Origin of the sequence: Microbacterium sp. MYb45, from assembly GCF_002979655.1 — a bacterium.
Taxonomy (GTDB): domain Bacteria; phylum Actinomycetota; class Actinomycetes; order Actinomycetales; family Microbacteriaceae; genus Microbacterium.
Window position 1 is genome coordinate 166,054 of record NZ_PCPG01000002.1, and the last position, 54,607, is coordinate 220,660.

Sequence of the window (54,607 nt, forward strand, 5' to 3'; positions counted from 1 at the left end):
ACTCCCCCTCGCCCGGCGCCAGGTGCGAGTGGAGCGTGCCGCCGCGGACGACGTTGAGGAGCTGTGCGCCGCGGCAGACTCCGAGCAGCGGGATGCCGCCGCTGATGGCGGCCTCGATCAGCCCGGCCTCGAACGCGTCGCGCTGCGGGTCGATCAGAGGGGTGAACGGTCCCGGGGTCTGCCCGTAGAGGCGGGGATCGACGTCGTCACCGCCCACGATCACGACGCCGTCGAGGCGCTCGACGAGCTCGGCCGGCACGGCATCCATCGGCAGGTGCACCGGCAGCCCGCCGGCGTGCAGCACCGAGGTCGAGTACTCGCTGAGGTAGGCCTCGAGCGGAGCGTCGGCGAAACCGTGCGGTGCGCCGATCGCCGCGCCACGCAAGCGTCGTCCGGAGATGCCGATCAGGGGTCGGGGCAGGGCGTGGGTGCTGATGATGTCCATCCTTCGGGTGCGGGGCGAGCGTGTCGAGGGTCAGGCGTTCTCGTCGAATCGACGCACGATCTGGGCGTACGCCTCCGGTGCCTTCGCGCGCATGATCGCGGCCTGCACGAGTCCGATCACGGGGGCGATGACCACGACCCCGACCAGGGTGATGCTGATCGGGCCCCAGGCGGGGTTCCCGTCGGCGTCGACATCGCTCACGAGCAGCGGGAAGTTGGCGGCGATGAGGACGGCTGAGACGGCGAGACCGACGAAGCCGAGAATCGGGGCGATCACGGTGTGCCAGGGGCTTCGCAGCACCCGGGTGCGGGCGAAGTAGACCACGACCGAGAGGCACGTGACCGCCATCAGGATCACGATCGCGAGCGTCCCGATGCCGGCGAACCAGGAGAAGATGTTCTCCGGTGCGAAGCCGATCAGGGCGAGCACGATGATCGCGATGCCGGAGGTCGCCACCTGCACGATCGAGGCGACGTGCGGGGAACCATGCTGCGCGTGCACCGTGCCGACCCTGTCGGGCAGCACGCGGGCGTTGGCCATGGCGTGGTGGTAGCGGGTCAGCACGTTGTGCAGCGACAGCACCGCGGCGAACATGCTCCCGAGGAACAGCACGGCGACGGCGATCGAGCCGACCGGGCCGAGGTACTGCTCGGTGACACGGGTGATCAGCGTGGTCGGGTCGGCGGCCGCCTCCTCGATGATCGCTCCCTCGCCGACACCCACCACAACGGCCCAGGCGGCGAAGGCGTAGAAGACGCCGATCACGATCGCGGACGCGTAGGTCGCACGGGGGATCGTACGCTCCGGCGTGCGCACCTCATCGCGGTAGACGACGGTCGACTCGAAGCCGATGAAGCTCGCGATCGCGAACATCAGGCCGAGTGCGGGCGCACCGGAGAGGACGTTCTGCAGCAGGAACGACCCGAAGGTCACACCCTCCGCACCGCCGGTGACGAGGATGACGATCCCCAGCAGCACGACGATGCCGATCTCGGCGAGCAGCACGACCACGAGGACGCGGGAGCTGAGCTCGATCTGCCGATAGCCGAGCGCGCCGACGAGCGCCACGGAGGCGAGGGTGAGCAGCCACCACGGGATCTCGGGGCCGCCGAGGAGGACGATGCTCGAGCTGATCGTCGCGCCCAGGTAGGAGAACACCGCGATCTGCACGGTCGTGTAGCAGACGAGCGCGAGGTAGGCGGTGGCGAGCCCGGGCGTGCGACCGAGCCCGTGGGTCGCGAACACGAAGAACGATCCTGCCTTGGGCAGGAAGCGGCTCATCGCCGTGAGGCCCACCGAGAAGAGCAGCAGGATCACGGTGGCAACGAGGAACATGACCGGGAAGCCGATGCCGTTGCCCACGAGGAAGCCGATGGGCACGAGTCCGCCGACGACCGTGAGGGGGGCTGCGGCCGCGATCACCATGAAGGTGACGGACACCGCCCCGAGGTTCCCGCGGAGATTGCGCTCCCGGGGTGCTGCCGTGCTGCGCGACGTCGTTGTCGAAGCATCCATGTCGAAGCATCCTTTTGCCGATTGGACTAATGGTCTACTTTCTAGCCCATTAGATTCGTCGACGCAAGAGTCACCCTCGGGAAGGCCCAGGGCGACCGGAGGGAGTGCAGGGTGCGGAGCCAGCTAGCGGAGCAGGCCGAGGTAGGCGAGTGCCTGACGGATGAGGGTGCCTCGACCGTTCTCCATCTCGGCGGCGACCGCATCCGACCCCGCGGCCTCCGGCGAGAACCAGGTGACCTCGAGGGCATCCTGACGCGGCTCGCACGTGCCGGTGACCGGCACGACGAACGCCAGCGACACGGCGTGCTGCCGGTCGTCGTGGAACGCGCTCACACCGGGCATCGGGAAGTATTCGGCCACCGTGAACGGCAGCGGCTGCGGCGGCATGATCGGGAACGCCATCGGCCCGAGATCGTTCTCGACGTGCCGGAACAGGGCGTCGCGGATGGTCTCGCCGAAGCGCACCCGACCCGACACGATGGTGCGGGTCATCTCCCCCATCGGCGTGGACCGCAGGAGGATGCCGATCTCGATGACCTGCCCGGAGCCGTCGGTGCGCACCGGGATCGCTTCGACGTAGAGCATCGGCAGTCGGCGCCGCGCCTCTTCGAGTTCGAACTCACTCAACCAGCCGGGGTTGCCGTCGGGCGCCGGCGGGTTCGCGTCCGGGAACGCGCCGAGACCATCGTCTTCGGGCTCCGGATCGGGATCAGGTGTGCGGACCGCCATGTGTCCTTTCTACCAGCCGCCTCCCCCGACCGACACCGCGTGCACGTCGGTCGTCCCTGGCAGGATGACGGTGTGAGCGAGAACCTGACGATCGACGACACCGCGACCCGCTGGTCGACCTCCGACCGCGCACGGATGCCGCTGCTGGTACTGCTGCACGGCTACGGGGCGGATGAGCACGACCTGTTCGGACTCGTCCCGTACCTCCCCGAGGGCATCGCCGTCGCCTCCGTGGCCGCTCCCCTCGCGCCGCCGTGGCCGATGCCGGGGCGGTCCTGGTACGCGATCGAGGGACTCGACGGACGCAGCCCCGAGGCGGTCACGGTCGCCGCCGAGGCGTTCCTGCGCTGGCTCGACGCCGCGGTAGAAGATGCCCCCTCGGTCGCACTGCTCGGCTTCTCGCAGGGCGCGGCGGTGTCGCTGCAGGCTCTCCGACTCGCCCCGGAGCGCTTCGGGGCGGTCGCGGCGCTCAGCGGCTACGTGGCATCCGGCGAACTGCCGCACGATGAGGCACTGGCCGAGCTGCGCCCGCCGGTCTTCTGGGGGCGCGGCACGCACGACGACGTCATCCCGCCCGAGCTGGTCGATCACACCGCGCAGTGGCTGCCCGGCCACTCCGATCTGTCCGGCCGGGTGTACACCGGGCTCACGCACAGCATCTCCCAAGAAGAGCTGACCGACGTGCACCGCTTCCTCACGAAGTGGATCGACGGGATCGCGAAGAGCTGAGCTACGCGACCACTCCGCGACACGCCCGGGGTTGCGAAACTCCGACACGCCCGGGTATCGTCGGGGAGTCCTGTCCGCCGTGTCTGGAAGTCCTTTGATCTGATCCGTCGCCTCCGCGCTCCTCTTTCCGCGCGCTGACCCGACGATCGCCGACTCCACGGCAGACCCACCCCTCCGCATCCGTGACGTGTTCACGCCCGGCCGGGGCTCGGTGTCAGTGCACCCTCGCACTCGACAGGAGACACTCATGTCAACCCCCACCACTCTTCACGCGTCGGTCGTCCTCGACCGACTCACCTTCACCTGGCCCGACGGGTCGGTCGCGCTCGACGGCGTGTCCGGGGCCTTCGGCTCCGGACGCACCGGCCTCGTCGGCCGCAACGGCGCCGGCAAATCGACGCTGCTGCGGCTGATGGCCGGCGAGCTCGAACCGACCTCGGGCATCGTCACGGCATCCGGTGAGGTCGCGTACCTCCCCCAGCAGCTGACCCTCGACGTCGACCGCCGCGTCGCCGAACTGCTCGGCGTCTCGGGGGCGCTCGACGCCGTGCGGGCGATCAGCTCCGGCGATGTCGACCCGGCCCACTTCGACGCGGTCGGCGACGACTGGGACATCGAGGCACGGGCCGAGGCATCGCTCGCCGAAGCCGGCCTCGCGCCGGAGTTCCTCGACCGCAGGGTCGGAGAACTGTCCGGCGGCGAGGCCGTGCTCGTCGCGATCGCCGGCATCCGCCTGCGTCGCGCGCCGATCACACTCCTCGACGAGCCGACCAACAACCTCGACCGTGACGCCAGGGCGAAGCTCGCGGCGATGGTGCGCGCCTGGAAGGGCACGCTCATCGTCGTCAGCCACGACCTGTCGCTGCTGGAGCTGATGGACGACACCGCCGAGCTCTACGCCCAGACGCTGAGCGTGTTCGGCGGACCGTACTCCGAATGGCGTGCCTGGCTGGATGCCGAGCAGAATGCCGCAAAGCAGGCCGAGGTCACCGCCGCGCAGGTGCTCCGCAAGGAGAAGCGCCAGCGGATCGAGGCCGAGCTCAAGCTCGCCACCCGCTCCCGCGTGGCGAAGAAGGCCGAGATCGAGAAGCGGGTCCCGAAGATCATCGCGCACGGCCGCAAGATGGCAGCCGAGGTGTCGGCGGGCCGGCTCCGCACCGAGGTCGGCGCCAAGGAGGAGGCCGCACACAACGCTCGCGAGGAGGCCGGGCGCCGCGTGCGCTCGGACTCGTCGATGAAGATCGAGCTGCCCGATCCGCAGGTGTCCCGGAACCGCCGGATCGCGACGATCGGAGACGAGGAGCGAGCCTGGGTGATCCAGGGTCCGGAGCGTGTGGCCCTGATCGGCCGGAACGGCGCCGGCAAGACGACCCTGCTGGAGCGGTTGGTCGCGGGTGGTGTTCACAACTCCTCAGAAACGACGGCCGACGGCCCGGAACAGGGCTCTTCGGCCGATTCAGCCGAAGAATTGGGGAGTAACGAGCGGCCGACCCTGCACATCGAGGCCCACACCGACGTGATCGGCTACCTGCCGCAGCGGGTCGACGGCCTCGACGAGGAGCGATCGGTGTTCGAGAACATCGCGGCCGCGGCGCCCCAGGTTCCCGAGAAGGAGCTGCGCAACCGGCTCGCCCGGTTCCTGATCCGCGGCGCGACGGCGGAGCGCCCGGTGTCCGCCCTCTCCGGCGGCGAGCGCTTCCGGGTGGCGCTGGCGAAGCTGCTGCTCGCCGATCCCGCACCGCACCTCGTGGTGCTCGACGAGCCGACCAACAACCTCGACGTCGACACGGTCGATCAACTGGTCGAGGCGCTGCGCTCCTATCGGGGAGCGGTGCTCGTCGTCAGCCATGACGACGCGTTCCTGCGCCGACTCGACCTCGATCTGACGCTCGAGATCGACGGCGAGGGGGCTCTGCAGGAGGTCTCGCTGGGGTCGTGACGCGCGGCGCACCTGCACGACGCGATCACGCCTGCACGATCGGATCCCCCCGTCCGCTCGTGCCGGCGTGGCGTCGTCGTGCGGGTGTGGCGACCCCGATGTCCCCGGCCTCGACGAAGATGGAGGGATGAGCGACGTGCTCGAACGCTTCACCCCCGCCACCCAGGACTGGTTCCGGGGGGCTTTCCCCGCGCCCACTCCCGCGCAGGCGGGTGCGTGGGACGCGATCTCCGCGGGCAAGCACGCGCTCGTGGTGGCTCCGACCGGTTCCGGCAAGACACTGTCGGCGTTCCTCTGGGCGATCGACAGCGTGTTCCGCGAGCGCATGACCGAGACTGCCCCACCGGCCAAGGGCGAGCCGCGCACCCGCATCCTCTACATCTCCCCGCTGAAGGCCCTCGGCGTCGACGTCGAGCGCAACCTGCGGTCCCCGCTCATCGGCATCGGACAGTCGGCCCGGCGGCTCGGAGTGCCCGCCCCCGCGGTGACGGTCGGTGTGCGCTCCGGTGATACGACGTCGAGCGACCGCCGCAAACTGGTCTCCGATCCGCCCGATATCCTCATCACCACTCCCGAGTCGCTGTACCTCATGCTCACGAGCCGCGCGGGCGAGACCCTGCGCGGAGTGCACACCGTGATCATCGACGAGGTGCACGCGGTCGCCGCCACCAAGCGCGGAGCGCATCTCGCCGTGAGCCTGGAGCGCCTCGACGCGCTGCGCCGACTCAACGGCATCGAGACCCCCGCACAGCGGATCGGCCTGTCGGCCACGGTCCGCCCGATCGACGAGGTGGCGCGATTCCTCGGCGGTTCGGCACCGGTCGAGATCGTCGCACCTCCGGCATCGAAGACCTTCGAGCTCGGGGTGGTCGTCCCGATGGACGACATGACCAACCCGCCCCCGCCGCCAGGGGTGCCGGGGGACGCAGCGGATGCCGAGTACAGCGAGGTCACCGGGTCGGTCTGGCCGCACGTCGAAGAGGCGATCGTCGACCGCATCCTGCAGAACAACTCCACGATCGTGTTCGCCAACTCCCGTCGGCTCGCCGAGCGCCTCACCGGCCGTCTGAACGAGATCTACTCCGAGCGGATCGGGGTCGAGCTTCCGGCCGCGACGGTGCCCGCCGCGATGATGGCGCAGGCCGGGGCGACCGCGGGCGCCGATCCCGTGCTCGCCAAGGCGCACCACGGCTCGGTGTCGAAGGAGCAGCGCGCCCAGGTCGAAGAAGAACTCAAGTCCGGCGTGCTGCGCTGTGTCGTCGCGACGAGCAGTCTCGAACTCGGCATCGACATGGGCGCGGTCGACCTGGTGATCCAGGTCGAGGCCCCGCCGTCTGCAGCCTCCGGGCTGCAGCGCGTCGGCCGCGCCGGGCACCAGGTGGGCGAGATCAGCCGTGCCGCCCTCTTCCCGAAGCACCGCGGTGACGTGCTGCACACCGCGATCGTCACCGAGCGGATGCTGGCGGGCAAGATCGAGGCGATCCAGGTGCCGCGCAATCCGCTCGACATCCTCGCGCAGCAGACGGTCGCCGCGAGCGCGCTCGGAGCCATCAGCGTCGAGGAGTGGTTCGAGACGGTCCGCCGTTCCGCGCCGTTCCAGTCGCTGCCCCGCTCAGCGTACGAAGCGACGCTCGACCTGCTGGCCGGGCGCTTCCCCTCCGACGAGTTCGCCGAACTGCGGCCGCGGCTCGTGTGGGACCGCGACGCGGGAACCCTCACCGGGCGTCCGGGCGCACAGCGCATCGCCGTGACCAGCGGCGGGACCATCCCCGACCGCGGCCTGTTCGGGGTGTTCGTCGCGGGCGAGAGCACCGGTGCCCGCGTGGGCGAGCTCGACGAGGAGATGGTCTACGAGTCGCGCGTGGGCGACGTGTTCACGCTCGGCACCACCAGCTGGCGCATCGCCGAGATCACCCACGACCGTGTGAACGTGATCCCCGCGTACGGGCAGCCCGGCAAGGTGCCGTTCTGGCACGGCGACGGCATCGGTCGCCCCTTCGAGCTCGGTGAGGCGCTGGGCGCGTTCTCCCGCGAGGTGTCGGCGGCGACCCCCGAGAAGGCGGCGCAGCGACTGATCGACGCGGGGCTCGACGAGCAGGCGCGGGCGAACCTGATGGCGCACCTGACCGAGCAGCGCGAGGCGACGGGCACGCTCCCCACCGACCGCACGCTCACCGTGGAGCGCGGCCGCGATGAGGTGGGCGACTGGCGGGTCATCCTGCATTCCCCGTACGGCATGAAGGTGCACGCGCCGTGGGCGCTGGCCATCAACGCCCGGGTGCGCGAGCGCCTCGGTGTCGAAGGATCGGCGGTCGCGAGCGACGACGGCATCATCGTGCGCATCCCCGATGCCGAAGCCGAGCCGCCCGGAGCCGAGCTGTTCGTGTTCGAGCCCGACGAGCTGGAGCACCTGGTCACCGAGGAGGTGGGCGGCTCCGCGCTGTTCGCCTCGCGGTTCCGCGAGTGCGCGGCCAGGGCGCTGCTCATGCCCCGCATGAATCCGAACAAGCGCACGCCGCTCTGGCAGCAGCGGCAGCGGTCGGCGCAGCTGCTCGAAGTGGCGCGGCGGCATCCGACCTTCCCGGTGATCCTCGAGACGCTGCGCGAGGTGCTGCAAGACGTCTACGATCTGCCCTCCCTGCGCAAGCTCGCGACCTCGATCGCCGATCGCCGGATCCGCCTGGTCGAGACCGAGCCCGGTCAGCCCTCGCCGTATGCCCGCGACCTGCTGTTCGGATACGTGGGCGCCTTCATGTACGAGGGCGACTCGCCGCTCGCCGAGCGCCGCGCCGCCGCGCTCTCGGTCGACCCCGCGCTTCTCGGTGAGTTGCTGGGAACCGTCGAGCTCCGCGAGCTGCTCGACCCCGAGGTGATCGCACAGTTCGAGCGGGAGGCGCAGCGACTCGATCCGGACCGCCGTGCCCGCGGTCTCGAGGGCGTCGCTGACCTGCTGCGGATGCTCGGACCGCTCGATGCGGAAGAGGTCGCGGCTCGTCTCGACCCCGCGAGTGTGCTCGAGGCGGAGGCCGAGTCCGTCGACAGCGCGACCGCCGCCGCACTGCTCAACGACCTGATCACCGCCCGGCGCGCGATTCCGGTGACGATCGGCGGCGCGAGCCGGGTGGCCGCGATCGAAGACGCGGGCCGACTGCGCGATGCGCTCGGGGTCGCGCTCCCCACGGGCATCCCGGTGGCGTTCCTCGAACCGCTGGCCGACCCGCTGGGAGACCTCGTCGCCCGGCACGCCCGCACGCACGGCCCCTTCACGACGGATGCCGTCGCCACCCGGTTCGGACTCGGAGCCGCGGTGGCCCGCCACACCCTGCAGCGGCTGGAGAACGCCGGCCGACTCACGAGCGGCTACTTCCTGCCCGAGGCCGCCGGCAGCGGCGACGCGATCGAGTGGTGCGACAGCGAGGTGCTGCGACGCCTGCGGATGCGTTCGCTCGCGGCCATCCGCGGGTCGGTGGAGCCGGTCTCCCCCGAGGCGTATGCCCGCTTCCTGCCCGACTGGCAGCACGTGGGCCGACCGCTGGAGGGCGTCGACGGTGTGCTGAGCGTGATCGAGCAGTTCGCCGGCGTGCCGATCCCCGCGAGCGCGTGGGAATCGCTGGTCCTCCCCTCTCGTGTGCGCGACTACTCCCCTGCGATGCTCGACGAGCTCACGGCGGCGGGCGAGGTCATCTGGTCCGGTCACGGCACCCTCCCGGGGCGCGACGGCTGGGTGTCGCTGCATCCGGTCGACCTTGCGCCGTTCACGCTGCCGGAGCGCGACGCCGAGATCGCTTCCGACTCGTTGGAGTCTCGGATCCTCATCGCGCTCGACGTCGGCGGCGCGTACTTCGCGGCGCAGCTGAAAGACATGGCGGCGGCCGAGAACGAGCAGTCCGTGCTCGAGGCGCTGTGGTCGCTGACGTGGTCGGGCTACGTCACGAACGACACGTTCGGCCCCATCCGCTCACTCCTCGCCGGCGGTTCGCAGGCGCACAAGGTCAAGCGCCGGGCTCCCCGCGCTCGCACCTACCGTGGGGTGTCCTTCACGGGTTCCCCTGCGCCTCGGCCGACGTCGATCGGCGGGCGCTGGTCCCTGCTGCCAGCGCTCGAGACGGATGCCGCCCGCCGCGCCACCGTCACCGCGGGCCTCCTGCTCGACCGCTACGGCGTGGTCACGCGCGGAGCCGTGCAGGCCGAGGGCGTTCCCGGTGGCTTCGCCCAGGCCTATCGCGTGCTCGCCGGTTTCGAAGAGGCGGGCCACTGCCGTCGCGGTTATGTGATCGAGAAGCTCGGCGCCGCACAGTTCGCCGCCTCGGGCACGGTCGATCGCCTGCGCACCTACGCGGGGCTGGCCGACCCGCCGCCGCGCAAGGCCGTGACCCTCGCGGCCACCGATCCCGCGAACCCCTATGGCGCGGCCCTCGGCTGGCCCAAGCTCGACGGGGTCTCGCATCGCCCGGGGCGCAAGGCGGGCGGCCTGGTCGTGCTGGTCGACGGCGTCCTCGTGCTCTCCCTCGAACGCGGCGGCCGCACCGTGCTGTCGTTCAGTGATGACGGCGAAGTGCTCCGCGCCGCCGCATCCGATCTCGCGGCCACCGCACGCGCCCGCCGACTCGACACCCTGACCGTCGAGAAGATCAACGGCGAAGGCGTCTACGGCACCGACCTCGCACTCGCCCTGCAGGAGGCGGGCTTCGTGGCCACCCCGCGGGGCTACACCCTCCGCAAGGTCGTCTGAACCATCCAGAGTGGTACCATAAGTGGTACCAGAAGGGATGCACATGGCCATCACCACGAGCGAAGCGCGCCGCGACCTCTTCGGCCTGATCGAGCGCGTCAACCTCGATCATTCCGAGATCGAGATCGTCTCCCGCCGAGGCGCCGCCGTCCTCATGTCGAAGTCCGAATACGACTCCCTGATCGAGACCAGCCACCTTCTGCGCTCCCCCGCGAATGCGAACCGGCTGCTCGTCGCTCTCGCCGCCGCACAGGCGGGCGATGTCGCAGAACATCCACTCGACGAGGCATGACCTCGCGAGTACTGGTCTGGACGTCGCAGGGGTGGGAGGACTATCTCCATTGGCAGACCGAGGATCGTCGGACTCTGAAGCGGATCAACCTCCTCCTGACCGACGTCCTGCGCGACGACCCCTTCGAGGGGATCGGCAAGCTGGAACCGCTGAAGTACGCTCTGGCCGGAGCCTGGTCTCGGCGCATCGATGAGACGAACCGACTGGTCTACACCACCAACGACCATCAGGTCATCATCCTGCAGGCCCGCTACCACTACTGACCCACCTACGCTGGAAGCCATGATCCGAGAGTTTGCCGCCGGCATCCGCACTCTGCTGCGCGGATTCGGGCTCTGGCGCACGCGACCGGGCCTCATGGTGCTGGGCCTGATCCCGGCGATCATCGCCGTCATCGTGCTCGCCGCCCTGTTCGTGCCGCTGGTGATCGGCATGCCGTCGCTGTCCACGTGGCTCACCCCGTTCGCCGACGGATGGATCGAGCCGTGGCGCGGTCTGCTGCGCGCCGCCGTGAGCCTTGTCGTCGTCGCCGCCGCCCTGGCTCTCGCGAGCGTGGTCTTCAGCGCGCTGACCCTGACCATCGGCGACCCCTTCTATCAGCGCATCTGGCACGCGGTCGAGGTCGACCTCGGCTCGCCCCCGCCCGCCGACGGCGGCAGCTTCTGGACCACGCTCGGCGAGGGACTGCGACTGGTCCTCCTCGGCATCCTCATCGCCCTCTCCGTGCTTCTCATCGGCCTCATCCCGGGCGTCGGCGGCTTCCTGGGCGCTGTCGCCGGCGTCGTCCTGACCGGCCGACTGCTGGCGCGCGAGCTCACCGGCCGCGCCTTCGATGCGCGCGACCTGAGCCCCCTCGATCGCGCCGCGCTGTTCTCGGGCAGCCGCGCACGGGTGCTCGGCTTCGGCGTCGCCACACAACTCTGCTTCCTGATCCCCGGCGGCGCGGTCGCGATCATGCCGGTCGCCGTCGCCGGCAGCACGATGCTCGCCCGCGACATGCTCGCCCGCACGAGCACCACGGCGGCGTCGGCCTCCGGAACGACGATGACACCTCCGCCGCCCGCACCGAACGCCGTATCGTCACCGCTTCCGCCGCCCCCGCATCTCGGGACCAGGCCGGGAGCTTCCTGATGCCCGAGGGCGACACCGTCTTCCGCACCGCGCGGCGCCTCGACGAGGCCATCGCCGGCGCGGAGGTCACCCGCTTCGACCTCCGCGTCCCCCGATTCGCGACGCTCGACCTGACCGGGCAGCCCGTGCACGGCGTCGTTCCCCGCGGCAAGCATCTGCTGATGCGCATCGGCGACAGCACGCTGCATTCGCATCTGCGCATGGACGGCGCGTGGTTCGTGTACCGCCAGGGCGAGAGATGGCGGCATCCGGCCTTCAAGGTACGTGCGATCGTCGGCACCTCCGAGCGTGATGCCGTCGGGGTCGACATCGCCGAGGTCGAGGTCGTGCCCACTCGTGACGAGGACCAGCTCGTCGGCTACCTGGGCCCCGATCCGCTCGCGCACGACTGGGATGCGGCTGAAGCCCTCCGACGACTCGGAGCCGACACCCGCAGCATCCACGTCGCCCTCCTCGATCAGCGCAACGTCGCAGGGTTCGGCAACGAATACGCCGCAGAACTCCTGTTCCTGCGCGGAATCCTGCCGACACGGCCGACTCCCGAGGTGGATGTGGCCGCCCTCCTCGACCTCGGTGTGCGCACCATCCGGGTCAACCGCGACCGCCGCAACCGCACCTTCACGGGCATCGACCGTCCGGGCCAGGGCACCTGGGTCTACGGCCGCGCCGGGCGCCCGTGCCGCCGCTGCGGAACCCTCATCCGGCGTGGCGAGCAGGGCGCCGACCCGACCCGCGAGCGCGTCACGTTCTGGTGTCCGGTCTGCCAGCACTGAGCATCGGGCAGGAACGGCGCGAGTCGTTCAACCGCCGACATGCACCGGCCGAGCGTTCACCGGCGGGGCCCCGACCTCCTGCACGGTATGACCGCTGCAGGCGGTGTTCGTCATGCGAGCCTGCTCGATTCGCGACACGACGAACCAGCGCATCGCGTCGCGCAGCAGACACCATCCGACCAGGTACCACCGGCCGTTCGTGGAGGCGAACATCACGGGCTCGATCTCACGCGCGGTCGTGGCACCGGCGAGGGAGGTGTAGCGGATCCGGATCGTCCGCTGCTCGGCCATCGCCTCCTCGAGGACCGACCGGACGGCGCGGGAGGACGGGGGCGATCCGTCGACCCACACTCGACGCCCCAGGTCGGCGGCCCTCTCCCGTGTGCGGGGATCGAGCACGTCCATGATCTTCTGCACCCCGGCCGATGCCAGGTCGGCGTAGGGGGCATCGCGCGCCGCCGAGACAGCTGCGAGGAGCGCCACGGCCTGGGCCGGCGACAGGCTGATGGGCGGCAGGGAGGCGCTCGACGCCAACCCGTAGCCACCACCGGGTCCCGGGCGCGACCACACCGCCGCACCGCTGCTCGCCAGCGCGGCGAGGTCGCGCTTCACGGTGCGGACGGACACCTCGAACTCGGCGGCGAGCCGATCCGCCGTACATCCGCGGGTGCCGTTGCGGCGCAGCATCTCCGTCAGAGCATGGAGTCGCTCTGCCCGCTTCACTGTCCCCACCGCGATGAATTCATGACAGAAATAGTGCCATACACCTGTCCGGAGGCGGTGCCAGCATCAGGTTATGACGACAGAAACACAGAATCCGACCATCATCCTGATCGCGGGTCACTGGCTCGGCGCATGGGCCTGGGACGAGGTGCAGGAAGGGCTGACGACCGACGGGCAGAACGCCATCGCGATGACGCTCCCCGGCCTCGACCCTCACGATCCCGAGCGATCGTCCCGGACCCTCGACGATCAGGCCGCGGCGATCGAAGAGGCCATGGCCCGCGCCGACGCCTCGGCGGAGCGGCCCGTGGTGCTCGTGGGCCACAGCGGGGCCAACGCTCCGCTCAGCATCGTCCTCGACCGGCATCCCGAGCGCGTCCGCCGGATCATCTGGGTCGACTCCGGCCCCGTCGCAGCGGGAAGCGTCTTCGCGCCCGACCTCCCCGACACGGTGGCAGAGCTGCCCTTGCCGCCCTTCGAGATCCTCGGAGAACAGGCCAGCCTCGAAGGTCTGAGCCCCGACGTACTCGAGCGTTTCCGCGCCCGAGCCGCCCCCGAGCCCGGGCCGGTGCTCCGGCAGCCCGTGGAACTCACGAACGAGGCGCGCCGCCGAGTGCCCACCACCCTGGTCTGCTGCTCCATCCCCAGCGCTCAGCTTCTGGAACTCGCTCGCGCCGGGCATCCCATGTTCGCCGAGGTCGATGCCCTCGACGATCTCGAGGTCATCGATCTCCCGACCGGGCATTGGCCGATGTGGAGCCGCGCTGCGGATCTCGCGAAGACGATCGGTTCCGCGGCGACCCGCGTCGACTAGCGAACCGAAACGCACCGCGCTCCCTACATCCATCCGCGGGAATGAATCCGCCCGTGCCGTGGTTGTTGATATATCCGGAGAACTCCGGAGCACGGGAGGAATCGTGGGTAAGAACTACGTCGACATCGAGAACGACCAGGGCGCGACGCTGCGGTACCGCAAGCACGCGAACGGTCGAGGTCTCGTCGCGCATGGCGCGAAGGTGCATCCGAAGGCGCACATCGAGGCGGGTGCCTATATCGAACCGGGCGCGCGCGTCGGCGCCGGGGCGACCATCGCCCGCGGTGCCTGGATCGACGAAGACGCCGTGGTCGGCGAGGGAGCTTTCGTCGACGCGCACGCGCACATCGGCCAGGGAGCCGCGATCGGCGACCACGCGTACGTGGGTGTCCGCACCGACGTTGGCGCCGGAGCGCGCATCGTCCGCGGCGCCAGGATCGGCGACGACGAGACGGTCGCCGCCGGACTCACCATCGCGACGGATCAGAAGGGCCTCTGGCTCGCGGCCTGACGCCGCGCTCGACCTGAGCGGGTCGGGTGGAGCGACTACAGCAGTCGCCGCTCCGACGCCCACACGGTGAGTTCATGCCGCGACGAGAGCTGCAGCTTGCGCAGCACGGACGACACGTGCGTCTCGACCGTCTTGATCGAGATGAACAGCTCCGACGCGACCTCCTTGTAGGCGTAGCCGCGCGCGATCAGGCGCATGACCTCCTGCTCGCGCGCCGAGAGCCGGTCGAGCTCATCGGTCGCGGTCGCAGTCTCTCCCGCGACGGCCCCGAACGCGTCGAGCACGAAGCCGGCGAGCCGCGGTGAGAACACCGCATCGCCGTCGGCCACGGCGTGCACGGCCTTGCTGACCTCGGTGCCGGACGACCCCTTGGTGATGTAGCCGCGCGCGCCGGCACGGATCACCCGCACGACATCGGCCGCCGCATCCGACACGCTCAGCGCGAGGAATCGGGCCGTCGTCGGCGCCGAGCCGCGGATCACGGACTCTCCCCCGGCCGCGTCGTCGCCGGGGCCGCCCGGCAGGTGCACGTCGAGCAGCACGACATCGGGTTGCGTCGCTCCGATCACCGCGATGGCGGACGGCACGTCGGCCGCTTCCCCGACCACATCGACACTGGCATCGAGGTCGGCCCGCAGACCGGAGCGGAAGATCGAGTGGTCGTCGACGATCACGACGCGGATGCTGTCAGCCACGGTTCTCCTCCCGGGACGTGATGCTCAGATGCACCTCGGTGCCGTTCTCGTCGCTGCGGACCCCGCCAGAGCCGCCGGCGCGACGCATCCGGCCGATGATCGACTCCCGCACCCCGAGGCGGTCGCTGGGCACGTCGTCGAGGGAGAACCCGGCACCGCGGTCGCGGATGAACACGTCGACGCCCGTCGCGCTGCCCTCGATGTACACCGAGATCTCGCCACCGGCGTGACGGGCCGCGTTCAGGATCGCCTCTCTGGCCGCCGCCGCGAGCTCGCCACTCGCACGCTCGGCGGAGAGGCCGGCCGAGACCACGTCGATGCGCACCGGGTAGTCGAGTTCGAGCGCTCCGGCGTAGTCACGCAGATCCGTCGGCAGGTCGCTGTCGGCCGGGGCGTCACCGTCGTACAGCCACGCCCGCAGCTCGCGCTCCTGCGCTCTGGCGAGACGCGCGGCCTCACTGGAGGCACCGGCCCTGTTCTGGATCAGCGCGAGCGTCTGCAGCACCGAATCGTGCAGGTGCGCGGCCATCTGGCTGCGCTGCTCCTCGCGGATGCGGCGGACCCGCTCACCGGAGAGTTCGCGCCAGCGTGGGATCAGGGCCGACGCGACCACGGCGGCGAGCCCGGCGAGCGGGAGGAGCACCAGCGCCACCCCCGACCGGGCGACGGGCCAGGAGAGCAGCACCGTGAACAGCAGCGCCAGCAGCAGGATCGCGACGACCCGCACGGTCATCGTGTGCCGCGGCCCACGAGCCGTGTCGGTACGGTCGACGAGGGTGGCCCACAGCCCGGCACCGGTCGCGAACGCCGTCGCGCCGCCCACCACGACCGCGGCGAGATCCGGGGGGATCGACCCGCTCAGCCAGTCGCTGCCCCCGCGCCAGACCAGGACGACGAGCATCCCGACCGCGGCAGGAGCGAGCAGCAGCCAGGCCACCGGCATCCGCCTCGTCGGTGCACTGTCGCCCTCGGCCCACGGCATGAAGACCCAGCACCAGGCATAGAGCAGGATGCCGGCGCCACCGCACAGTGTCAGCGCGATGAACAGCGCCCGCACCAGCCCCACGCGCACGCCGAGGTGACTGGCGAGACCGGCGCTCACGCCGGCCACCAGGCAGTCGCGGTCGCGGCTCAGCGGCGGGCGCGGCGGAGCAGCCGCGCGCGGAGGTCGCGCAGGAGCGTGCGCCGAAGAGGACATGTGGCAATCCAATCATCCGCGTGCCCGCTCCGGGTCCTCCCCGGCGCAGAATCAGGGGTCGCTCAGGGGTTCCCCCCATGGCAGGCAGTACGCGGCTGCCGCCAGGATCGAAGCATGACGATTCCGACTGCGCCACCGCCCCCCGCCGACCACGCCGCTCCGGCCACCGGCACACCGGGCACCGGCAGCCCTCGCGGAGCCGAGCGATTCCTCCTCTGGGTCGCCGGTCTCGGCGTCGCCCGGTCCGAGGGATGGCTGGGCGGTGTCTCGGCGGGCATCGCCGCCCGCCTGCGCATCGATCCCCTGATCGTCCGCGGCGTCCTCGTGGTCGCGGCCCTCTTCGGCCTGCCGGTCATCTTCCTGTACGCCGCAGCCTGGGCGCTGCTGCCGGATGTCGACGGACGCGTGCACGTCCGCGATCTGCTCCGCCGCGACTACCAGCCGGTGCAGTGGGGCATCCTCGCGATGGCCGTCATCGGCCTGTTCCCGACCGCTCCGCTCGCCGGCCGCCTCTTCGGACTCGGCTACGACGGCTGGTCGGCCCTGTCTCTCATGAGCTGGATCATCGGCCTCGTCCTCGTCGCCGTCCTGCTCATCCTCATCGTGCGTGCTGCGAGCCGCACCCCGGGTGCTTCCGCGCCGGATCTGCCGATGGCTTCCGCAGATCCGGCGGCCCCGGCCGCGTCCGTCGCCCTCGGTGGTTCGGGTACCGCCGAGGCGACGGACGCCACACTCCCGTACGGCGCGTACGCTCCGGCGGATGCGGACACCGTGGTTGCGGACTCCGCCATCTCGGCCGAGGTCGGGGCATCCGACCTCCCGCCGCTCGACCCGGCAGCGACCGCGGCGATCCCACCGGCGCCTCCCGCCCCCCTGCCTCCCGGCTCGCAGGACCCCGCCGCCCTCGAGGCCTGGCGCGGCCAGCACGCCGCCTGGAAGGAACAGGACCAGGCATGGCGACGCCAGCAGCAGGACATCGAGCGCGCCGCCCGCGATCAGCTGCGCCGCGAGCGCCAGGCCGAGGCCGCCGTCTTCGCCTCCGAGGCAGCCGAGCGTCGGCGCATCCGCCGCGCATCGAACCCGCGCGCGGGCTTCGCATTCGCCGCGACCATCCTCGGTCTCGCGATCATCACGGGGGCGGCAGTCGGCCTCGTCGCGGGTGGCGACGTGGTCGGCACCGCGCTCGGACTGCTCGCCGCCGCCCTCATCCTGGCGCTCGGGATGATCGTCGCCGGGGCTTTCCGTCGACGCAGCGGCTTCCTGGCCTTCATCACCGTGCTCACGCTGGTGAGCGGGCTCGTCGTCGGGGGGTTCTCCACCCTGCAGGGCTTCAGCCTCGGCTGGGCGTCGGTCACGAACTACCGTGCGGAGCACATCCGGCAGCCGTTCGGCGAGCTCAACGTGACTCTGAATCAGCATGACGACGCGCCCCGGCCGATCGTGATCGAGAAGGGCTCCGGCGCGACCAACATCTACGTCGATCAGGGTGTCCAGCTGCAGCTGCGTGCGACCGTCGACACGGCGGACATCACCTGGACCCGCGTCGACGCGGAGTACTACAACGTCATCGATTCCGGCACCTGGGCGGGCACGCGGCGCGACGGGGAGTCGGTCGTCGCCGAGAACATCTCTGCGGAGAACGTGTCGACGACCACCATCCAGCCCGTCACCATCGATCAGAACAGCGGCGAGATCTCCATCACCGTCGTCGAGCCGAAGAAAGAAGACCAGTGATGAGCACTCCCACGACCACCGAACCGACCACCGCGCCGCGCACCCGCTGGGCCGCCATCATCTGGGGACTGCTGTTCGCGACCATCGCGGCCCTCGCGCTCGGCCAGCTCGCCGACCCTTCCCGACGGGAGACGATCGCGGACGCACTGATGACCATGACGCCCACGACGATCACCGCGATCGTCCTGCTCACCGCCGGTGTGCTGCTGCTCGTCGGCGGGGCCGCCGGCCTCATCCGCCGTGCACAGCGCAAGCTGGCGGCCGCATCCCACCCGCAGCAGGAAGTGGCCGCGCCCTTCGCCGAGTAGCCTTGTCCGCATGGCGAATCAGGGAAGACGGCCCGCGAAGGGCGCAGGCCGCGGCACGCCCGTACGGCGCAACAAGGCCGCCCCCGCCGAGCGGTTCCCCCCGCAGAAGCCCAAGAAGAAGACGGCCAAGGTCGTCTTCGACGCCCCGCAGTCCGAGCCCGAGGCACCGCGCACCTTCCGATTGGGCGCGGTGCCCGGTGCGACTCCGGGCAAGTGGATCGATGCGTGGAAGCAGCGGATGCCGCGCGTGCCGCTCGAGCTCGTCCCGATCGAGGCGGCCACGCAGCGCGCCGCCCTCGACCAGCTGGATGCGGCGCTGGTGCGACTGCCGCTCACGGACGACTCGCTGCACATCATCCCCCTGTACGACGAGGTCCCGGTGGTCGTGGCCGCCGCCGACTCGCACCTGATGGCGGTCGAGGAGCTCACGTCCGCCGACCTGGAGGGCGAGGTCGTGATCGGCCTGACCGACGACGTGCTCGGACCGCTCGACCTCCCCGGCACCACGCCGGCGGGCTTCGCCGCCCTGCCGACCCACGAGGCGATCGCGACCGCGGCATCGGGAGTCGGCATCGTGGTCGTCCCGATGTCACTCGCTCGCATGCATCACCGCAAGGATGCCGACCACCGCATCCTGGCTGAAGGACCGACCTCGACCGTCGCCCTCGTCTGGCCGCGCGAGCGCACCACGCCCGACGTCGAGACGTTCGTCGGCATCGTCCGCGGCCGCACGGCGAACTCCTCCCGGTGACCGGCGACGGTCGTCGCGCTCGTTAGAATCTCCTGATGGCCTCGCTCCTCTACGTCTGCGTGCGTCCCGAGCTCGGGGCGGCGGATGCTGAGCACGCCTCGTTCCGGCGGGCGCTCGGCGCCGACGTGGTCGACCGGCTCGACCTGCTGCAGACGCCGCTCGACCTCGAGCGCGCGCGGGCCTATCGGGGCATCGTCGTCGGCGGTTCGCCGTACAACGTCTCCGACACCGTGAAGTCCCCGGAGCAGCTGCGCGTCGAGGCCGACCTGCGCACCCTGGCCGATGCGGCCGTCGCGTCCGAAGTCGCCGTGTTCTTCACGTGCTTCAGCATCGGCGTCGTGACCCGCATGCTCGGCGGAGAGGTCGTCACCGACACCCCGGAGCCCGCGAGCGCCACGGTCATCGACGTCACGCCCGAGGGTGCAGCCGACCCGGTGTTCGGCCCCAGCGGGCCCGCTCTCACGGTCTTCACGGCACACAAGGAGAGCGCGGCGCACTCCCCGCCCGGCGCCGTGCTGCTCGCGACCAACGACGCATGCCCGGTGCAGGCCTACCGCGTGGGCACGCATCTGTACGCGGCACAGTTCCACCCCGAGCCCACTCCCCGCGACTTCGCCGACCGGATGACGTTCTACCGCACCACCGGCTACTTCGACCCCGACGAGTTCGACGCGGTGCAGCAGCAGGTGCTCGCGGCATCCGTCACCGAGGGCGCGGCGCTCCTCCGCCGGTTCGCCGAAACGTTCGCCTGAGTCAGCCCGCCTGAGTCAGCGCGCCTGAGTCAGCCGGCTGCCCCGTCGCGTAGCAGAGCCACTCGCTCCCGCAGGTATGCCTCCAGCGGCATGAAGCCTCCGGCCGCGCTCCAGCGCACCGACGGCACCCCGTCGACCAGGGCCAGCGGACCGGACGAGCCCCCGGCGTCCACGGCGTCCACGTCGATCACGCTCCACCCCACGTGCACGACGTCACCCTCGTCGAACCCGCCACGCAGCGCCTCGGCCCGACGCTCGGCCCGCTCGCGAGCCGACTCGGCCGTGTAGCCGCGGCGGCCGGGATCGGCAGCCCGCAGCACTTCGGCGGTGGCCAGCGCGTGCGTGTCGGTCAGCAGCAGCGCCCCGAGATGCCAGGCTTCGCCGACGCGCACGATGCGGCGCCCGCGCCACCGCGAATCGCGCTGCTCGCCCAGCCCCTCTTTCGGGGCGCCGGCGAGATCGGCCACAGCCGCGGTCAGCAGCGCCGATGCGGTGGTCACAGTTCCCCCTGCACAGCCTCGCCCGCGCGTGCCGGTCCGACGACCTCCGCGCGATCGCCGCGCAGCGTCATCCCGATCAGCGGATACAGCAGCACCGAGAGCATGCCGGCCCCGACCAGCGCGGCGGCTGTGCCCGTGTCGAGCATGTCCTGATCCACACCGATCGCGGTGACCGCGACGATGATCGGCAGACCGGTGGCGGCCAGCAGCCCGAGCGCTGCCCGGTCGCGGACGCTCATCCCCGCGGGAGCCGAGAGCTGCGCCGCCGCACCGCGGATCACGAGCAGGGCGATCAGGAAGATCGGCACCAGCGCCAGCGCGGTGGGTGAGGTGAGCAGCGCTTGCAGGTCGAACGTGACACCGGTGTAGAGGAAGAAGATCGGCACCAGGAAGCCGAAGGCGATGGCCTCGATCTTGCTCTCGATCTGCTCGGCGGACTCCTTCGGCGCGCGCGTCATGATGATGCGCCAGACCGCACCGGCCACGAACGCACCGAGCAGCATGTCGAGGTCGAGCATCACGCTCAGCCCCACGAGCGCCGCGATGAGGAGGATCACGAACCGCACCCCGAACTGGTCGGACGTGTGCAGTGTGGCGAGGACGATGCGGTGGAGTCGGCCGTGGGGCACGCGATGCGCCAGCAGCACCGCGAGGCCTGCCAGCACCACGAAGGTCAGCAGCACGGCTGTGGCGATCGGCGTGGTCCGCGTGCTCAGGAAGATCGAGATCGCGATCAGGGGCAGGAACTCCCCGACGGCCCCGATCGTGCTGATCGCTCGCCCGAAAGGCGTGTCCAGCTCGCGGGCATCGCGCAGGATCGGCATCAGCGTGCCCAGCGCCGTGGAGCTGAGCGCGATGCCCACGACCACCATCCCCTCGCCCGGAGCGAAGAAGAAGCCGAGGCCGATGCCCAGCAGCACGCTGAGGAGCCAGCCGGCCGATGCCCGTGCGAGCGGCTTTCCGGCCACCATCTTGAAGTCGATCTCGGTGCCGGCGACGAAGAACAGCAGCGCCAGGCCGAAGTCGCTGAGCTTCTCCAGCAGCGGGCCGGGCTCGACCCAGCCGAGCACCGCCGGTCCGACGAGGATGCCGAGCACGAGCTCGAACACGACGATCGGCACCCGCACCACGGGGCGCACGCCCCGGGCGAGCAGGGGCGCCGCAACGGCCAGCAGGGGGATCAGCACCAGGCCGAGGTCACTCGCTTCCACGAGACTCAGAGTAGCGAGTCGCCTCCCGCGATTCGCCCCCGCTCAGCATCCACGGCAGAATCGATGCACACCCTCGAGGAGCCCCCATGTCTCAGCCCGATACCGCCCGCCTGCTGATCGCCTGCGACGACCAGCCCGGCATCGTCGCCGCTGTCGCCGGTGTGCTCGCCCAGCACGGCGCGAACATCATCTCGCTCGATCAGCACTCCACCGATTCCGAGGGCGGACGCTTCTTCCAGCGCACCGTGATCCACCTCGACGGTCTCTCCGCCGCGCGCCCGGCCCTCGAAGCCGACATCGCCGTCGTCGCCGAGCGCTTCGGCATGGAATGGTCACTGCACGATGTGGCCCGCCGCAAGCGCGTCGCGATCTTCGTCTCCAAGTACGACCACTGCCTGATGGAACTGCTGTGGCGCACGCAGCGCGGCCAGCTCGATATCGACATCACGATGGTCGTCTCCAACCACCCCGATCTGGCCCAGTCGGTGCGCTCGTTCGGCGTGCCGTTCGTGCACATCCCCTCCGGCGACAAGGCCGCCATGGAGGAGCGTCAGCTCGAGCTGCTGCACGGAAACGTCGACCTGGTCGTGCTCGCCCGCTACATGCAGATCCTCACCGACGACTTCATCACGCGTCTCGAGGTGCCGGTGATCAACATCCACCACTCGTTCCTGCCCGCGTTCATCGGCGCGAACCCGTATGCGCGTGCCAAGGATCGCGGCGTCAAGCTCATCGGCGCTACAGCGCACTACGCGACGGCCGACCTCGACGAGGGCCCGATCATCGAGCAGGACGTCACGCGAGTGACCCACTCCGAGTCGGCGGCTCAGCTGCAGAGCCGTGGTGCCGATGTGGAGCGCCTGGTGCTCGCCCGCGCCGTGCAGTGGCATGCGGAGGACCGCGTGATCGTGCACGGCAAGTCCACGGTCATCCTCTAGCGGTCGGCGTCAGATCGGCCCAACGGGGCCGTCGCCACGGCTCCCGAGCACATCGACCGCAAGCCCGTGGGAAGCCGCTGCGAGGCGTCGGTCATTCGTCCAAAACTCGGTACAACCGGCGATCTGAGCTGCGGCGAGGTGCACGGCGTCGGGGGTCTTCAATCCGAAGTCGGCCCGGAGCTCCGCCGAGCGGACGAAGACGGCCGCATCCAGAGCGGCCACTTCGAGGCGTTCGAACATCGCGAGATAGCGGTCACGGAGCTCTGCGTTGCGTCCCCGTAGCGGACCGACGAGGCACTCCTGCAGCGCCAGAGGGCTCGACGCCACCGCCACATCCACCTCTCGGAGAGCGTTCCGGACGGCCACTCCTCTGGGCCCCTCGTCTTCGATTGCGTAGATCAGGATGCAGGAATCGAGATAGATCATTCCCAGGAGTCCCGGCTCTCCGCGATCTGGGCGTCGAGGTCAGCGGCGGAGCGAGAAAGGCGATGCGGCAGCGGGTCCTGTTCGATCCACTCCACGAGGAACCGTCCGCTACGCACCAGGTCGACCGGCCCGATCGGCACGAGCTTCGCCACCGGCTTCCCACGCTTCGTGATGACGACGTCTTCGCCCGCCTGAGAGTCGGCGATGAGCCGGGAAAGGCTGTTGCGCGCTTCCAGCACGTTGTGGTTCGTCATCTGGCCAGCTTAGCCAGCTACCTGGCTAAGTTCAATACGCGGAACCCCCGCCGCCAGCTCGGCGAACACCTCGGCGGCGGTGTCGTACTCGACCAGCGGGGCGGCCTGCCCCATCCACAGCGACTGCAGCGCACCCAGGTTCTGCTGTCCGGCCGCCGTGCGGAACCGCCCGGTGAGCCAGTTCTGCATCGGGAACGGAGCGATCGTGCCGCTCGCCTCGATCGCCCGCACGACGCGGTTGCGCGCCCCGCGAGCCAGCCGTCCGCTCATCGCCCGGGTGAGCACGGTCTCGTCGGCCGCGGTGGAGCGGATCGCGTCGCGGTGGGCGTCGTTCGCTGCAGACTCGGCGGTGGCGAGGAAGGCCGTCCCCACCTGCACGCCGGAGGCGCCCAGCGCGAACGCCGCAGCCACCCCACGCCGGTCGGCGATCCCACCCGCCGCGATCACGGGCACTCCGACCGCGTCGACGACCTGCGGGACCAGCACGAACGTCCCGACCAGCGACTCCTCCGCCGGGCGCAGGAACGACACCCGGTGACCCCCGGCCTCCGCTCCGGTGGCGACGACGGCATCCACGCCCGCCTCGGCGAGGGCGACCGCCTCGGCCACGGTGGTCGCGGTCCCCACGAGCCGGATGCCGCGGCGGTGAGCCTCCTCGACCACAGACGCGGAAGGCACGCCGAACACCACGCTGAGCACCGCGGGCGCGATCTCCCAGACCGCCTCGAGCTGCTCCTCCAGAGGCGGGTTGTACCGCTCCGGTCGGGCGGGCACCTCGATACCGACCGCCTCGTAGAACGGCTGTAGCGCCTGCGCGAAGATCGTGTGCTGCGGGTTCGGCTCGACCTCATCGCCCGTGGGGATCCAGATGTTCACCGCGAACGGCCGGTCGGTCGCCGCCCGCAGCTCGACCCCGGTCGCGCGGATGCGGTCACCGTCGTAGCCGTACAGGCCGAACGAACCGAGCCCGCCGGCGTCGCTCACCGCGGCGGTGAGGGCGGTCGAGGAGAGCCCGCCGAACGGGCCGAGGATGATCGGATGCTCGATCCCGAGCAGGGCGCGAAGGTCACTCATGCTTCGACGTTACGCCCGCAGCGGAGGGAGACGGTCGACCGTGACGGCCGGTCCCGCGGTCCCCGGTGCTACCCTCGGCTGCAGAGGGGAGTGCGCATGAGCAAGTGGTTCGGGCAGATGCTGAGCTTCGTCGCGACCGCGCTCGGACTCGTCTCGATGCCGGATGCCGCGGCCCTCGGTCTCGCCATCGCACTGCTCGCCGTGACGGCGCTGACGCTCGCGATCGTGCTGAGCGTGCGCCCCGAGGCCACCTCCGACGCCCCGCATCCGCTGCGGGCCATCGATGTCGGAACCCTGCTCACGCAGAGCGATCCTGACGCCGCCGGGCATCCACGCCCGCGGGCGCCGGGAGTCGCGACCGCCGCGTAGTCCGTCCACACGACGGGATCGCGCGGCTTTCGCCGACCCTTCCCGACGCCACGAACGGACACTTCCATGGACCCCTTTGCCTTCCCCCCTCTCGCCGCCCTCCTCGACGCCGCCTACGGCGCGCTGACAGGGCTCTCCGACCTCCTGACCCCGATCGCCGGAGCATCGGCCGCCGCCCTCGCGGTCGTGCTCGTCACCCTGCTGGTGCGGGCGCTGCTCGTCCCCGTCGGCATCTCGCAGGCCAAGGCCGAGCAGACCAGGGCGCGCCTCGCCCCGAAGCTGCGCGAGCTGCAGCGCCGCCACAAGAAGAACCCCGAGCGCCTGCAGAAGGAGATGATGGCGCTGTACAAGGCCGAGAACACCTCGCCGTTCGCGGGGATGCTCCCGGTGCTGGCGCAGGCCCCCGTCGTCGGCATCCTCTACACGCTGTTCCTCCGGCCGGAGATCGCCGGACACCCGAACGAGCTGCTCTCTCACGACCTGTTCGGTGCTCCGCTGGGCACGAGCCTGGTCTCGGCCCTGTTCGGCGGCAAGGCCACGCCGGCGACGTTCCTCGTCTTCGGGGTGCTGCTCGCCATCATGATCGCCGTGGCCGAGGTCACCCGCCGGGTGTTCCGCCCGACGCCGGTCGAGGGCGACGATTCGCCACTGAACTCCCCGACGATGCTGCGCGTGATGTCGTCGCTGCACTACCTGACGGCGGTGTTCGCGGCCTTCGTGCCGCTCGCCGCCGCGCTGTACCTCACGGTCACAGTCGTGTGGACGCTCGTGCAGCGCGTCATCCTGCGCCGACGCTTCCCGCTGCCGACGCCGGCGGTCAGTCGGGCAGCGGTATCGGGGCGGTGAAGGGGCCGGAAGGACCGCCGTCGCGGCGGTCCTTCCGCACGCCGAGGGTCGCGCCGACGCTGGCGGCGATCACGAGGGCGACCGCCAGCAGCCGCAGCGGGGTCGCGTCCTGTCCGAGGATCAGCCAGCCGGCCAGTGTCGCGAACGCCGGCTCGAGGCTCAGCAGCACGCCGAACACGCGCTGGGGCAGCCGGCGCAGTGCGGCCAGCTCGAAGCTATACGGGATGACCGACGACAGCACCGCGGTGATGGCGGCGAGCAGCAGCAGCTGCGGATCCATCGCGACCGTCGATGCGGCCGGGATGCCGACCGGGATCAGCAGCACGGCCGCCACCACGAGCCCCATCGCCAGGCCACTGCTGCCGGGGATGAGGGCGCCGACACGGGCGCTCATGCGGATGTACATCACCCAGAACCCGGCCGCGATGAGGATGAAGACGAGCCCCAACGGGTCGAGCGGCTCGGCCCCGATGAGGCCGTCGATGCCCAGGGCGACCATGCCGAGGAGGGCGACACCGACCCAGGCGGCATCCGCCAGACGACGAGTCAGCACCGCGGCGAGCACGAGCGGCCCGAGGAACTCGATCGCGACAGCGGGGCCGAGCGGGATGCGGTCGATCGCCGCGTAGAAGAAGCCGTTCATCGCGGCCAGCGAGACGCCGAAGAGCACCGCGGCGAGCCACTGCGGGCGCGTCCACTTCCCGGGCCGCGGCCGCACGATGACGACGAGCAGGATCGCGGCGATCGCGACCCGCAGCGAGGTCACGCCCCACGGCCCGAGCACCGGGAACAGCTGCGCCGCAACGGCCGCGCCGAAGGGCAGCGAGAGGCAGGAGCCGATGACGAGTGCGACGCCCACGAGGGGGCCGGATGCGGCGGGCTTCTGCACCAGACAAGCTTAGGTGGCCGCCCGCCGCCGGCCGCCCTCAGATCAGAGCGGCTTGCCGCCCGTCACCGCGATCACCGAGCCGGAAGTGTACGAGGACTCGTTCGAGGCGAGGTACACGTAGGCGCTGGCGAGCTCCGCCGGCTGACCCGCGCGTCCGAGGGGCGTGTCCTGCCCGAAGGTCGCCAGCCTCTCCGCGTCCCAGCCGGTCGCGGGGATCAACGGCGTCCAGATCGGACCGGGAGCGACCGCGTTCACCCGGATGCCTCGGGGGCCTGCCTCCTCGGCGAGCGCCTTCACGAACGCCACCTGCGCGGCCTTGGTCATCGCGTAGTCGATGAGACCCGGAGACGGGTTGAACGCCTGGACGGATGCCGTCACGATGATGCTCGCGCCGGGCTCGAGGTCGGGGTACGCCGCGCGGGCGGAGAACAGCAGACCGACGAGGTTCGTGTCGAACACGCGCCGCATCCGGTCGGTCGCCAGGTTCTCGAAGCCGTCGATGTCGTGCTGGTACGCGGCGTTGAGCACGAGCGTGTCGAGTCCGCCGAGCTCGCTCCGTGTGCGGGCGACGATATCGGTGGCGAAGGCCTCGTCGCGCAGATCTCCGGCGAAGCTCACCCCCGTGCGTCCGGCCTCACGGACCAGGGCCAGAGTGTCCTCCGCGTCGTCCTGCTCCTCCGGCATGTGCGCGATCGCGACATCGGCGCCCTCGCGCGCGAAGGCGATCGCGACGGCTCGCCCGATGCCGGAGTCCCCGCCGGTGATGAGCGCTCGGCGCCCCGCCAGCCGGCCGTGGCCGACATAGCTCTCCTCGCCGTGATCGGGGTCGGGACGTGTCAGCTCCGTGAGCCCGGGCTGGTCCTGCTGCTGCGCGGGGAAGCCTTCTTCGCGATGCGCGTGCCGGGGGTCGGAAGTGTCGTCGGTCATGGCCGATCCTCCTCGTCTCGATGTGTCCGATCGACTCTTCCGGATCGGCAGCCACGAGTGCAGGGGGTTGACAGCCGTGCAGGGAGGCGGGAGGAGCGCCGCCGCGAGAGGAGCTGTGCGGCGGGTCAGAGCTGAGGCGTGACGGGGACCTCTTCGGTGCCGGGTTCCACGCCCGCCTCGGCGGGTTCGGGAACCAGGTACAGCCCGCTCGGCGCGTTGGCGGTGAAGGCGAGCGCCTCGATCCACGCCCGGTTGATGGAGGGCTGACGGCTGCCGAAGTACTTGAACACCAGCGAGCTGCCCGGCTGGATCCAGACCGTCGTGCGGCCGCCGCCGACGCTCGCGTCTTCACGCCAGCTGAACGGGAACGGCTCGCCACGGCGCAGCTTCGCGGTGATGACGAGCTGCAGGTGTGTGAGAGCGCGGTCCTCGATCTCGGTCTTCACTCCGCCTTCATAGACGAACTTGCCCATTCTGTGCTCCTTGGTCGCAGTCTGGCCGAGACGACGGCTCATCCTATTCTCGCTCACGCGGCGACAGTATTCTGCCTCTGTTCAGACCGATGGCGGATGCGGGTCCGCCATCGCGAAGTCAACCCCCTCGGCAGAACGAACACGCTCACCCTAATCTCGAACACCCGAGCTCGAGGAGGGCATTTCCATGAACGCACGACACATCGACGATCGCCCCGACGAGGGGTACACCCCCGGAACCACGCACGCCGAGTGGGGCGCGGGAAACCCCCGGCTGCGCATCACGCGCGACGATGAGCGCACCGAGTTCGCGCTCGAGGCCGACGTGGTCCGGGTCGGCTCCGCCGAAGGCAACGAACTGCGTCTGGCGGACACCGATCCCGTGCACGCCACGATAACGCACGACGACCGCGACGAGTATGTCCTGACCCTGCACGGCGAGGGCGAGATGAACGCCAGCGCCGGAGCGGACGCCACGCACCCCGGTGACGATTCCGAGACGCTCCGCACCGGTGCGCACTTCACGGCGGGACCGTGGACGCTGGTGTTCGCCCGCGACGAGTTCGCCGACCACGGGCGCCCCTTCGGCGGCCGCGCGGGCGGCGAGTACTCCGATCAGCCGCTGCAGCCGCCGCGTCCGGACTACGACGGCGACGAGTCCCGCTGAACGACGACGGGCACGACATCGGAGAGCGTCTCGCAGTGACGGATCACATCGAACGACTGAGCGACCTCGCCCGCGAGCGAGGGTTGCGTGTGGCTGTGGCGGAGTCCCTCACCTCGGGCCGGCTGGCGAACACCGTCGGTTCCGGGGCAGACGCGTCGGAGTGGTTCGCGGGCGGCGTCGTGGCGTATCTGACGGATGTGAAGGAGCGGGTGCTCGGACTGGTCCCCGGGACGGACCCGTGCTCTGCGGCGTGCGCCGAGCATCTCGCCATCGGAGCGCGCGATCTGCTCGACGCCGATGTCTGCGTGTCGACGACCGGCGTCGGCGGGCCGGACCCCGACGGCGGCCATCCGCCCGGGACGGTGTACCTCGGGTGGGCCACCCCCGACGCGGTCGGACACCGCCGCCTGGCGCTGACGGGCGATCCCGAAGAGGTCCTCGCCACGACGGTCGAGGCCGCCGTCCGGCTCCTGGCCTTCCATGCAGAGGGCCTGCGACCCGCCGGGCCCCGCCGAAGCCCGCAGCAGACCGCGTAGCTCGGCCGACCACCGCGGCCGGGTCAGTGCCCCGGGAGCAGTCCGATCCGCAGGGGGGCGCCGGCTGCCGCCGCTTCTTCGAGGGCGGCATCGATCTCGTGCAGCCCGCGCACCGCGCCGACCGCGTCACCGAACGGATAGGCACGCCCGCGTCCGGCCAGGAACGCGACGGCCGCGGCGAGCTCGGCTCCCGTGTAGTTGTGGATGCCGGCGACCGTGACCAGGCGCCGGACGATGCTCTCGGCGTCGAACGGCACCGGATCGGCGGGGAACACGCTGCCGACCAGCACCACCGTGCCACCGACGGTCACCCCGGCGAGCGCCTCGCCCACAGCGTGGCCCGAGGCTTCGATCACGACGTCGGGCTCGCGGTCCAGACTCGTCGCGCCGAACCGTGCGGCGAGCGCGCGACGGTCCGGGTTGGGGTCGAGCACCTCGACCGTCGCCCCCTGCTCCGCGGCGATCGCGGCGGCGGAGAGCCCGACGAGCCCCGCACCGTGGATCCGCACGGCGGCCCCGTCGAGGTCATGGTCCCGGGAAGCCCTGGCCACGGCTGCCCACGCGGTCGCCGTCGCGCACCCCGCCGGGGCGAGCACGGCGGCCGGCAGCGCCTCGGGCACGCGCACGATGGCGGTACCCTCCCGCAGCTGCACGTGACTCGCGAACGCCCCGGTCAGGTCGCCGTGCGCACCGACCCGGTCGTGCCCGTACTTGCCCAGGCTGCGGCACTTCTGCGGCATCCCCCGCAGGCATCGGTCGCAGCTCGCGCACGAGATCGTCACCGACCACACCACGCGGTCGCCGATGCGCAGCGGAGCGCCGTCGACCGTGCTCGCGCCGGTGTCGCCGGTCGCGATCACCCTCCCGACGCTCTCGTGACCGAGCACGAGCGGGGTCGGCGCCGACCGGCGGCCCTGCACGGTGTGCACGTCGGAGCCGCAGATCGTCGACATCTCGACCGCGACGAGCACGTCGCCGTCGGCGAGCGCGATTCCCGGCACGGCGATCATCTCGTGCGGATGGCCTTCGCCGATCCAGACCATCGCGGTCGCCGCCGGACGCAGTGCGACATCTCGGCGGTGACCGGGCGGACGGATCAGCAGCGTTCCCATGGCGATCCCTCTCAGGAGGTGGTGACGAGCGGGAGCAGCTCGCGCTGCGCGAGCGCGCCGCGGAGTGCGGTCACATCGCTCAGCACGGCATCCGCACCCGCCGCGCTCAGCGCCGGGCGATCGTGGGCACCGGTGAGCACGCCGGCGACGAAGCCCGCACCGGCCCGACGCCCGGACTCGACGTCGCTGACGGTGTCTCCGGCGACGGCGACCGCTCGCACGGAGGACGTCTGCGTACGCAGCAGCGCCGTGAGCACGAGGTCGGGTGCGGGGCGGCCGCGCCCCGCGTCGACGGGCGACAGCACGAGGTCGATGAGGTCCTGCCAGCCGAGTCCGTCGATCAGGGCATCGCGGGTCACCGGGGCGAACCCGGTCGTCAGCACGACCGTCAGTCCGGCATCCTTCAGCCCCTGGATGGCAGCGGCCGCCCCGGGGATCTCGGAGACACCCTGCTCGGTGACGATCTCGGCGTAAGCCCCCTCGAACGCGGCGGTGGCACGCTCAGCCGCGGCCCGGTCTCCGGAGGCGAGGTGGGTGAAGACGTCGATCTTCGACTGGCCCATGGTCACGCGGACGTAGTCGAGGGCCTCGGCCCACGGCATCCGGTCGGCGACTCCCGTGCGCTCGGCGGCGCGCTGGAACGCCTGCTCCACGACGCCGTCGTCCAGCACGGTGGTCCCCGCCATGTCGAGGACGACGAGTTCGAGAGGAGTGGTCATGATGTTCCTTCCATTGCTGCCGTCCACCCGAAAGCGGCGGCGAGGTTCTCTTCGGCCAGGCCGAGGCCCGTGGTCATCCCGATACCGGTGGTCGCGGCGAGCACGAGCACACCGTCGTCGCCGCGGTCGATCAGGAACTCCTGCGGCCCCTTCGCGTACACGCCCTGCCACCGCTCGATCACGCGCGGGGCCGGGGCGTCGAACAGCGCCTCGGCCTCGGCGAGGAATGCGGTGAAGGCGGCCTCGGGCTGGAAGGGCGCCGGAGCGACCGCGGTCGCGTGCGAGTCGCCGATGATGAGCGTGCCATCCGGCAGCTGTGTGTACATCTGATTGAGGTCGATGGCGGCGAGGTCGGGCCGCTCGGCATGCAGGCGTTCCCGCAGCACCGTGGCCTCGACCCCGTCGGCGAAGCGCCCGTAGCGCACGAGCGACCAGCCGGTGAGCAGCGGTGCGGCGAGCGGATGCCGGAACGACACCGCCGCCCGCATCATGTCGAGGGCGCAGCGCGCGATCCCGTGCCGCTCGGCGACCTCGGGGAGCAACTGGTCGATGTCGTGGTTCACGGCCACGACGACGCTTCCGCAGCCGATCGGGCCCCGGGTGGTCTCGACTCGGCCCGCCCCCACCGCGGTGACCGCGGTGCGGAACCGGAACTCCACTCCGAGGCTCGCGAGATGACGCACGATCGCGGTGGCCGCGGTGCGCGGATCGGTCTGCAGGTCGACCTCGATGTGCGCGCCGCCGACGAGGCCGTCGGCCCGGAGCGGGGCGAGACGCAGGAGCTCGTCGGCCTCGAGCAGGCGGATGCCGCCCTCGCGCGAGGCCGCCTCGAGCACGGCGATCTCGTCATCGTGGCGGGCGGCCACGAGTGTTCCCGACTCGCGCAGCCAGAAGCCAGCGTCTCTGGCGAGGCGCAGCCACAGCTCGCGGGAGACGTCGGCGTAGCGCCGCGCCTCCCCTCCTTGGGCGCCGATGCAGAGGTGACCGAAGTTGCGGATCGTGGCGCCGACCGGGGCATCGGTGCGGTCGACGACGATCACGCGCAGCCCGCGACGGACCGCCGCGTATGCCGCACCGAGGCCGACGATCCCCGAGCCGACGACCACGACGTCGGCCGTGTCCGGAGTGCCGTTCATCGGAACACCTTCCGCATCCACATGGCGAGCCCTTCGACCACGAGCACGGTGGCGAGGATCATCAGGACGATCGCGGTCACGGTCTCGTAGCGCGAACCCTGGCTGGCATTGAGCAGGTAGTACCCCACTCCTCCGCCGCCGACGATGCCGAGGATCGTCGCCGCGCGGATGTTCGTGTCGAGCATGTAGAAGCTGTGGCCGATGAGCGCCTGCATCCCCTGCGGCACGGTGGCCGAGGTGTAGGTCTGCAGACGCGTCGCGCCGACCGCGCGCAGCGCCCGCTCGGGGCCGCGGTCCACCTCTTCGAACGAGTCGGCGATGAGCTTGCCGAGCAGTCCGATGCCGCCGATCGCGAGGGCGATGACGCCCGCCTGCGCACCGAGGCCGGTGATGACGACGAGCACGATCGCGAGGATCAGCTCGGGGATGCCGCGGATGCCGACGAGCAGCAGTCGCGCCGTTCCGCGCGCCCCCGGGCTGGGAGCGACGTTGCGGGCGGCGAGGGAGCCGAGCAGGATCGACGGGAGCAGGGTGAGCACGGTCGCGGCGAGCGCGATCGCGACCGTGTCGCGCATGGCCTCGAACATCGCGCTCGCGTCGTAGTTGCCGAACGACGGCGGCCAGAACCGGGCGGCGACCTCGGGCAGCTTGGCCCAGAACGTGACGAAGTCCATCCAGTTGATCTGGCTCACCACGACGCTGCCGATCACGACGAGCACGGCGACGACACCGGCGATCGTGTGACGCACACGCTGCGCCGTCCAGGGTCGCCGCACCGCGGTCTGCGGGCTGGCGGCCCATGCCGGGCGTCCGGCGGGTGCGGCTGCGGCGTGCGCACCGAGCCGCGGGTGCAGCATCCGGTCGATCCAGGAGCGGGTGTGCCTCTGCTCGCCGAGCATCGCCCCGCGGACCATGCTGGAGACGATCTCCATCACGATGCAGAGGATGAAGATGACCAGGGCGATGCCGAGCCCCTTGCCGTAGTTGAGCGACTTGAAGGCGTACGACATCTCGAGGCCGAGGCCGGCGACGCCGACGTAGCCGAGCACCACGCTGCCGCGCAGGTTGATGTCGTTGCGGTGCAAGACCGTCGCCACCCAGCTGGGCAGTACCTGCGGCAGGATGCCGGCGCTGAACTCCTGCATCTTCGAGCCGCCCGCGGCGCGGATCGCGAGACGGGGGCCTTCATCGATCTGCTCGATCGCGTCGGCGAACATCTTCGAGATCATGCCGATCGAGTGGATGCCGATGGCGAGGATGCCCGGGAGCGTGCCGAGCGAGAACATCAGCACGAACGCCATCGCGAGCACCACGTCGGGCAGAGCGCGGGTGAGGACGCCGATGAACCGGGCCGCCGCGCGCCAGCCGTTCCCCGGCGTCGTGTTGGATGCGGCGAGGTAGGCGATCGGCACCGACAGCACCGCGGCGAGCAGGGTGCCGACGAGCACGAGGCCGACGGTCAGGGCGATGAGCCAGGCCAGGTCGGCGGGCTCGGGGAACGAGAGGCCGCCCACACGCGCCATGAAGTTCTCGGCGTTGCCCCAGCTCTGCACCATCGCCGGGATGGAGATGTCGACCTCGCGGACGGCGAGGATGCCGAGCACGACGAGCGCGACCAGAGTGAGGGACGCCGCGATGCGCTCCGGCGAGATCGGTCGCTTCGGAGCCCGCTCGGCGACCGTCGAGGCCGCTGCGGTGCGCGGACGGTCGGCGAGGATCGTCATGATGCCGCCACCTGTGCGGCCGCCACGACGAGCTCTTCCTGCACGGCCCGGATCTCGGCGGTGGTGGTCGCGACGCGGCCGTAGATCTCCATGACCTCGGCCTTGGTGAGGTCGGTGGTGGGGGTGTCCAGCACGACCTCGCCGTGGCGGAGCCCGACGATGCGGTCGGCCCAGCTGATCGCCAGGTCGACCTGGTGCAGGCTGCACACGACCGTGAGCCCCTCGTCGGCGGCGATCTCGCGGATCAGGGCCATGACCTGCTCGCTCGACTCCGGATCGAGCGAGGCGACCGGCTCGTCGGCGAGCAGGATGTCGGGCTTCTGCATGAGGGCGCGGGCGATGGCGACGCGCTGTTGCTGTCCACCGGAGAGGGTGTCGCTGCGCTGGTAGGCGCGGTCGAGCAGACCCACGCGGTCGAGGTGCTCGAGCGCGGTGAGCTTGGCGGCCCGCGAGTAGCCCCAGAGCCCGAGGCGCGGTCCGCGCACACCCGACAGCGAGCCGGTGAGCACGTTCTCGAGCACGGTGAGCGAGGGCACGAGCTCGAACTGCTGGAAGATGAACCCGACGCGGCTGCGGAGGCCGCGGAGCGCCCGGCCCTTCAGCGAGGGAACCTGGGAGCCGAGCACCTCCACCGAACCTGCGGTGGGGACCTCGAGCCCGTCGAGGTGGCGCAGCAGCGTCGACTTCCCCGAGCCGGAGAGGCCGAGGAGGACGACGATCTCGCCGCGGGAGACCTCGAGCGAGGCGCCCTTCAGGGCAGTGGTCGTGCCGAAGGTCTTCGTCACGCCGTCGAGACGGATGAGGGCGTCGGATGCCGAGGCGGTCATGTCGGAGCTCCTGTGATGTGGTGTGTGTCCTGCGGTGGGGCCCTCCGGCTCGCCGCGCGGGGCGGACGAGGCGGAGGGCACCGGGTGAGACGAAGGGGTCAGGCCGGGCTCAGCCCTGGCACTGCTCCGCTTCGGTCTCCTTGCAGATGTCGCGGATCAGGTCGTAGTAGGCGTCGTCGACCGGCTTCGTGGCGTAGAAGACGCTGCGGAAGGAGTCGCTGTCGGCACTGTCGATGCCGGCGGCGATGATGTCGTCGATCGTGACCTCGGAGAGTCCGTCGACGAGCTGCTTAGAGACCTCCTCCGGAAGCGCCGACGAGTACACGAGCGGGGCGCCGGGGACCATCGTCTCGGCGACGACCTTGACCTTGTCCGACTTCTCGACCTCGGAATCCTCGGCGAAGCCGACCTCGCACTCGACGCCTTCGCCGACCTTGGTCACGCTCACGTCGTGCTTGCCGGCGAAGACCGGAGTGATGTCGGTCTTCGGGTCGATGCCGGCCTCGATCAGGTTGTACGACGGGAACAGGTAGCCCGAGGTCGAAGACGGGTCCACGAAGCAGACCTTCTTGCCCTTGAAGTCCTCGAGGCTCTTGATGTCGCTGTCGACGGGGACGATCGCCTGCGAGTAGTAGCCGGGCTCCTGGCCCTCGTCCGTGACGATGGAGGAGATGGGGGTGAGCTTGGCACCGTTGTTGGTGGCGGTGACGTAGGTGAAGCCGGAGAACGAGGCGACGTCGACCTTGCCGGCGACGGCGGCCTCGATGAGCGCCGCGTAGTCGGTGGACTCGTGGTATTCGACGGTCTTGCCGGTGAGGTCGGCGATGTAGTCCATGAGCGGCTGGTAGTTCGTCTCGGTGTCGACCGAGTCGGGGACGACGCCGAAGACGAGGGTGTTCTCGTCGACCGCGAAGCCGCTCGCAGCGGACGATTCGTCGGCGCCGGGAGTGCCGGTGGCCTCGGCGGAGCCGGAGCAGGCGGCGAGGCCGAGGGCGAGGAGCGCGACGCCGGCGAGGGCGGGGAGAGCGCGAAGCTTCATGAGGGCCTTTCAGGGTGTGAGGGGTGATCCACGGAAGACTCTCGCAGGTGCCGCGCCGAGATATGTACCTAACTCGGATTTGTTCAGGCCTCGTTTACCGAGCATTCTTCTGGATGAACACTCCAGAAACGTGCTCGCGCGCTCCGGCCTGACCAAGTAATGTACCTATGTGGCTGAAGCTGTGTACACCCAGATCGCCGACGACCTCCGCGCGCAGATCGCTGCCGGCGGACTGCGTCCTGGCGACGACGTCCCGACCGAGGCGGAGCTCGCCGAGAGATGGCATACGTCCCGCGGCCCGATCCGCAACGCGCTGGCGGCGCTGCGCGGTGAGGGCCTGATCGAGACCAGCCGCGGCCGGCCGGCCAGGGTCGTCGCCCGCAAGGCGAACCAGGCGGTGGACGTGTCGGTGCCGTTCACGCGCTGGGCCCGCGAGCTGGGCGTCTCCCCCGGGGCTGAGACGCAGGAGCTGAGCCTGCGCCGTGCCGGCGACTTGGCGGCGGCACTCGAGGTGGACCCGAGCGACACGATCGTCAGCGTTGTGCGGCTGCGCCTGCTCGACGGGCGCCCGACCATGCTCGAGCGCCTCAACTACACCGAGGCCGCGGGCCGACCTCTGTTCGATGTCGATCTCGACCAGGTGTCGATCACCGAGCACCTGTCGTCGGTGGGCCACCCGATCGTCACCCTCCAGCACGTGATCGACGCGGTGGCGGCCGATGATCAGGATGCCGCTCTGCTGCGTGTCCCGCGCGGCACGCCCATCCTGCGGCTGACCCGCACGTCCCGTGACGCGGAGGGTCGGATCTTCGAGGCCTCGGAGGACCGTTACCTGAGCGAGGTCGTGCGCTTCACGGTCGCCGCATCCGGCATCTCCACGGACGGGCATTACATGCGCGCGGTCGGCGGTTAGCGAAGCGGGTAAGCCCTGCTCGGCGGCCGGAGAAACGGGCCGTTAACGCAGAAGGCGATCGCGAGCGCGCAAGTTTTTCAGAAGCCAGAAAGACCGCGCCCGCGATCGCAGCGCTGGGGACGCTTTATCTGGGGAGCCTTCAGGATACGGCTGCGCGCAACCCGTTCCACACTGTCGAACGTCGAGACTTCCCTAGACTTTCGTCTAGGTTCTCGCGGATCGCGGAAAGGGTGCCTCCACACTCTAGAGCATCAGACGACCGGAAGTCGGGCCGACACGACCCAGAATCCGTCGACTTCGCCGGCGCTGAACTCACCGCTCGCGCCCATGACCCGCTCCGCCATCCGCCCGAGGCCCGTGCGGCTCGACGAGAGCTCGCGGCGCGGCGTGGTCGGAAGGGGGCTGCGCAACGTGAGGAAAGCGACCTCATCGTCCACGGCGAGGGTGATCTGCACCTCGCCGGGGCCGGCGTATTTGAGGATGTTCGTGGCGGATTCACGCGTGATGCGCGCGAGGACGATCTCGACGGCTCTCGGGATCCGCTCGTCCTGCGGATCACCCTCTCGGGCGACGGAGTGGCCGGCGGCTTCGAACTCCTCCGCCGCTTCGTCGATCGCGGCGGCGAGGTCGCCCGTCTGCACGCTCGACGACTGCGGACCGTCGTCGGCGAGTTCGATCACGAAGCGGAGATCGGTCATCGCCTTGCGCGCGGCGACTCGGATCGCCTCCTGCGAATCGGAACTCGTCTGGGGGTCTTCGAGCATCTGCACGTGCAGTGCGACCACCGTGAGGTGGTGCGCGATGCTGTCGTGCAGCTCACCGGCGATCCAGCGTCGCTCGGCGAGTACGGCTTGGCGCTCCTGCTCGGCGCGCGCCTCGAGTTCACGTTCGAGGCGGCTGCCACGGGCGAAAGCGAGCCGCAGGGCGAACCCGACAGCTCCAGCCACAGTGGCGAAGACGAGATAGAGGCCGATGTTGACGATCACGCCTGGTGCGGCGGCGAACGGAACGAGCGCCGCGGCGACCAGAAAACCGCCGGTGTAGGAAAGGATCAGCGAGGTCCACCCCAGTCGCATGACCAGACCGGCCGCAACTGCGGCGGCGGTCAAGACTTGGAGTTCCGATCCGGGGATGAATGAGACGGCGAACACGACGCCGAGGGCGCATGTCGCTATGAGCGGCTTCCAGAGATAGAGAGCGAACGACGCCGTCGAGGCGACGCTGACCAGAAGCGCGACCGGGTTGACACCCGGTGTGGTGAAGAAGCCGATGACGTCTGCGGCGATGGTGATCGAAACGATCACCAGAACGATGATCCGCTCGATCGCGCTGAGCTTCTCTCCTCGGTTCAGGCGGAGCGTATCCGCTGTTTCCCGGGTCGAGTGGTCAAAGGCCATGCTTCACTATCTCCTATTTGCCAACTAGATTAGTTGTGGAGACCAAAGAACTTGCCAACCTGCTGCCAGAAAGTCATAACGTTCACCTCCATTTTGTAGTCGTTCGTCGATGTCTGTATTCATCTTCTCGGCGAATCGCGGAGCGCACATCTGTCTCTCGTCTAGAGGTTTTTAGCCAAAGGTCTACATCGCCATCGCCCGTCGCCCGCGCCGTTAGGCTTCCCCCATGCAGGAAATCCGTGTCGTGATCGTCGATGACGATCCCCTGGTCCGCTCGGCGCTGTCGCACTTCGTCTCCCGCGACCCCGAGATCACCGTGATCGCCCAGGCGGAGGACGGCGTGGAAGCGATCGCCACGGTCGAACGCGAGCAGCCCGACGTCGTGATGATGGACGTGCAGATGCCCGAGATGGACGGCATCGAAGCCACCGGAGTGATCGCCGAACGCTGGCCGCACGTGCGCGTGCTCGCGGTCACCACGCTCGACGGCAGCGACACGGTGCTCCCCATGCTCAGCGCCGGCGCCTCCGGATACCTCCTCAAGGACTCGAGCGCCGAAGAGATCGTCACGGGCGTGCGCGAGGTGCACAGCGGCGCGAGCTCGCTCTCCCCGCGGATCGCGTCGATGCTGATCAAGCACGTGCGCGACTCCACCCCCGTCGCCGCGGACGCCGACGCCCTCGAACCTCTCACCGATCGCGAGACCGAGGTGCTGAACTGCCTCGCGAAGGGCATGTCCAACGCCGAGATCGCGAAGGCGCTGATCGTCTCCGAGGGCACGGTGAAGGCGCACCTCGGACGCATGATGTCGAAGTGGCACCTGCGCGACCGCGTGCAGATCCTGGTCACCGCCGCGCACGCCGGGCTCGTCAGCTTCCGCTGATCAGACCGCGAGGAGGACGATCCCCGCGACCACGACGAGCGAAGCCGCGATCCGCCAGCCCGGACGCGACTCCCGCAGCGCGAACACCCCGAACAGGCTCACCAGCACGACGCTCACCTCGCGCAGCGGCGCCACCAGCGCCACCGGAGCGATCTGGATCGCGGTCAGCACGAGGATGTACGACAGCGGCGACAGGATGCCGAAGACGAGGATCCGCCGCCACTGCGCGCGCCCGAGCGCCCAGACGGCATCCCATCGACGGCGCACCGCGAATGAGTAGAACGGCACCTGCAGCAGGCTCGTGCCGACCATGAACGCGACGGGCGAAAGGCTCCAGGTCCGCACCGCGTGCGCGTCCCAGATCGTGTAGACGGCGATCGCGACCCCGGTGAGCAGGCCGAACAGGATGCCGGGATCGATGCGCCGCGAGCCAGTGCCGGTCCCCCGATCGACCAGGCCGATCGCCACGACGCCGACGATCACGGCCGCCACCCCGATCAGCGCCACGATGGAGGGCCGCTCCCCGAGCAGCAGCACCGCGACGATCACCGAGAGGAACGGCCCGGTTCCCCGCGCGGTCGCGTACACGGTGGAGAGGTTGCCCTCGCGGTAGCCGCGCTGCAGCACCGTCATATAGGCGACGTGCAGCACCGCCGAGACGGTCACGCCGAGCGCGAAGGAGCCGAGGTCATCCGTTCCCAGGCCGCCCGTGAACGGCACGACCCCGATCCACACGAGCGCGCTGCCGACCGCACCCCACCAGAGGAACGGCGACCCCGCTCTGCTGACACCGTGGGCGATGATGTTCCACGCGGCATGGGCGATGGCCGCCCCGAAGACGAGGACGAACGCGAGAGGGGACACGACGAGACCCTTCCGTCCGGCGCACGGCGCGACGAACAGGGTCCTCCGGGCTTTTGTCCTGTCAGATGACGGCCCTCCTACGGAGGAGGACCGTGGCGCCGCTCGGACCAGACGGGTGTGGACCCCGGAACCCTAGGCGCTATCGAGACGAGCCTAACCCTCCGGGATGAACGGCCGGGAAACGACAGCCCGCGGCAGGAAGCGGACCCGCGCATCACCCCGGCTACGCTCGAAGGACCGCTCGTCTCCAGGAAGGCCCGCCATGCCCGTCACCCCGGTCACACTCGCCCACGCCGAGGACCTCGCCGACTTCGTCGCCGCCTCCCCGTCGAGCTATCACGCGGCGGCGGAGGTCGCTCGACGGCTGGAAGACGCCGGCTTCACGCCGCTCCGCGAGGAGGAGGCCTGGCCCGTCCAGGCCGGCGGCCGGTATGTCGTCGTGCGCGACGGTGCCACGATCGCCTGGGTCGTGCCGACGGATGCCGCGGCCGCCACGCCCGTGCAGATCTTCGGCGCACACACGGACTCCCCCGGCTTCAAGCTCAAGCCGCAGCCGACGACGGGTTCGCGCGGGTGGTTGCAGGCCGCCGTCGAGGTCTACGGCGGCCCGCTGCTGAACTCCTGGCTCGACCGCGAGCTGCGCCTCGCCGGACGCCTGGCGCTGGCGGACGGCCGCGTGGTGCTCGCCGACACCGGGCCGCTGCTGCGCCTCCCCCAGCTCGCGATCCACCTCGACCGGGGCGTCAACAACGGGCTCGCGCTCGACAAGCAGACCGAGACGCAGCCGGTGTGGGGACTCGGCGACCCGAGCGAGGCGGACATCCTCGCCGAGCTCGCCGCATCCGCCGATGTGTCGGCCGCCGACATCCGCGGCTACGACGTCGTGGTCGCCGACACCGCGCGGGGAGCCGTCTTCGGCAAGGACAGCGCGTTCTTCGCCTCCGGCCGCCTCGACGACCTCGCCTCGGTGCATGCCGGTGTGGTCGCACTCGTCGCGCACGAACCGGCGGCCGGTGGGCCGATCGCCGTGCTCGCCGCCTTCGATCACGAGGAGCTCGGCTCGGCGTCGCGCTCAGGCGCGGCCGGCCCGTTCCTCGAAGACGTGCTCGAGCGCCTGTACGCCGGGCTCGGGGCGGATGACTCCGAACGTCGGCAGGCGTACGCCTCGTCGTGGTGCCTGTCGAGCGACGTCGGCCACTCGGTGCACCCGAACTACGCGGCCAAGCACGACCCGGTGGTGCAGCCGGTGCTCGGCTCCGGTCCGATCCTGAAGATCAACGCGAACCAGCGGTACGCGACGGATGCCGTCGGCGCGGCATCCTGGTCGGCCTGGTGCGAGCGCGCCGGTGTGGCCGGCCAGGAGTTCGTGTCGAACAACGGCGTGCCCTGCGGATCGACGATCGGCCCGATCACCGCGACACGGCTCGGCATCCGCACGGTCGACGTCGGCATCCCGATCCTCTCGATGCACTCCGCGCGTGAGCTCGCCGGGGTCTCGGACCTGCACGACCTCACGCGCACCGCGCAGTCGTTCTTCGCGGGCTGAGCTGCGGCGAGATCCGCGGGCCGATCCGCGCCACGAAGTCCGCCCGGCACCGTCCTGGCAGTGCCAGGATGTCAGCATGACGGACATCAAGCCGGCCCTGATCGAGCGTGCGGGCATCGAGATCATCCCCGAGTCCGAGCGGACCGCGAAGCCGCGCGACCTCTTCTGGCCCTGGTTCGCGGCGAACGTGTCGGTGTTCGGCATGTCGTACGGCTCTTTCGTCCTGGGCTTCGGCATCTCGTTCTGGCAGGCGACGCTCGTCTCGGTCATCGGCATCGTGGTGTCGTTCCTGCTCTGCGGGCTCATCGCGATCGCCGGCAAGCGCGGATCGGCACCGACCATGGTGCTCTCGCGTGCGGCGTTCGGCGTGCACGGCCAGAAGGTGCCGGGCATCGTCTCGTGGCTGACCTCGATCGGGTGGGAGACGTTCCTCGCGATCATGGCCGTGCTCGCGACCGCCACCGTGATCACGCAGCTCGGCGGCGACGGCGACAGCATCGCGCTGAAGATCATCGCGACCGTGATCGTCGCCGCCCTCATCGTGACGGCATCCGTGCTCGGATATCACACGATCATGAAGCTGCAGTCGGTGCTCACCTGGGTCACCGGCATCGTGACGGTGCTGTACATCATCCTCGCGGCGCCGCAGATCGACCTCGCAGCCGTGCTCGCCCGCCCCGACGGCGGCATCGGCCAGGTGGTCGGCGCGCTGGTCATGGTGATGACCGGGTTCGGGCTCGGCTGGATCAACATCGCCGCCGACTGGTCGAGGTACCAGAAGCGCACAGCATCCGACGGAGCGATCGTCGCCTGGAACACGATCGGCGGATCGGTGGCCCCGGTGATCCTGGTGGTGTTCGGTCTCCTGCTCGGGGGGTCGAACGACGACCTCATGGACGCGATCGCCGCCGACCCGATCGGCGCCCTCGCCTCGATCCTGCCGGTGTGGGTGCTCGTGCCCTTCCTCCTCACGGCCGTGCTCGCCCTCGTCTCCGGTGCAGTGCTCGGCATCTACTCCTCCGGACTGACCCTGCTGAGCCTCGGCATCCGCATCCCTCGCCCCTCTGCCGCCGCGATCGACGGCGTCATCCTCACGATCGGCACCATCTACGTGGTGTTCTTCGCGACCGACTTCCTCGGGCCGTTCCAGAGCTTCCTGATCACGCTCGGCGTGCCGCTCGCCTCGTGGGCGGGCATCCTGATCGCCGACATCCTGCGCCGGAAGAAGGACTACGACGAGGAGGCGCTGTTCGACAGCCGCGGCCGGTACGGAGCGTGGGACTGGACCTCGATCGGCACCATGGTCGTGACGAGCGCGATCGGCTGGGGGCTGGTGCTGAACGGCTTCGCCGAGGATGCGCCGTGGAACAACTGGCAGGGCTACCTGCTGTTCCTGGTCGGCGGGCCCGACGGCGCCTGGGCGTATGCGAACCTCGGAGTGTTCTTCGCGCTGGTGCTGTCGTTCCTGGTGACGTACTTCGCGCGAGCCGGGAAGATCCGGCGCCAGGAGAACGCGTGACCGCTCGGGCGCTCGACGACGCCTGGCTCGTGGTGATCGACCCGCAGGCGATCTTCGCCTCTGCGGACTCCGCCTGGGGCTCGCCGTTCTTCGCGGAGGCGCTGCCGCGCATCCGCGCTCTGGCCGCGGCATTCGGCGACCGGGTGCTGGTGACCCGGTGGATGCCGACCGCCGACCGGTCCACCTCGTGGGGCGACTACTTCGCCGCCTGGCCCTTCGCCGACCAGCCGCCGGGCGATCCGCTGTTCCAGCTCGTCCCCGAGGCGGCCGGGCTGTCACCGCATCCGACGATCGACCTGCCGACGTTCGGCAAGTGGGGTCCCGAGATCGAGGCCGTGGTCGGCCGCGGCGCTCACGTCGTGCTGGCCGGCGTCTCGACCGACTGCTGCGTCCTCTCGACGGCCTTGGCTGCGGCCGACGCGGGTGCCCACCTCACGATCGCGGCGGACGCCTGCGCCGGGTCGACGGCCGAGAACCACGCGGCCGCCCTGCAGGTGATGGGGCTGTATCCGCCGCAGATCACGATCAGCGACACGGCGACCGTCCTCGCCTGACGAAACGCCGAGCGGATGACGATCCGCCGACGAATTGACTTCGATCGATCGGCGAATCATCCGGGGCTCGGCGAATCGTCCGGGGCTCGGGGAATCGTCCGGGGTTCAGGGAACCATCCGGGGCTCGGGCGATCGTCCGAGGCCGGTCCCTCAGGCCGCGGCCCGCACGGCGGCGGCGATGTCGGAGGGGGAACCATGCCACGGCGCCCCGTGCCCCGGCAGCACCCACGAGGCCGTCACCGCGGTCAACCGGTCGAGTGAGGCGAGGGCCTCGGCGGGCTCGTCTGTGAACGGCGCGGGCTGCGCGCCGGTGCGCCCGGTCAGCACATGCCTGGTGGTCAGCGCGTCGCCGACGAAGACGGCATCCACGGCCGGAACGTGCACGGCGATGCTGCCCGGCGAGTGGCCCGGCATACCGATCACGAGAGGGGCGCCCGGCAGGTCGAGCACGTCGCCGTCGGCCACCTCGACCACCTCGGCGACGTGGTGCGTGCGCAGCGCATTCTTGCGGATGCCGTACGCGAAGAAGCCCAGCGTGGGACCGACCCTGGCCGGCCCCATCGGCGTCTTCGGCTTCTCCCCCGTGCGCACCCGGTGGCTGTCGGCCGCGTGGATGAACACCGGGACGCCCGCCTCCTGCCGCAACCGCTCGGCGAACCCGATGTGGTCGCTGTCGCCGTGGGTCAGGACGAGGCCGCGGATGTCCGAGAGCGGACGACCGATGTCGTCGAGCTCGCGCTGAAGGTCGTGCCAGTGCCCGGGGAGGCCCGCGTCGATCAGGGTGATGCCCTCGGGCAGGTCGACGAGGTACGCGGCGACGATGTCGTTGCCGATGCGGTGCAGGTGGGGTGCGAGCTTCATGGCGGATCCTCTCGGAGTGTTTGCGATGGCTACGTTACGTAGCTATCATGGCTATTGTCAATAGCCATGCAGGAGGACGCGATGCCGACACCCGAACGCACATCCAGAGCGGAGATCGTCGAGGCCGGGCGGGAGATCCTCGAGATCGCCGGCCCCGCGGGACTGACGATGCAAGCCGTTGCCGAGCGCGTGGGCGTGCGCGCCCCATCGCTGTACAAGCGGGTCCGGGACCGGGACGCGCTTCTCGCCGCGGTGGCGACCGCCTCCATCGAGGCGCTCACGGCTCGACTCGAGGCCGTGGGCGACGACCTCACCGCCCTCGCCCACGCCTATCGGGCGTTCGCACACGCGCATCCGGAGGGCTTCCGGCTCATGTTCACCGTCGCTGCGCCCCACGATGCACTCGATCGCTCGGCCGCGCCGCTGATCCGTGCGACAGCTGCGCTGGTCGGCGAGGACGACGCACTCGATGCCGCCCGTCTCTTCACCGCCTGGGCGACGGGCTTCCTGCAGATGGAACTCTCCGGAGCCTTCCGCCTCGGGGGTGACGTCGACCGCGCGTTCGGCTACGGCCTGCGTCGACTCCTCGCCGGGATGGCCGACTGACCCCGGCCCGGACTACTGGCACACTGATCGGTGGAGGGGTCCATGAGCATCGACGCGCACACCGAAGAACCCGCACGCCCGGCGAAGGCCCGCAAGCCGTGGCATCGGACGAAGATCGTCCTCGGCATCATCCTCGCCACGGTCGCCGTGGTCGCGATCATCGGAACGATCACGCCCTGGCCGTCAGCCATGGTCATCCGCTCCGTGTTCACCCAGGGCGGGGATGACACCGCTGCCGAGATGGACAAGCACGTCCCCGACACGAAGCTCTCGGTGCAGACCGATGTCGCCTACGGAGACGACGGGGCGGACACCACGATGGACGTCTTCCGTCCGGCATCCGCCGACGGCCCCCTGCCGACGGTCGTCTGGATCCACGGCGGCGCCTGGATCTCGGGCACGAAGGAGAACGTCGACCCGTACATGCGCATCCTCGCCGCCGAGGGGTACACGACCATCGCCGTGAACTACACGATCGGCCCGGAAGGCGTGTACCCGCTCGCCGTGCACCAGCTCGACGCAGCCCTGGCCTACATCGACGAGCATGCCGAGGAGCTCGGCGTCGACCCCGACCAGCTCATCCTCGCGGGCGACTCCGCGGGAGGCCAGCTCGCCAGCCAGATGGCGACGCTCATCACCAGCCCGGACTACGCCGAGATCATGGGCATCACCCCATCGCTCACGCCGGACCAACTCGTCGCGACCGTGCTCAACTGCGGCGTCTACGACCTGTCGGCTCTCGCCCAGCTCGACGGCATCGCCGGCTGGGGGTTCAAATCGGCCATGTGGGCTTACTCGGGCACGAAGACCTGGGCAGAGGACTCGACCGGCGCCACGATGTCGACCATCGACTGGGTCACCGAGGACTTCCCGACGACCTACATCTCCGGCGGCAACGGCGATGGGCTCACCTGGCTGCAGTCGATCCCGATGGCGAAGCGCCTGGATGAGCTCGGGGTCGACGTGACGACACAGTTCTGGCCCGCACCGCACGAACCGCAGCTCCCGCACGAGTACCAGTTCCACCTCGACCTGCCGGATGCGCGGACCGCTCTGCAGAAGACGATCGACTTCCTGGACGCGAACACCACACGCTGACGGTCTCACTGCGAACCGCGCAGACATTTCACTTCTGTGACGATCGGCTCAGAAGTGATATGTTCGGCGCATGCACACCGAGAACGAACGCGCCCTCGAATCCGGGATCGTCACCGACCTTTCCGGGCGGATGACCTACGGGTCGTACCTGGCGCTGGACCAGCTGCTCACCGCGCAGCATCCGGTGAGCGACCCGCAGCACCACGACGAGATGCTGTTCATCATCCAGCACCAGACCACCGAGCTCTGGCTCAAGCAGCTGCTGCACGAGCTCTCCTCCGCCCGCGAGCTGCTGGCCCGAGACGACCTGCGCGAAGCCCTCAAGCGCATCGCCCGCGTCAAGCGCATCCAGGATGTGATGACGCAGCAGTGGTCGGTGCTCGCCACCCTGACGCCCACCGAATACGCGCAGTTCCGCGGGGCGCTCGGCAACTCCTCGGGCTTCCAGTCCGTGCAGTACCGCGCGGTGGAGTTCGCCCTCGGCAACAAGAACGAGAAGATGCTGAGCGTCTTCGCCGACCACCCGGCCAACCTCGCGCTGCTCACCGCCGAGTGGGAGAAGCCCACGCTGTACGACGAGTTCCTGCGCTTCGCCGCGCGCCGCGGACTGCCCGTCCCGACCGAGATCCTCGACCGCGATGTGCGCGAGCCCTACCGTGAGACGCCGGAGCTCGTACCCGCGATCCGCGAGATCTACCAGGACCCGAGCCGGTACTGGGACCTGTACGAGGCGTGCGAGGACCTCGTCGACCTCGAGGACAACTTCCAGTTCTGGCGGTTCCGGCACCTCAAGACGGTCGCCCGCACGATCGGCATGAAGGTCGGCACCGGCGGCTCCAGCGGCGTCGGCTTCCTGCAGCGCGCCCTCGATCTGACCTTCTTCCCCGAGCTCTACACCGTGCGCACGGAGATCGGCCGCTGATGCCCGCCGCCACGTTCTTCGACGGGATCGGCTGGCGCGAGGGCGTCGTCGAGCTCGTCGACGGGCGCGTGCGGCTGCAGGATGCGGTTGCGACCACCGGACTCCCCCGCCTCGACGGTGTCGTCGTCGGCGGATTCACCGACCATCACGTGCACCTGCAACTCGTGGATCACTCCCCGCTGGCGGGCTCGCGCCTCGGCCGGGTGGTCGATCTCGGCGGGAATCCCGACGTTGTTCGGCGGCTCGCTGTTCACCAGGTCCGCATCGAGTTCGGCGGCGCCTTCCTGACCGCGCCGGGCGGCTATCCGTCGGACCGCTCCTGGGCGCCGGAGGGGTCGGTGCGGGAGATCGCCGATGCGCATGCCGCCGCCGCGGCCGTGACCGAGATGGCCGCGGCTGGAGCCTCGTGCATCAAGGTCACCAGCAACGGCACCGCCGGGCCGGTGTTCTTGGACGAGCTCCTGCGCACCATCGTCGGGCTCGCCGCCGACCGCGGGCTCCTCGTCGTCGCACATGCCGAGGGCGCGGGCGAAGCGGAGCGGGTCGTCGGTCTCGGCGCCGCCCGCCTCGCGCACGCGCCCTTCACCGAACGGCTGAGCGATTCCGAGATCAGCCGGCAGGCGGCGAGCGCCTCCTGGATCTCGACCCTCGCGATCCACGACGACCCCGAGCGCGAGATCGCCATCGACAACGTCCGCCGTTTCCACGCGGCGGGTGGCACCGTGCTCTACGGCACCGATCTGGGCAACGGGCCGATGCCGGTCGACCTGAACCTGCGCGAGATCGCCGCCCTCCGCGAGGCCGGGCTCGACGACGCGGCTCTCCTGCGTGCTCTCTCTCCGGTGGACCTGCTCGACCCCGCCCGTGCCCTCGACGCCGCCGATCCGCTGCGCGCCCACCTCGACGCGTTCGCCGAGGCTCCGGGCGTCACGGCCTACCTCGACGGCAACTCGCTCGGCCGCCCGCTGCGCGACATCCCGGAGAAGCTCGCCGCGTTCGTGCGGGAGGACTGGGGCACGCGGCTCATCCGCTCGTGGGACGAGCAGTGGATGGCACTGCCGATGGAGCTCGGCGACCGCATCGGTCAGGTCGCGCTCGGCGCAGCCGCCGGCCAGACCGTCGTGGCCGACTCGACGAGCGTTCTGATCTACAAGCTCATGCGCGCCGCCGCAGCAGCAGACGCTGACCGCACCGAACTCGTGATCGAGGCCGGCAACTTCCCCACCGACCGGTTCCTCGCCGAGGGCGTCGCGGCCGAGACCGGCATGACCCTGCGTTGGCTGGAACCCGATCCCGTGCACGGGGTGACCGTCTCCGACGTCGAGGCCGTCGTGTCGGAACGCACCGCCCTGGTCTCGCTGAGCCACGTCGACTACCGCTCCGGCGCCCTCACGGACATGCCCGGCATCACCGCCGCAGCGCACGACGCGGGCGCGCTCATGATGTGGGACCTCTGCCACTCGGCCGGCGTCGTGCCGATGCAGCTCGACGAGTGGGGCGTCGACCTGGCCGTCGGCTGCACCTACAAGTACCTCAACGGCGGACCGGGCTCCCCCGCGTTCGCCTACCTGCGCCACGGGCTTCAGGGTGTGCTGCGTCAGCCGATCCAGGGCTGGTGGAGCGCCGCCGACATCTTCGCCATGGGCCCGGAGTACGTGCCGTCGGGAGACATCCGTCAGCTGCTGAGCGGCACCCCGCCGGTGACGTCGATGCTCGCGATGCAGGGGATGCTCGACCTCATCGAGCAGTCCACGATCGCCGGAGTCCGGGCGAAGTCGCAGTCGCTGACCGACCTCGCGGTGCGCGCGTACGACGAGGTGCTCGCACCTCTCGGCGTGCGGCTGCTGAGCCCGCGCGACGCCGATCTCCGGGGCGGCCACGTGACGATCGGCCACCCGGACTTCCGTGACGTGACGCGACGGCTGTGGGCCGACGGCATCATCCCCGACTTCCGCTTCCCCGACGGAATCCGCCTCGGGCTCTCCCCGCTGAGCACCTCGCACGTCGAGACGATCACCGGGGTCCTGGCCGTGCGCGACGCCCTGGAGTCCGGTGACTTCTGACCTCGCCGCCGCCCCCGTGCTCGACGACATCGACGCACGCCCCGGCAGTACCGCCTCGCTGCTGCGGACACTCGTCGGAGTGTTCCTGCGCCCGCTCGGCGGCTGGATCTCGGCGGCCGACCTCGTCGCGCTCGCGGGCGCCCTCGGGATCGAGGCGGGCCCCGCTCGCACCGGCATCACCCGCCTGAAACAGAAGGGGCTCCTGCTCGCGGAGCGCGACGCCGGGATCGGCTATCGCCTCAACCCGGCCGCCGTCGGGATGCTCGAGCGCGGAGACCGCCGCATCTTCGAGATGCGCGAGATGACGGATGCCGACCCCTGGTGCCTGATCTCGTTCTCGATCCCCGAGAGCGCACGCAGCATCCGCCACCAGCTGCGCCGCCGCCTGCAGTGGATCGGCGCCGGGGTCGTCTCCCCCGCGCTGTGGATCTGTCCGGGGCATCTCCAGGAGGAGGTGGAGCAGATCCTGGAAGAGCTCGGCGCCCGGAGCTGGGCGACCCTGTTCCAGGCGTCCGCCCCCGCGCCGGCCGGCACGCCCGTCGAGGCTGCCGCGCAGTGGTGGGACCTCGCGGCCCTGCGCGCCGAGCACCTCGCCTTCCAGGCTCAGCTCGCCGCGTTGCCGTCCGAGCCGTTCGCCGCGTACGTGCAGCTGATCGACCGCTGGCGGGTGCTGCCGTACACCGATCCCGGGCTTCCGCCGTCGATGCTGCCGGCAGACTGGCCGGGGCGACGCAGCTTCGAGGAGTTCGCGCGGCTCTCCGCCGCGCTGGCCGCTCCCGCCCGCGCGCACGTGCGCGCCCGAACGACCGGACGCGCACGCGCCGTCTAGGACCTCGGCCCCGCCACCTCGGCGAGGAAGCCGGCGACGTGCTCCTGCAGACGCAGGATGCGCAGATCGCGCGCGAACTCGCGGTCGAAGCCCTGGTACGCCAGCGGCGGGAGGATGCGCACGTTGCGGTTGCAGCCGAACTCGGCGCACGTGAGCACGCCGATCGAATCACCCTTGCGTCCGGCGGCCCCGGCCTTGCGCGCCACGAACAACTGCACGTCGTTGCGGAGCGTGACGTCTTCGCACCAGGAGCACTGCGCCCGGGCGATCACGCGCTGCTCGGCGCGCTGCAGGAACACACCGACCGGGGCGTCGTCGACCCACGTGACGACGTACGCGCGGCGGGGCATCTTCGGATCCACCCAGCCGAGGAAGTCGAGCCGATCGAAGTCGATCTCGGCGAAGCCGGGCGGGAGGCTCAGGTCGGAGACCTCCTTGCGGGAGGCGTTGAGGAAGGAGGCGCGGATGCCGCGCTCGTCGATGGGACGCATGGGAGAAGTGCTTTCGGAGTGGTCGCCCCGGAGGGCGAGTCGATCGGGGTGAGGATCCCGGACGGATGCCGGGGTACGACGCAGCACCGGGGACGGGGGTTCCGCCTCCGGCTGGTCTTCAGCCTCTGCCTGCGGCGCGGAAGGCGCCTGCAGCTCCGCTCTGCGCCCGAGGGGCGCTCATCGACGACAGCACCCCGAGAGACTACACCCGTTTGTTTCACTCCGTGTCGGCCCGCCTGGATCCGCCCCGGAAGCCGACCTAGTCTTTCCGGAACGTCGATCCTGAAGGAGACCACCGTGTCCACGCCGCTGAACCGCCTTTCGCCCCTCCCGGTGCGTGAGCGTGCAGCGTGCATGTGCAGCCACGGCGACCGGTGCTCCTCGTTCGCACCCGGCCACGCGCTGCACCTGATCCAGGCGCGCATCGCCTCGGCGACACCCGCCGAGTGGGTCGACGCCCTGGTCGTGACGACGGATGCCGTCGCCGGCGACCTCGTCGTGCGCACCCTCGACGGCGAGGTCCACGAGCTGTGGAACGGATCCGGCGCGGCGCTCGAAGCAGCCCCGGGCACACCGGTCGCACTGCATGCCCGCTACGGGGTGCTCGCCGTCGGGCGCACGCAGTTCAACGTCGCCACCGTCTGACACGACCCGTCTTCGACGGGGCGCCGAGAACGATCGCGCCTCAGGCGCTCGCCATCATCATGTCCTTCATGGCCATGCAGGCATCCATGCAGGCCTGGCACGCCTGAGCGCACATGCGGCACACGTCGCTGTCGTCGGCATGCCGCATGCACTCGTCCATGCAGACCTGGCACATCGCGATGCACGCGTTGAGCATGGCCATCATCGCGGCCGGGGTCATGCCCTGCATCCGCATCATCGAACGCATCATGGTGTTGCACATGTCTGCGCAGTTCATGCACGCCGGCGAACAGTCCATCATCTGCGTCGAGCACACCGTGCACGCCTGCTCACACGCGGCACACGCATCCATGCACGCCTGCATGACGGACATGTCCATCATCCCCATGTCGGGCATCGACTCCATGTTCTTCGACATGGCGCCCATCATCATCGAGTCCATCGCTCACCGCTTCCTTCGAGGTCCGCGGGCAGGACCACCCGCCTGGCGCCAGGCTAGTCCTTCGGGGACCCCGCGTCGATGGGGGGGAACGTTGACATGAGCGGGCCGGATTGTCAATCCCGTGGCCCGTTCCGCGCACGCGTGGAAAGGTCGGGATCAATCGAATCCGCCCTAGGAGAGGAGCAGAACATGAGTGCTGCAGATGACGTCAAGAACGCCGCCGAGAAGGCCGCAGGAAAGGTCAAAGAGGGCGTCGGCAAGCTCACCGACAACGAGCGTCTCGAGGCCGAGGGCCAGGCAGATCAGGTCAAGGCTTCGACCAAGCAGGCCGGTCAGAACGTGAAGGACGCCGCCGAGAAGACCGGCGACAGCGTGCGCGACGCGTTCGACAAGAAGTAGGACGAGACTCCCCCGGAAACGGCAAAGAGGTGGGGCCCGCCATCGGGCGGGCCCCACCTCTTCGGGATCAGACCTCGGTCAGACCTTGCGGCTGCCGCTGATCGCTCGGATCAACCAGGCGATCACAGCGATCGCGAGGAGGACGAGTCCGACCCACAGGAGGAACTGGAGCGACTGCACCAGTCCTCCGGTGATCGCGAGGATCACTGCGACGACGATGACGATGATCAGGAGGATGTTCATCGGTCTTTCCCTTCTTTCGGGGCGCGAACGCCCGCCTGCGGTGACCCCACGCTAGCTCCCCGGAGCCATCTTCCCGAGGGGGTTGACTTCTACCCTCCGAGTGCGCGAAAGGATGAACCAATGCCAGGACGACGGAACAATTCGCTCAAGGACCCCGAGCTGTACGAAGAGCTCAGGGATGACGGGGCGTCCAAGGAGAAGGCGGCGCGCATCTCGAACGCCGCCGCGAAGGAAGGTCGCAGCACCGTCGGGCGCCGTGGCGGAGAACACGGCGATTACGACGACTGGACCGTTCCGGAGCTGCGCAAACGCGCGAAGGAGCTGGGACTCACCGGCTACAGCGGCAAGCGGAAGTCCGAGCTGATCTCCGCCCTCAGGAATCACTGAGGCCGGGGATGACCCGCTTCGGCATCGAGGAGGAGTTCCTCTTCCTCGATGAGCACTCGCTGGTGCCCGTGGCCCTGGCCGCCGGCACACGCGAGCGCATCACGCGGCTCCGCACCGGCGGCGAGGTCACGAAGGAGTATCTGACCTCGCAGATCGAGTGCCTCACCGAGCCCGTCTCGACCGGAGCGGATGCCGAGGCACAGCTGCGACACCTGCGCGAGCTGATCGAGTGGCACGCGCAGGAGCAGCAGGCGATCGCGGCCTCGTCGGGAACACCGTTCGCTACGACGCGCTCCTCCGCCGTCTCCCCGTCCCCGCACTACGACGTGGTCGCCGAGCAGCTCGGCCGTCTCACCCACGATCACGAGGTCAACGGCCTGCACGTGCACGTCGAGGTGCTCGACGACGAGGAGCGGGTGCGCGCACTCGGCCGGGTGCGCGGCTGGTTGCCGGTGCTGCTGGCCCTCACCGGGAACAGCCCGTTCGTGGAGGGCCGCGACACCTCCTTCGCCAGCTGGCGCAGCATCCTGATCCGTCGTCTGCCCGGCTCGTGGAGCCCGCCGCACTTCCGCGATCTCACCGACTACCGCTCGGGGGTGCAGCGGCTCATCGATCTGCGGGCCATCGCCGATGCCGCGTCGCTCTCCTGGGCGGTGCGCATCTCGGAGCGCTACCCGACGGTCGAGGTGCGGGTCTTCGATGCGCAGCTGACTCCGGAGGAATCGGTGCTCGCCGCGCTGCTCAGCCGCGCGATCGTGCTGACCGACGACCAGCCTCCCGCCGCGATCGGCGCAGATGTGATCGACGCGTCGCTGTGGACCGCTGCTCGCCGCGGCATGGACGCGCGTGTGATCGACCCGACGACCGGGGAGATCGACGACGCCCGGACCGTCGCCGAACGGATGCAGGCCGTGATCGCCCCGGCGCTTCGTGAACTCGGCGACGAGGAGTGGGTGCACGACGGGCTCGCCCGGCTGCGCACCGACGGCACCGGCGCCACCCGGCAGCGCCGCAGCGTCGAGCAGAACGGGACGGCCGGGCTCGCGCGACTCCTCCGCGCCGGAACGCCGGCACCCACCCGGCTCCCCGTGCGCCTCGACCCGATCCGCACGGGTAACGACAGGAGCCCGCGCCCGCGCCCGCAGCCTGACCACCGCCGCCCGGGTGTCCACCGCCGGGAGTAATGTCGGCCTGTGGCCTCCTCCTTCGCCCCGCTCCAGCGGCTCGTCATCTCGATCGCCGTGCTCGCCTCGTTCGTGACGTTCCTCGACGGCACCGTCGTGAATGTCGCCCTGCCCGCGATCAGCCGCGAACTCGGCGGCGGCATCACCACTCAGCAGTGGGTGGTCGACGCGTACCTGATCACGCTGAGCGCGCTGATCCTGCTCGCCGGATCGGTGTCCGACGCCTACGGCCGCGTGCTGGTGATGCGCATCGGTCTGATCGCGTTCGGAATCGCCTCCATCGCGGTGGCCGCGGCCTTCGATCCGCTCATGCTGATCATCGCCCGGGCCGCGCAGGGTGCGGCCGGCGCGCTGCTGGTGCCGAGCTCGCTCGCGCTCATCACCGCGACCATGCGCGCCGACGTGCAGTCCCGGGCGATCGGTGTGTGGACCGCCTTCACGACCGGAGCCCAGCTCGTCGGCCCACTGCTCGGCGGCCTGTTCGTCGACTACCTGTCCTGGCGCTTCGTCTTCCTCATCAACGTGATCCCCATCGGCATCACCCTGCTGCTGCTCGCCCGCCTGAAGCTTCCGGAGCACCCGCGCGGCATCAAGGTCGACTGGTGGAGCGGTGCGCTGTGCGCGCTCGGCCTCGGCGCCGTGGTGTTCGCCCTGATCGAGCAGCCCAACATGGGGTGGCAGTCGCCGGCGATCTGGATCCCCGCTGTCGTGGGTGCTGCCCTGTTCGCCCTGTTCCTGTGGCGCCAGCAGCACTCGGCCTCGCCGCTCATGCCGCTGTGGCTGTTCCGGGTGCGCGACTTCGGCTGGGGCAACCTCGCCACCCTCTTCGTGTACGCGGCACTGTCGCTCAACGGCTTCGTCGTCGGTGTCTACCTGCAGCAGGGCGCGGGTCTCAGCGCCACGGCGGCCGGGCTCGCGAGCCTCCCGATGACGATCCTGATGATCCTGATCTCTTCCCGCGCGGGACAGTGGGCCGGCCGGTGGGGGCCGCGCATCTTCATGACCATCGGTCCGCTGATCATGGCGGTCGGCGCGCTCATGCTGCTGCTCGTCGCAGACGACTTCGACTACTGGTGGCAGGTGCTGCCCGCGATGATCGTGATGGGTCTCGGCCTCTCGCTCACCGTCGCGCCGCTGACCGCCGCGATCCTCGGGGCGATCGACGAGAACCACTCCGGCATCGCCTCGGCGGTGAACAACGCGATCTCCCGCGTCGCCGGTCTGCTCGTCGTCGCGATGCTCTCGACGATCGTCGGCGGCACCCTCGACCTCGACGGCTTCCACAATGCGGCCTGGGTCACGGCGGCGTTGCTCGTCGTGGGC

Annotated in this window: 59 protein-coding genes (2 of these 59 running past the window's edge); 33 read left to right on the plus strand and 26 right to left on the minus strand. The window is 70.2% G+C overall.

Annotated elements, in window-relative coordinates; genetic code table 11:
* The 3 genes from CQ034_RS07190 to CQ034_RS07200 form a co-directional block, all read right to left on the minus strand.
* A protein-coding gene (locus CQ034_RS07190; protein ID WP_105710491.1) for a gamma-glutamyl-gamma-aminobutyrate hydrolase family protein crosses the window boundary here: on the minus strand, positions 1 to 445 show its 5' portion. Its footprint begins 326 nt before the window's first position; 445 of the gene's 771 nt are visible here — the first part of the coding sequence; its start codon is at positions 443 to 445; its stop codon lies off the left edge, out of view.
* 30 nt (positions 446 to 475) lie between these two features.
* A complete protein-coding gene (locus CQ034_RS07195) occupies positions 476 to 1,960 on the minus strand; it encodes an APC family permease (protein ID WP_105710492.1) in 1,485 nt (494 codons plus the stop codon).
* Between the two features lie 123 nt (positions 1,961 to 2,083).
* Complete coding sequence (locus CQ034_RS07200) at positions 2,084 to 2,689, minus strand: NUDIX hydrolase family protein (protein ID WP_105710493.1); 606 nt, start codon at positions 2,687 to 2,689, stop codon at positions 2,084 to 2,086.
* Positions 2,690 to 2,761: 72 nt separating this feature from the next.
* On the opposite strand from CQ034_RS07200, the gene CQ034_RS07205 reads away from it, so the two are divergent.
* The 7 genes from CQ034_RS07205 to CQ034_RS07235 all read left to right on the plus strand — a co-directional run bounded on the left by CQ034_RS07205 (position 2,762) and on the right by CQ034_RS07235 (position 12,285).
* Complete coding sequence (locus tag CQ034_RS07205; protein ID WP_258134119.1) at positions 2,762 to 3,418, plus strand: alpha/beta hydrolase; 657 nt, start codon at positions 2,762 to 2,764, stop codon at positions 3,416 to 3,418.
* A 247-nt stretch (positions 3,419 to 3,665) separates the two neighbouring features.
* Positions 3,666 to 5,357, plus strand: coding sequence for an ABC-F family ATP-binding cassette domain-containing protein (locus CQ034_RS07210; protein ID WP_105710494.1), 1,692 nt, complete (start codon positions 3,666 to 3,668; stop codon positions 5,355 to 5,357).
* A gap of 127 nt (positions 5,358 to 5,484) precedes the next feature.
* Positions 5,485 to 10,089, plus strand: coding sequence for an ATP-dependent helicase (locus CQ034_RS07215; protein WP_105710495.1), 4,605 nt, complete (start codon positions 5,485 to 5,487; stop codon positions 10,087 to 10,089).
* Between the two features lie 43 nt (positions 10,090 to 10,132).
* A complete protein-coding gene (locus CQ034_RS07220; protein WP_091029280.1) occupies positions 10,133 to 10,381 on the plus strand; it encodes a type II toxin-antitoxin system Phd/YefM family antitoxin in 249 nt (82 codons plus the stop codon).
* Positions 10,378 to 10,644: a Txe/YoeB family addiction module toxin gene (locus CQ034_RS07225; protein WP_105710496.1), complete on the plus strand. Its 267-nt coding sequence runs from the start codon at positions 10,378 to 10,380 to the stop codon at positions 10,642 to 10,644. Before CQ034_RS07220 ends, CQ034_RS07225 begins: the two co-directional genes overlap by 4 nt.
* A gap of 19 nt (positions 10,645 to 10,663) precedes the next feature.
* The gene (locus CQ034_RS07230; RefSeq protein ID WP_105710497.1) at positions 10,664 to 11,512 is read left to right on the plus strand and encodes an EI24 domain-containing protein; all 849 of its coding nucleotides are present in this window, start codon (positions 10,664 to 10,666) and stop codon (positions 11,510 to 11,512) included.
* Positions 11,512 to 12,285 carry a DNA-formamidopyrimidine glycosylase family protein gene (locus CQ034_RS07235; protein WP_105710498.1) on the plus strand — a complete coding sequence of 258 codons (774 nt, stop codon included), beginning with the start codon at positions 11,512 to 11,514 and terminating at the stop codon, positions 12,283 to 12,285. The genes CQ034_RS07230 and CQ034_RS07235 overlap by 1 nt, the downstream gene beginning before the upstream one ends.
* 27 nt (positions 12,286 to 12,312) lie before the next feature.
* On the opposite strand, the gene CQ034_RS07240 is transcribed toward CQ034_RS07235, so the two are convergent.
* Positions 12,313 to 13,008: a YafY family protein gene (locus tag CQ034_RS07240; protein ID WP_105710499.1), complete on the minus strand. Its 696-nt coding sequence runs from the start codon at positions 13,006 to 13,008 to the stop codon at positions 12,313 to 12,315.
* 73 nt (positions 13,009 to 13,081) lie between these two features.
* On the opposite strand from CQ034_RS07240, the gene CQ034_RS07245 reads away from it, so the two are divergent.
* Both CQ034_RS07245 and CQ034_RS07250 read left to right on the plus strand, forming a co-directional pair.
* The gene (locus CQ034_RS07245; RefSeq protein ID WP_105710500.1) at positions 13,082 to 13,822 is read left to right on the plus strand and encodes an alpha/beta fold hydrolase; all 741 of its coding nucleotides are present in this window, start codon (positions 13,082 to 13,084) and stop codon (positions 13,820 to 13,822) included.
* A 103-nt stretch (positions 13,823 to 13,925) separates the two neighbouring features.
* Positions 13,926 to 14,333: a DapH/DapD/GlmU-related protein gene (locus CQ034_RS07250; RefSeq protein WP_029261372.1), complete on the plus strand. Its 408-nt coding sequence runs from the start codon at positions 13,926 to 13,928 to the stop codon at positions 14,331 to 14,333.
* A 35-nt stretch (positions 14,334 to 14,368) separates the two neighbouring features.
* Here the strand turns inward: CQ034_RS07250 and CQ034_RS07255 are convergent, their stop codons facing one another.
* Both CQ034_RS07255 and CQ034_RS07260 read right to left on the minus strand, forming a co-directional pair.
* Positions 14,369 to 15,028, minus strand: coding sequence for a response regulator transcription factor (locus CQ034_RS07255; protein ID WP_105710501.1), 660 nt, complete (start codon positions 15,026 to 15,028; stop codon positions 14,369 to 14,371).
* Positions 15,021 to 16,226: an ATP-binding protein gene (locus CQ034_RS07260; RefSeq protein WP_105710502.1), complete on the minus strand. Its 1,206-nt coding sequence runs from the start codon at positions 16,224 to 16,226 to the stop codon at positions 15,021 to 15,023. Before CQ034_RS07260 ends, CQ034_RS07255 begins: the two co-directional genes overlap by 8 nt.
* A gap of 114 nt (positions 16,227 to 16,340) precedes the next feature.
* Between CQ034_RS07260 and CQ034_RS07265 the strand changes: the two genes are divergently transcribed.
* The 4 genes from CQ034_RS07265 to CQ034_RS07280 are packed head-to-tail and all read left to right on the plus strand — an operon-like array spanning position 16,341 to position 19,771.
* Entirely contained in the window at positions 16,341 to 17,960 is a 1,620-nt protein-coding gene (locus CQ034_RS07265; RefSeq protein ID WP_105710503.1) for a PspC domain-containing protein, read from the plus strand.
* Complete coding sequence (locus CQ034_RS07270; protein WP_105710504.1) at positions 17,960 to 18,268, plus strand: hypothetical protein; 309 nt, start codon at positions 17,960 to 17,962, stop codon at positions 18,266 to 18,268. Before CQ034_RS07265 ends, CQ034_RS07270 begins: the two co-directional genes overlap by 1 nt.
* A 10-nt stretch (positions 18,269 to 18,278) precedes the next feature.
* The gene (locus tag CQ034_RS07275; RefSeq protein WP_105710505.1) at positions 18,279 to 19,019 is read left to right on the plus strand and encodes a substrate-binding domain-containing protein; all 741 of its coding nucleotides are present in this window, start codon (positions 18,279 to 18,281) and stop codon (positions 19,017 to 19,019) included.
* Between the two features lie 35 nt (positions 19,020 to 19,054).
* On the plus strand, positions 19,055 to 19,771 hold the full coding sequence (locus tag CQ034_RS07280; RefSeq protein WP_105710506.1) for a GMP synthase: 717 nt from the start codon (positions 19,055 to 19,057) through the stop codon (positions 19,769 to 19,771).
* 29 nt (positions 19,772 to 19,800) lie between these two features.
* Here CQ034_RS07280 and CQ034_RS07285 read toward each other — a convergent pair whose 3' ends face one another.
* Entirely contained in the window at positions 19,801 to 20,271 is a 471-nt protein-coding gene (locus tag CQ034_RS07285) for a glutaminase (protein ID WP_105710507.1), read from the minus strand.
* Positions 20,268 to 21,482 (minus strand): cation:proton antiporter, encoded by a 1,215-nt coding sequence (locus CQ034_RS07290; RefSeq protein WP_036303154.1) that lies wholly within the window; start codon positions 21,480 to 21,482, stop codon positions 20,268 to 20,270. Before CQ034_RS07290 ends, CQ034_RS07285 begins: the two co-directional genes overlap by 4 nt.
* Before the next feature lie 86 nt (positions 21,483 to 21,568).
* Here CQ034_RS07290 and purU point away from each other — a divergent pair, with 86 nt between their 5' ends.
* Positions 21,569 to 22,420: a formyltetrahydrofolate deformylase gene (purU, locus tag CQ034_RS07295; RefSeq protein ID WP_029261363.1), complete on the plus strand. Its 852-nt coding sequence runs from the start codon at positions 21,569 to 21,571 to the stop codon at positions 22,418 to 22,420.
* 9 nt (positions 22,421 to 22,429) lie between these two features.
* On the opposite strand, the gene CQ034_RS07300 is transcribed toward purU, so the two are convergent.
* Genes CQ034_RS07300 through CQ034_RS07310 form a run of 3 tightly spaced genes read right to left on the minus strand, consistent with a single transcriptional unit; the run spans position 22,430 to position 24,174 of the window.
* Entirely contained in the window at positions 22,430 to 22,846 is a 417-nt protein-coding gene (locus CQ034_RS07300; protein ID WP_105710508.1) for a type II toxin-antitoxin system VapC family toxin, read from the minus strand.
* Positions 22,843 to 23,100, minus strand: a complete 258-nt coding sequence (locus CQ034_RS07305; protein ID WP_105710509.1) for a type II toxin-antitoxin system Phd/YefM family antitoxin — start codon at positions 23,098 to 23,100, stop codon at positions 22,843 to 22,845. Before CQ034_RS07305 ends, CQ034_RS07300 begins: the two co-directional genes overlap by 4 nt.
* Before the next feature lie 9 nt (positions 23,101 to 23,109).
* Positions 23,110 to 24,174 carry a nitronate monooxygenase family protein gene (locus CQ034_RS07310; RefSeq protein WP_105710510.1) on the minus strand — a complete coding sequence of 355 codons (1,065 nt, stop codon included), beginning with the start codon at positions 24,172 to 24,174 and terminating at the stop codon, positions 23,110 to 23,112.
* Between the two features lie 96 nt (positions 24,175 to 24,270).
* On the opposite strand from CQ034_RS07310, the gene CQ034_RS07315 reads away from it, so the two are divergent.
* The gene (locus CQ034_RS07315; RefSeq protein WP_105710511.1) at positions 24,271 to 24,543 is read left to right on the plus strand and encodes a DUF6412 domain-containing protein; all 273 of its coding nucleotides are present in this window, start codon (positions 24,271 to 24,273) and stop codon (positions 24,541 to 24,543) included.
* A 66-nt stretch (positions 24,544 to 24,609) separates the two neighbouring features.
* Positions 24,610 to 25,389, plus strand: coding sequence for a membrane protein insertase YidC (locus CQ034_RS07320; protein WP_105710512.1), 780 nt, complete (start codon positions 24,610 to 24,612; stop codon positions 25,387 to 25,389).
* Here the strand turns inward: CQ034_RS07320 and CQ034_RS07325 are convergent.
* From CQ034_RS07325 to CQ034_RS07335, 3 genes are all read right to left on the minus strand, one after another.
* The gene (locus CQ034_RS07325; RefSeq protein WP_105710513.1) at positions 25,361 to 26,278 is read right to left on the minus strand and encodes a DMT family transporter; all 918 of its coding nucleotides are present in this window, start codon (positions 26,276 to 26,278) and stop codon (positions 25,361 to 25,363) included. The genes CQ034_RS07320 and CQ034_RS07325 overlap by 29 nt on opposite strands.
* A gap of 42 nt (positions 26,279 to 26,320) precedes the next feature.
* Complete coding sequence (locus CQ034_RS07330; protein WP_105710514.1) at positions 26,321 to 27,205, minus strand: SDR family oxidoreductase; 885 nt, start codon at positions 27,203 to 27,205, stop codon at positions 26,321 to 26,323.
* A 125-nt stretch (positions 27,206 to 27,330) separates the two neighbouring features.
* Complete coding sequence (locus CQ034_RS07335) at positions 27,331 to 27,678, minus strand: ATP-dependent DNA ligase (protein WP_105710515.1); 348 nt, start codon at positions 27,676 to 27,678, stop codon at positions 27,331 to 27,333.
* Positions 27,679 to 27,865: 187 nt separating this feature from the next.
* Between CQ034_RS07335 and CQ034_RS07340 the strand changes: the two genes are divergently transcribed.
* Both CQ034_RS07340 and CQ034_RS07345 read left to right on the plus strand, forming a co-directional pair.
* A complete protein-coding gene (locus CQ034_RS07340) occupies positions 27,866 to 28,345 on the plus strand; it encodes a hypothetical protein (protein WP_029261356.1) in 480 nt (159 codons plus the stop codon).
* 35 nt (positions 28,346 to 28,380) lie between these two features.
* Positions 28,381 to 28,881, plus strand: a complete 501-nt coding sequence (locus CQ034_RS07345; RefSeq protein WP_105710516.1) for a CinA family protein — start codon at positions 28,381 to 28,383, stop codon at positions 28,879 to 28,881.
* Positions 28,882 to 28,904: 23 nt separating this feature from the next.
* On the opposite strand, the gene CQ034_RS07350 is transcribed toward CQ034_RS07345, so the two are convergent.
* From CQ034_RS07350 to CQ034_RS07375, 6 genes are all read right to left on the minus strand, one after another.
* Entirely contained in the window at positions 28,905 to 29,993 is a 1,089-nt protein-coding gene (locus tag CQ034_RS07350; RefSeq protein ID WP_105710517.1) for an alcohol dehydrogenase catalytic domain-containing protein, read from the minus strand.
* 11 nt (positions 29,994 to 30,004) lie between these two features.
* Entirely contained in the window at positions 30,005 to 30,712 is a 708-nt protein-coding gene (locus tag CQ034_RS07355; protein WP_105710518.1) for an HAD family hydrolase, read from the minus strand.
* On the minus strand, positions 30,709 to 31,848 hold the full coding sequence (locus tag CQ034_RS07360) for a TIGR03364 family FAD-dependent oxidoreductase (RefSeq protein ID WP_105710519.1): 1,140 nt from the start codon (positions 31,846 to 31,848) through the stop codon (positions 30,709 to 30,711). The genes CQ034_RS07355 and CQ034_RS07360 overlap by 4 nt, the downstream gene beginning before the upstream one ends.
* Positions 31,845 to 33,572 (minus strand): phosphonate ABC transporter, permease protein PhnE, encoded by a 1,728-nt coding sequence (gene phnE, locus CQ034_RS07365; protein WP_258134120.1) that lies wholly within the window; start codon positions 33,570 to 33,572, stop codon positions 31,845 to 31,847. Before phnE ends, CQ034_RS07360 begins: the two co-directional genes overlap by 4 nt.
* The gene (phnC, locus tag CQ034_RS07370; protein WP_029261080.1) at positions 33,569 to 34,399 is read right to left on the minus strand and encodes a phosphonate ABC transporter ATP-binding protein; all 831 of its coding nucleotides are present in this window, start codon (positions 34,397 to 34,399) and stop codon (positions 33,569 to 33,571) included. The genes phnE and phnC overlap by 4 nt, the downstream gene beginning before the upstream one ends.
* Positions 34,400 to 34,508: 109 nt before the next feature.
* Positions 34,509 to 35,438: a phosphate/phosphite/phosphonate ABC transporter substrate-binding protein gene (locus CQ034_RS07375; RefSeq protein ID WP_105710520.1), complete on the minus strand. Its 930-nt coding sequence runs from the start codon at positions 35,436 to 35,438 to the stop codon at positions 34,509 to 34,511.
* 169 nt (positions 35,439 to 35,607) lie between these two features.
* Between CQ034_RS07375 and CQ034_RS07380 the strand changes: the two genes are divergently transcribed.
* Complete coding sequence (locus tag CQ034_RS07380; RefSeq protein ID WP_258134121.1) at positions 35,608 to 36,351, plus strand: GntR family transcriptional regulator; 744 nt, start codon at positions 35,608 to 35,610, stop codon at positions 36,349 to 36,351.
* A gap of 251 nt (positions 36,352 to 36,602) precedes the next feature.
* On the opposite strand, the gene CQ034_RS07385 is transcribed toward CQ034_RS07380, so the two are convergent.
* Positions 36,603 to 37,748 carry a sensor histidine kinase gene (locus CQ034_RS07385; protein WP_105710522.1) on the minus strand — a complete coding sequence of 382 codons (1,146 nt, stop codon included), beginning with the start codon at positions 37,746 to 37,748 and terminating at the stop codon, positions 36,603 to 36,605.
* A gap of 226 nt (positions 37,749 to 37,974) precedes the next feature.
* Between CQ034_RS07385 and CQ034_RS07390 the strand changes: the two genes are divergently transcribed.
* A complete protein-coding gene (locus tag CQ034_RS07390) occupies positions 37,975 to 38,631 on the plus strand; it encodes a response regulator transcription factor (RefSeq protein WP_029261076.1) in 657 nt (218 codons plus the stop codon).
* Here CQ034_RS07390 and CQ034_RS07395 read toward each other — a convergent pair whose 3' ends face one another.
* A complete protein-coding gene (locus tag CQ034_RS07395; RefSeq protein ID WP_105710523.1) occupies positions 38,632 to 39,495 on the minus strand; it encodes an EamA family transporter in 864 nt (287 codons plus the stop codon).
* A 262-nt stretch (positions 39,496 to 39,757) separates the two neighbouring features.
* Between CQ034_RS07395 and CQ034_RS07400 the strand changes: the two genes are divergently transcribed.
* The 3 genes from CQ034_RS07400 (at position 39,758) to CQ034_RS07410 (ending at position 43,114) form a co-directional block, all read left to right on the plus strand.
* On the plus strand, positions 39,758 to 41,041 hold the full coding sequence (locus tag CQ034_RS07400) for a M18 family aminopeptidase (protein WP_105710524.1): 1,284 nt from the start codon (positions 39,758 to 39,760) through the stop codon (positions 41,039 to 41,041).
* Between the two features lie 76 nt (positions 41,042 to 41,117).
* Positions 41,118 to 42,560: a cytosine permease gene (locus CQ034_RS07405; RefSeq protein ID WP_105710525.1), complete on the plus strand. Its 1,443-nt coding sequence runs from the start codon at positions 41,118 to 41,120 to the stop codon at positions 42,558 to 42,560.
* Positions 42,557 to 43,114: a cysteine hydrolase family protein gene (locus CQ034_RS07410; RefSeq protein WP_105710526.1), complete on the plus strand. Its 558-nt coding sequence runs from the start codon at positions 42,557 to 42,559 to the stop codon at positions 43,112 to 43,114. The genes CQ034_RS07405 and CQ034_RS07410 overlap by 4 nt, the downstream gene beginning before the upstream one ends.
* 150 nt (positions 43,115 to 43,264) lie before the next feature.
* On the opposite strand, the gene CQ034_RS07415 is transcribed toward CQ034_RS07410, so the two are convergent.
* Entirely contained in the window at positions 43,265 to 43,975 is a 711-nt protein-coding gene (locus CQ034_RS07415) for an MBL fold metallo-hydrolase (protein ID WP_105710527.1), read from the minus strand.
* 81 nt (positions 43,976 to 44,056) lie between these two features.
* Here CQ034_RS07415 and CQ034_RS07420 point away from each other — a divergent pair, with 81 nt between their 5' ends.
* The 5 genes from CQ034_RS07420 to CQ034_RS07440 all read left to right on the plus strand — a co-directional run bounded on the left by CQ034_RS07420 (position 44,057) and on the right by CQ034_RS07440 (position 49,493).
* On the plus strand, positions 44,057 to 44,581 hold the full coding sequence (locus CQ034_RS07420; RefSeq protein WP_105710528.1) for a TetR/AcrR family transcriptional regulator: 525 nt from the start codon (positions 44,057 to 44,059) through the stop codon (positions 44,579 to 44,581).
* Between the two features lie 42 nt (positions 44,582 to 44,623).
* Positions 44,624 to 45,679, plus strand: a complete 1,056-nt coding sequence (locus CQ034_RS07425) for an alpha/beta hydrolase (RefSeq protein ID WP_105710529.1) — start codon at positions 44,624 to 44,626, stop codon at positions 45,677 to 45,679.
* Positions 45,680 to 45,749: 70 nt separating this feature from the next.
* Positions 45,750 to 46,601 (plus strand): tryptophan 2,3-dioxygenase, encoded by an 852-nt coding sequence (locus tag CQ034_RS07430; RefSeq protein WP_105710530.1) that lies wholly within the window; start codon positions 45,750 to 45,752, stop codon positions 46,599 to 46,601.
* Positions 46,602 to 47,356: 755 nt separating this feature from the next.
* Entirely contained in the window at positions 47,357 to 48,664 is a 1,308-nt protein-coding gene (locus CQ034_RS07435; RefSeq protein WP_374956813.1) for a kynureninase, read from the plus strand.
* Entirely contained in the window at positions 48,654 to 49,493 is an 840-nt protein-coding gene (locus CQ034_RS07440; protein ID WP_105710531.1) for a PaaX family transcriptional regulator C-terminal domain-containing protein, read from the plus strand. The genes CQ034_RS07435 and CQ034_RS07440 overlap by 11 nt, the downstream gene beginning before the upstream one ends.
* On the opposite strand, the gene CQ034_RS07445 is transcribed toward CQ034_RS07440, so the two are convergent.
* Positions 49,490 to 49,984: an FBP domain-containing protein gene (locus tag CQ034_RS07445; RefSeq protein ID WP_105710532.1), complete on the minus strand. Its 495-nt coding sequence runs from the start codon at positions 49,982 to 49,984 to the stop codon at positions 49,490 to 49,492. The genes CQ034_RS07440 and CQ034_RS07445 overlap by 4 nt on opposite strands.
* Positions 49,985 to 50,281: 297 nt before the next feature.
* Here CQ034_RS07445 and CQ034_RS07450 point away from each other — a divergent pair, with 297 nt between their 5' ends.
* Positions 50,282 to 50,629 (plus strand): hypothetical protein, encoded by a 348-nt coding sequence (locus tag CQ034_RS07450; protein WP_029261063.1) that lies wholly within the window; start codon positions 50,282 to 50,284, stop codon positions 50,627 to 50,629.
* A 40-nt stretch (positions 50,630 to 50,669) separates the two neighbouring features.
* Here CQ034_RS07450 and CQ034_RS07455 read toward each other — a convergent pair whose 3' ends face one another.
* Complete coding sequence (locus CQ034_RS07455; protein WP_105710533.1) at positions 50,670 to 51,071, minus strand: hypothetical protein; 402 nt, start codon at positions 51,069 to 51,071, stop codon at positions 50,670 to 50,672.
* 189 nt (positions 51,072 to 51,260) lie between these two features.
* Between CQ034_RS07455 and CQ034_RS07460 the strand changes: the two genes are divergently transcribed.
* The gene (locus tag CQ034_RS07460; RefSeq protein WP_029261061.1) at positions 51,261 to 51,470 is read left to right on the plus strand and encodes a CsbD family protein; all 210 of its coding nucleotides are present in this window, start codon (positions 51,261 to 51,263) and stop codon (positions 51,468 to 51,470) included.
* 78 nt (positions 51,471 to 51,548) lie between these two features.
* Here CQ034_RS07460 and CQ034_RS19550 read toward each other — a convergent pair whose 3' ends face one another.
* Positions 51,549 to 51,713: a hypothetical protein gene (locus CQ034_RS19550; RefSeq protein ID WP_017201713.1), complete on the minus strand. Its 165-nt coding sequence runs from the start codon at positions 51,711 to 51,713 to the stop codon at positions 51,549 to 51,551.
* A gap of 120 nt (positions 51,714 to 51,833) precedes the next feature.
* On the opposite strand from CQ034_RS19550, the gene CQ034_RS07465 reads away from it, so the two are divergent.
* The 3 genes in view from CQ034_RS07465 to CQ034_RS07475 are tightly spaced (at most 9 nt apart) and all read left to right on the plus strand, a layout consistent with a single transcriptional unit that may run on beyond the window.
* On the plus strand, positions 51,834 to 52,100 hold the full coding sequence (locus CQ034_RS07465) for a Rho termination factor N-terminal domain-containing protein (RefSeq protein WP_029261060.1): 267 nt from the start codon (positions 51,834 to 51,836) through the stop codon (positions 52,098 to 52,100).
* An 8-nt stretch (positions 52,101 to 52,108) separates the two neighbouring features.
* Positions 52,109 to 53,284, plus strand: coding sequence for a YbdK family carboxylate-amine ligase (locus tag CQ034_RS07470; RefSeq protein WP_105710534.1), 1,176 nt, complete (start codon positions 52,109 to 52,111; stop codon positions 53,282 to 53,284).
* A 9-nt stretch (positions 53,285 to 53,293) separates the two neighbouring features.
* A protein-coding gene (locus tag CQ034_RS07475) for an MFS transporter (protein WP_105710535.1) crosses the window boundary here: on the plus strand, positions 53,294 to 54,607 show its 5' portion. Its footprint extends 84 nt past the window's final position; the window shows 1,314 of its 1,398 coding nt (coding positions 1–1,314); its start codon is at positions 53,294 to 53,296; its stop codon lies off the right edge, out of view.

Bases quoted from the DNA above. Each gene is read 5' to 3' on its own strand.
- CQ034_RS07300 (WP_105710508.1), bottom strand. From the start codon at position 22,846: ATGATCTATCTCGATTCCTGCATCCTGATCTACGCAATCGAAGACGAG.
- CQ034_RS07470 (WP_105710534.1), top strand. From the start codon at position 52,109: ATGACCCGCTTCGGCATCGAGGAGGAGTTCCTCTTCCTCGATGAGCAC.
- purU (WP_029261363.1), top strand. From the start codon at position 21,569: ATGTCTCAGCCCGATACCGCCCGCCTGCTGATCGCCTGCGACGACCAG.
- CQ034_RS07310 (WP_105710510.1), bottom strand. From the start codon at position 24,174: ATGAGTGACCTTCGCGCCCTGCTCGGGATCGAGCATCCGATCATCCTC.
- phnE (WP_258134120.1), bottom strand. From the start codon at position 33,572: ATGACGATCCTCGCCGACCGTCCGCGCACCGCAGCGGCCTCGACGGTC.
- CQ034_RS07270 (WP_105710504.1), top strand. From the start codon at position 17,960: ATGAGCACTCCCACGACCACCGAACCGACCACCGCGCCGCGCACCCGC.
- CQ034_RS07435 (WP_374956813.1), top strand. From the start codon at position 47,357: ATGCCGGTCGACCTGAACCTGCGCGAGATCGCCGCCCTCCGCGAGGCC.
- CQ034_RS07350 (WP_105710517.1), bottom strand. From the start codon at position 29,993: ATGGGAACGCTGCTGATCCGTCCGCCCGGTCACCGCCGAGATGTCGCA.
- CQ034_RS07330 (WP_105710514.1), bottom strand. From the start codon at position 27,205: ATGACCGACGACACTTCCGACCCCCGGCACGCGCATCGCGAAGAAGGC.
- CQ034_RS07265 (WP_105710503.1), top strand. From the start codon at position 16,341: ATGACGATTCCGACTGCGCCACCGCCCCCCGCCGACCACGCCGCTCCG.
- CQ034_RS07375 (WP_105710520.1), bottom strand. From the start codon at position 35,438: ATGAAGCTTCGCGCTCTCCCCGCCCTCGCCGGCGTCGCGCTCCTCGCC.
- CQ034_RS07275 (WP_105710505.1), top strand. From the start codon at position 18,279: ATGGCGAATCAGGGAAGACGGCCCGCGAAGGGCGCAGGCCGCGGCACG.
- CQ034_RS07260 (WP_105710502.1), bottom strand. From the start codon at position 16,226: ATGTCCTCTTCGGCGCACGCTCCTGCGCGACCTCCGCGCGCGGCTGCT.
- CQ034_RS07335 (WP_105710515.1), bottom strand. From the start codon at position 27,678: ATGGGCAAGTTCGTCTATGAAGGCGGAGTGAAGACCGAGATCGAGGAC.
- CQ034_RS07200 (WP_105710493.1), bottom strand. From the start codon at position 2,689: ATGGCGGTCCGCACACCTGATCCCGATCCGGAGCCCGAAGACGATGGT.
- CQ034_RS07235 (WP_105710498.1), top strand. From the start codon at position 11,512: ATGCCCGAGGGCGACACCGTCTTCCGCACCGCGCGGCGCCTCGACGAG.
- CQ034_RS07405 (WP_105710525.1), top strand. From the start codon at position 41,118: ATGACGGACATCAAGCCGGCCCTGATCGAGCGTGCGGGCATCGAGATC.
- CQ034_RS07430 (WP_105710530.1), top strand. From the start codon at position 45,750: ATGCACACCGAGAACGAACGCGCCCTCGAATCCGGGATCGTCACCGAC.
- phnC (WP_029261080.1), bottom strand. From the start codon at position 34,399: ATGACCGCCTCGGCATCCGACGCCCTCATCCGTCTCGACGGCGTGACG.
- CQ034_RS07225 (WP_105710496.1), top strand. From the start codon at position 10,378: ATGACCTCGCGAGTACTGGTCTGGACGTCGCAGGGGTGGGAGGACTAT.
- CQ034_RS07455 (WP_105710533.1), bottom strand. From the start codon at position 51,071: ATGGACTCGATGATGATGGGCGCCATGTCGAAGAACATGGAGTCGATG.
- CQ034_RS07215 (WP_105710495.1), top strand. From the start codon at position 5,485: ATGAGCGACGTGCTCGAACGCTTCACCCCCGCCACCCAGGACTGGTTC.
- CQ034_RS07425 (WP_105710529.1), top strand. From the start codon at position 44,624: ATGAGCATCGACGCGCACACCGAAGAACCCGCACGCCCGGCGAAGGCC.
- CQ034_RS07400 (WP_105710524.1), top strand. From the start codon at position 39,758: ATGCCCGTCACCCCGGTCACACTCGCCCACGCCGAGGACCTCGCCGAC.
- CQ034_RS07280 (WP_105710506.1), top strand. From the start codon at position 19,055: ATGGCCTCGCTCCTCTACGTCTGCGTGCGTCCCGAGCTCGGGGCGGCG.
- CQ034_RS07195 (WP_105710492.1), bottom strand. From the start codon at position 1,960: ATGGATGCTTCGACAACGACGTCGCGCAGCACGGCAGCACCCCGGGAG.
- CQ034_RS07390 (WP_029261076.1), top strand. From the start codon at position 37,975: ATGCAGGAAATCCGTGTCGTGATCGTCGATGACGATCCCCTGGTCCGC.
- CQ034_RS07305 (WP_105710509.1), bottom strand. From the start codon at position 23,100: ATGACGAACCACAACGTGCTGGAAGCGCGCAACAGCCTTTCCCGGCTC.
- CQ034_RS07315 (WP_105710511.1), top strand. From the start codon at position 24,271: ATGAGCAAGTGGTTCGGGCAGATGCTGAGCTTCGTCGCGACCGCGCTC.
- CQ034_RS07340 (WP_029261356.1), top strand. From the start codon at position 27,866: ATGAACGCACGACACATCGACGATCGCCCCGACGAGGGGTACACCCCC.
- CQ034_RS07460 (WP_029261061.1), top strand. From the start codon at position 51,261: ATGAGTGCTGCAGATGACGTCAAGAACGCCGCCGAGAAGGCCGCAGGA.
- CQ034_RS07420 (WP_105710528.1), top strand. From the start codon at position 44,057: ATGCCGACACCCGAACGCACATCCAGAGCGGAGATCGTCGAGGCCGGG.
- CQ034_RS07210 (WP_105710494.1), top strand. From the start codon at position 3,666: ATGTCAACCCCCACCACTCTTCACGCGTCGGTCGTCCTCGACCGACTC.
- CQ034_RS07385 (WP_105710522.1), bottom strand. From the start codon at position 37,748: ATGGCCTTTGACCACTCGACCCGGGAAACAGCGGATACGCTCCGCCTG.
- CQ034_RS07320 (WP_105710512.1), top strand. From the start codon at position 24,610: ATGGACCCCTTTGCCTTCCCCCCTCTCGCCGCCCTCCTCGACGCCGCC.
- CQ034_RS07230 (WP_105710497.1), top strand. From the start codon at position 10,664: ATGATCCGAGAGTTTGCCGCCGGCATCCGCACTCTGCTGCGCGGATTC.
- CQ034_RS07360 (WP_105710519.1), bottom strand. From the start codon at position 31,848: ATGAACGGCACTCCGGACACGGCCGACGTCGTGGTCGTCGGCTCGGGG.
- CQ034_RS07415 (WP_105710527.1), bottom strand. From the start codon at position 43,975: ATGAAGCTCGCACCCCACCTGCACCGCATCGGCAACGACATCGTCGCC.
- CQ034_RS07355 (WP_105710518.1), bottom strand. From the start codon at position 30,712: ATGACCACTCCTCTCGAACTCGTCGTCCTCGACATGGCGGGGACCACC.
- CQ034_RS07245 (WP_105710500.1), top strand. From the start codon at position 13,082: ATGACGACAGAAACACAGAATCCGACCATCATCCTGATCGCGGGTCAC.
- CQ034_RS07445 (WP_105710532.1), bottom strand. From the start codon at position 49,984: ATGCGTCCCATCGACGAGCGCGGCATCCGCGCCTCCTTCCTCAACGCC.
- CQ034_RS19550 (WP_017201713.1), bottom strand. From the start codon at position 51,713: ATGAACATCCTCCTGATCATCGTCATCGTCGTCGCAGTGATCCTCGCG.
- CQ034_RS07220 (WP_091029280.1), top strand. From the start codon at position 10,133: ATGGCCATCACCACGAGCGAAGCGCGCCGCGACCTCTTCGGCCTGATC.
- CQ034_RS07465 (WP_029261060.1), top strand. From the start codon at position 51,834: ATGCCAGGACGACGGAACAATTCGCTCAAGGACCCCGAGCTGTACGAA.